At 60.7% G+C, this 53,666-nt stretch carries 55 protein-coding genes and 1 tRNA gene; 26 read left to right on the top strand and 30 right to left on the bottom strand.

Going from position 1 to position 53,666, the window contains the following annotated elements:
* Positions 1-108 precede the first annotated feature (108 nt).
* On the top strand, positions 109-411 hold the full coding sequence (locus tag ACTRWK_RS17000) for a hypothetical protein (RefSeq protein ID WP_462844078.1): 303 nt from the start codon (positions 109-111) through the stop codon (positions 409-411).
* A 56-nt stretch (positions 412-467) separates the two neighbouring features.
* On the opposite strand, the gene ACTRWK_RS16995 is transcribed toward ACTRWK_RS17000, so the two are convergent.
* From ACTRWK_RS16995 to ACTRWK_RS16965, 7 genes are all read right to left on the bottom strand, one after another.
* Positions 468-1,634 carry a DUF6538 domain-containing protein gene (locus ACTRWK_RS16995; RefSeq protein ID WP_462844077.1) on the bottom strand — a complete coding sequence of 389 codons (1,167 nt, stop codon included), beginning with the start codon at positions 1,632-1,634 and terminating at the stop codon, positions 468-470.
* Positions 1,635-1,695: 61 nt separating this feature from the next.
* A tRNA-Phe gene (locus ACTRWK_RS16990) sits at positions 1,696-1,770 on the bottom strand.
* A 102-nt stretch (positions 1,771-1,872) separates the two neighbouring features.
* Positions 1,873-2,064 carry a DNA gyrase inhibitor YacG gene (locus ACTRWK_RS16985; protein ID WP_037943388.1) on the bottom strand — a complete coding sequence of 64 codons (192 nt, stop codon included), beginning with the start codon at positions 2,062-2,064 and terminating at the stop codon, positions 1,873-1,875.
* Positions 2,061-3,083, bottom strand: coding sequence for a ribonuclease E/G (locus ACTRWK_RS16980; protein WP_037943387.1), 1,023 nt, complete (start codon positions 3,081-3,083; stop codon positions 2,061-2,063). The genes ACTRWK_RS16985 and ACTRWK_RS16980 overlap by 4 nt, the downstream gene beginning before the upstream one ends.
* Positions 3,080-3,658: a Maf family protein gene (locus ACTRWK_RS16975; protein WP_132997100.1), complete on the bottom strand. Its 579-nt coding sequence runs from the start codon at positions 3,656-3,658 to the stop codon at positions 3,080-3,082. The genes ACTRWK_RS16980 and ACTRWK_RS16975 overlap by 4 nt, the downstream gene beginning before the upstream one ends.
* A 54-nt stretch (positions 3,659-3,712) precedes the next feature.
* Complete coding sequence (infA, locus tag ACTRWK_RS16970; RefSeq protein WP_005851736.1) at positions 3,713-3,931, bottom strand: translation initiation factor IF-1; 219 nt, start codon at positions 3,929-3,931, stop codon at positions 3,713-3,715.
* Positions 3,932-4,012: 81 nt separating this feature from the next.
* Positions 4,013-4,894, bottom strand: a complete 882-nt coding sequence (locus tag ACTRWK_RS16965) for a carbon-nitrogen hydrolase family protein (RefSeq protein ID WP_289081396.1) — start codon at positions 4,892-4,894, stop codon at positions 4,013-4,015.
* 180 nt (positions 4,895-5,074) lie between these two features.
* Between ACTRWK_RS16965 and ACTRWK_RS16960 the strand changes: the two genes are divergently transcribed.
* Both ACTRWK_RS16960 and ACTRWK_RS16955 read left to right on the top strand, forming a co-directional pair.
* Complete coding sequence (locus tag ACTRWK_RS16960; RefSeq protein ID WP_289081397.1) at positions 5,075-6,040, top strand: LysR family transcriptional regulator; 966 nt, start codon at positions 5,075-5,077, stop codon at positions 6,038-6,040.
* A 58-nt stretch (positions 6,041-6,098) separates the two neighbouring features.
* Entirely contained in the window at positions 6,099-6,812 is a 714-nt protein-coding gene (locus ACTRWK_RS16955) for an NAD-dependent deacylase (protein ID WP_289081398.1), read from the top strand.
* A gap of 39 nt (positions 6,813-6,851) precedes the next feature.
* Here ACTRWK_RS16955 and ACTRWK_RS16950 read toward each other — a convergent pair whose 3' ends face one another.
* The 3 genes from ACTRWK_RS16950 to rpmB form a co-directional block, all read right to left on the bottom strand.
* Positions 6,852-7,361 (bottom strand): copper chaperone PCu(A)C, encoded by a 510-nt coding sequence (locus ACTRWK_RS16950; protein ID WP_037943379.1) that lies wholly within the window; start codon positions 7,359-7,361, stop codon positions 6,852-6,854.
* Positions 7,362-7,407: 46 nt separating this feature from the next.
* Positions 7,408-7,752, bottom strand: coding sequence for a hypothetical protein (locus ACTRWK_RS16945; RefSeq protein ID WP_037943377.1), 345 nt, complete (start codon positions 7,750-7,752; stop codon positions 7,408-7,410).
* Positions 7,753-7,851: 99 nt separating this feature from the next.
* The gene (gene rpmB, locus ACTRWK_RS16940) at positions 7,852-8,151 is read right to left on the bottom strand and encodes a 50S ribosomal protein L28 (RefSeq protein WP_005851725.1); all 300 of its coding nucleotides are present in this window, start codon (positions 8,149-8,151) and stop codon (positions 7,852-7,854) included.
* Positions 8,152-8,339: 188 nt separating this feature from the next.
* Between rpmB and ACTRWK_RS16935 the strand changes: the two genes are divergently transcribed.
* Positions 8,340-9,035 (top strand): CDP-alcohol phosphatidyltransferase family protein, encoded by a 696-nt coding sequence (locus ACTRWK_RS16935; protein WP_289081400.1) that lies wholly within the window; start codon positions 8,340-8,342, stop codon positions 9,033-9,035.
* Between the two features lie 42 nt (positions 9,036-9,077).
* On the opposite strand, the gene ACTRWK_RS16930 is transcribed toward ACTRWK_RS16935, so the two are convergent.
* The 5 genes from ACTRWK_RS16930 to ACTRWK_RS16910 all read right to left on the bottom strand — a co-directional run bounded on the left by ACTRWK_RS16930 (position 9,078) and on the right by ACTRWK_RS16910 (position 15,547).
* A complete protein-coding gene (locus ACTRWK_RS16930) occupies positions 9,078-9,536 on the bottom strand; it encodes a methylated-DNA--[protein]-cysteine S-methyltransferase (protein ID WP_074635804.1) in 459 nt (152 codons plus the stop codon).
* A 33-nt stretch (positions 9,537-9,569) separates the two neighbouring features.
* Positions 9,570-12,485 (bottom strand): isoleucine--tRNA ligase, encoded by a 2,916-nt coding sequence (gene ileS / locus ACTRWK_RS16925; protein ID WP_260004894.1) that lies wholly within the window; start codon positions 12,483-12,485, stop codon positions 9,570-9,572.
* A gap of 196 nt (positions 12,486-12,681) precedes the next feature.
* Positions 12,682-13,683, bottom strand: a complete 1,002-nt coding sequence (locus tag ACTRWK_RS16920) for a YcjF family protein (RefSeq protein ID WP_289081401.1) — start codon at positions 13,681-13,683, stop codon at positions 12,682-12,684.
* Positions 13,683-14,138 carry a GNAT family N-acetyltransferase gene (locus ACTRWK_RS16915; RefSeq protein WP_005851714.1) on the bottom strand — a complete coding sequence of 152 codons (456 nt, stop codon included), beginning with the start codon at positions 14,136-14,138 and terminating at the stop codon, positions 13,683-13,685. The genes ACTRWK_RS16920 and ACTRWK_RS16915 overlap by 1 nt, the downstream gene beginning before the upstream one ends.
* On the bottom strand, positions 14,135-15,547 hold the full coding sequence (locus tag ACTRWK_RS16910) for a YcjX family GTP-binding protein (RefSeq protein ID WP_289081402.1): 1,413 nt from the start codon (positions 15,545-15,547) through the stop codon (positions 14,135-14,137). The genes ACTRWK_RS16915 and ACTRWK_RS16910 overlap by 4 nt, the downstream gene beginning before the upstream one ends.
* 92 nt (positions 15,548-15,639) lie before the next feature.
* On the opposite strand from ACTRWK_RS16910, the gene truA reads away from it, so the two are divergent.
* Entirely contained in the window at positions 15,640-16,428 is a 789-nt protein-coding gene (gene truA / locus ACTRWK_RS16905; RefSeq protein ID WP_005851709.1) for a tRNA pseudouridine(38-40) synthase TruA, read from the top strand.
* A gap of 9 nt (positions 16,429-16,437) precedes the next feature.
* Here truA and gndA read toward each other — a convergent pair whose 3' ends face one another.
* Complete coding sequence (gene gndA / locus ACTRWK_RS16900; RefSeq protein ID WP_289081403.1) at positions 16,438-17,865, bottom strand: NADP-dependent phosphogluconate dehydrogenase; 1,428 nt, start codon at positions 17,863-17,865, stop codon at positions 16,438-16,440.
* 153 nt (positions 17,866-18,018) lie between these two features.
* Between gndA and ACTRWK_RS16895 the strand changes: the two genes are divergently transcribed.
* Positions 18,019-18,477, top strand: coding sequence for an NUDIX hydrolase (locus ACTRWK_RS16895; protein ID WP_005851707.1), 459 nt, complete (start codon positions 18,019-18,021; stop codon positions 18,475-18,477).
* Positions 18,478-18,564: 87 nt separating this feature from the next.
* Positions 18,565-20,046, top strand: coding sequence for an inorganic phosphate transporter (locus tag ACTRWK_RS16890; RefSeq protein ID WP_037943363.1), 1,482 nt, complete (start codon positions 18,565-18,567; stop codon positions 20,044-20,046).
* A 25-nt stretch (positions 20,047-20,071) separates the two neighbouring features.
* On the opposite strand, the gene ACTRWK_RS16885 is transcribed toward ACTRWK_RS16890, so the two are convergent.
* From ACTRWK_RS16885 to ACTRWK_RS16875, 3 genes are all read right to left on the bottom strand, one after another.
* On the bottom strand, positions 20,072-21,070 hold the full coding sequence (locus tag ACTRWK_RS16885) for a 2-dehydropantoate 2-reductase (RefSeq protein ID WP_289081404.1): 999 nt from the start codon (positions 21,068-21,070) through the stop codon (positions 20,072-20,074).
* Positions 21,067-21,972 (bottom strand): ornithine carbamoyltransferase, encoded by a 906-nt coding sequence (gene argF / locus ACTRWK_RS16880; RefSeq protein WP_009826142.1) that lies wholly within the window; start codon positions 21,970-21,972, stop codon positions 21,067-21,069. The genes ACTRWK_RS16885 and argF overlap by 4 nt, the downstream gene beginning before the upstream one ends.
* A gap of 75 nt (positions 21,973-22,047) precedes the next feature.
* On the bottom strand, positions 22,048-23,223 hold the full coding sequence (locus ACTRWK_RS16875; RefSeq protein ID WP_005851703.1) for an aspartate aminotransferase family protein: 1,176 nt from the start codon (positions 23,221-23,223) through the stop codon (positions 22,048-22,050).
* 432 nt (positions 23,224-23,655) lie between these two features.
* On the opposite strand from ACTRWK_RS16875, the gene ACTRWK_RS16870 reads away from it, so the two are divergent.
* Positions 23,656-24,252 carry a GcrA family cell cycle regulator gene (locus ACTRWK_RS16870; protein WP_037943357.1) on the top strand — a complete coding sequence of 199 codons (597 nt, stop codon included), beginning with the start codon at positions 23,656-23,658 and terminating at the stop codon, positions 24,250-24,252.
* A 69-nt stretch (positions 24,253-24,321) separates the two neighbouring features.
* Here ACTRWK_RS16870 and ACTRWK_RS16865 read toward each other — a convergent pair whose 3' ends face one another.
* The 10 genes from ACTRWK_RS16865 to coxB all read right to left on the bottom strand — a co-directional run bounded on the left by ACTRWK_RS16865 (position 24,322) and on the right by coxB (position 32,280).
* Entirely contained in the window at positions 24,322-24,759 is a 438-nt protein-coding gene (locus tag ACTRWK_RS16865) for a VOC family protein (RefSeq protein ID WP_289081405.1), read from the bottom strand.
* Positions 24,760-24,768: 9 nt separating this feature from the next.
* A complete protein-coding gene (locus ACTRWK_RS16860; protein WP_005851700.1) occupies positions 24,769-25,353 on the bottom strand; it encodes a GNAT family N-acetyltransferase in 585 nt (194 codons plus the stop codon).
* Positions 25,353-26,615 carry a M16 family metallopeptidase gene (locus tag ACTRWK_RS16855; protein ID WP_037943353.1) on the bottom strand — a complete coding sequence of 421 codons (1,263 nt, stop codon included), beginning with the start codon at positions 26,613-26,615 and terminating at the stop codon, positions 25,353-25,355. The genes ACTRWK_RS16860 and ACTRWK_RS16855 overlap by 1 nt, the downstream gene beginning before the upstream one ends.
* Positions 26,612-28,000: a threonine synthase gene (thrC, locus tag ACTRWK_RS16850; protein ID WP_180828743.1), complete on the bottom strand. Its 1,389-nt coding sequence runs from the start codon at positions 27,998-28,000 to the stop codon at positions 26,612-26,614. The genes ACTRWK_RS16855 and thrC overlap by 4 nt, the downstream gene beginning before the upstream one ends.
* Before the next feature lie 5 nt (positions 28,001-28,005).
* Positions 28,006-28,686, bottom strand: coding sequence for an SURF1 family protein (locus tag ACTRWK_RS16845; protein ID WP_288959624.1), 681 nt, complete (start codon positions 28,684-28,686; stop codon positions 28,006-28,008).
* Between the two features lie 120 nt (positions 28,687-28,806).
* The gene (locus ACTRWK_RS16840; RefSeq protein WP_005851694.1) at positions 28,807-29,610 is read right to left on the bottom strand and encodes a cytochrome c oxidase subunit 3; all 804 of its coding nucleotides are present in this window, start codon (positions 29,608-29,610) and stop codon (positions 28,807-28,809) included.
* Positions 29,611-29,633: 23 nt separating this feature from the next.
* Entirely contained in the window at positions 29,634-30,209 is a 576-nt protein-coding gene (locus ACTRWK_RS16835) for a cytochrome c oxidase assembly protein (RefSeq protein ID WP_289081406.1), read from the bottom strand.
* Positions 30,209-30,385: a hypothetical protein gene (locus ACTRWK_RS16830; protein WP_005851690.1), complete on the bottom strand. Its 177-nt coding sequence runs from the start codon at positions 30,383-30,385 to the stop codon at positions 30,209-30,211. Before ACTRWK_RS16830 ends, ACTRWK_RS16835 begins: the two co-directional genes overlap by 1 nt.
* Positions 30,385-31,320: a heme o synthase gene (gene cyoE / locus ACTRWK_RS16825; RefSeq protein WP_064216761.1), complete on the bottom strand. Its 936-nt coding sequence runs from the start codon at positions 31,318-31,320 to the stop codon at positions 30,385-30,387. Before cyoE ends, ACTRWK_RS16830 begins: the two co-directional genes overlap by 1 nt.
* A gap of 63 nt (positions 31,321-31,383) precedes the next feature.
* Positions 31,384-32,280 carry a cytochrome c oxidase subunit II gene (coxB, locus tag ACTRWK_RS16820; RefSeq protein WP_005851687.1) on the bottom strand — a complete coding sequence of 299 codons (897 nt, stop codon included), beginning with the start codon at positions 32,278-32,280 and terminating at the stop codon, positions 31,384-31,386.
* A gap of 179 nt (positions 32,281-32,459) precedes the next feature.
* Here coxB and tldD point away from each other — a divergent pair, with 179 nt between their 5' ends.
* The 6 genes from tldD (at position 32,460) to ACTRWK_RS16790 (ending at position 40,292) form a co-directional block, all read left to right on the top strand.
* Positions 32,460-33,884 (top strand): metalloprotease TldD, encoded by a 1,425-nt coding sequence (gene tldD, locus ACTRWK_RS16815; RefSeq protein ID WP_180828741.1) that lies wholly within the window; start codon positions 32,460-32,462, stop codon positions 33,882-33,884.
* 156 nt (positions 33,885-34,040) lie between these two features.
* Positions 34,041-35,180 (top strand): DNA-processing protein DprA, encoded by a 1,140-nt coding sequence (gene dprA, locus ACTRWK_RS16810; protein ID WP_037943343.1) that lies wholly within the window; start codon positions 34,041-34,043, stop codon positions 35,178-35,180.
* A gap of 245 nt (positions 35,181-35,425) precedes the next feature.
* Positions 35,426-38,092: a type I DNA topoisomerase gene (gene topA, locus ACTRWK_RS16805; RefSeq protein ID WP_289081407.1), complete on the top strand. Its 2,667-nt coding sequence runs from the start codon at positions 35,426-35,428 to the stop codon at positions 38,090-38,092.
* A 102-nt stretch (positions 38,093-38,194) separates the two neighbouring features.
* Positions 38,195-38,767 carry a L,D-transpeptidase gene (locus ACTRWK_RS16800; protein WP_005851682.1) on the top strand — a complete coding sequence of 191 codons (573 nt, stop codon included), beginning with the start codon at positions 38,195-38,197 and terminating at the stop codon, positions 38,765-38,767.
* 203 nt (positions 38,768-38,970) lie between these two features.
* Entirely contained in the window at positions 38,971-39,666 is a 696-nt protein-coding gene (locus tag ACTRWK_RS16795) for a CoA transferase subunit A (protein WP_005851680.1), read from the top strand.
* Complete coding sequence (locus ACTRWK_RS16790) at positions 39,666-40,292, top strand: 3-oxoacid CoA-transferase subunit B (protein ID WP_009826130.1); 627 nt, start codon at positions 39,666-39,668, stop codon at positions 40,290-40,292. Before ACTRWK_RS16795 ends, ACTRWK_RS16790 begins: the two co-directional genes overlap by 1 nt.
* A gap of 76 nt (positions 40,293-40,368) precedes the next feature.
* Here ACTRWK_RS16790 and ACTRWK_RS16785 read toward each other — a convergent pair whose 3' ends face one another.
* Positions 40,369-41,160, bottom strand: coding sequence for a lytic transglycosylase domain-containing protein (locus ACTRWK_RS16785; protein WP_462844076.1), 792 nt, complete (start codon positions 41,158-41,160; stop codon positions 40,369-40,371).
* A 375-nt stretch (positions 41,161-41,535) separates the two neighbouring features.
* Here ACTRWK_RS16785 and ACTRWK_RS16780 point away from each other — a divergent pair, with 375 nt between their 5' ends.
* The 12 genes from ACTRWK_RS16780 to ACTRWK_RS16725 all read left to right on the top strand — a co-directional run bounded on the left by ACTRWK_RS16780 (position 41,536) and on the right by ACTRWK_RS16725 (position 53,631).
* Positions 41,536-41,727, top strand: coding sequence for a Flp family type IVb pilin (locus ACTRWK_RS16780; protein WP_037943339.1), 192 nt, complete (start codon positions 41,536-41,538; stop codon positions 41,725-41,727).
* Positions 41,728-42,124: 397 nt separating this feature from the next.
* The gene (gene cpaB / locus ACTRWK_RS16775) at positions 42,125-42,988 is read left to right on the top strand and encodes a Flp pilus assembly protein CpaB (protein ID WP_184583136.1); all 864 of its coding nucleotides are present in this window, start codon (positions 42,125-42,127) and stop codon (positions 42,986-42,988) included.
* Positions 42,989-43,199: 211 nt separating this feature from the next.
* Positions 43,200-44,639 carry a type II and III secretion system protein family protein gene (locus ACTRWK_RS16770; protein WP_037943338.1) on the top strand — a complete coding sequence of 480 codons (1,440 nt, stop codon included), beginning with the start codon at positions 43,200-43,202 and terminating at the stop codon, positions 44,637-44,639.
* Positions 44,626-45,330, top strand: coding sequence for an OmpA family protein (locus ACTRWK_RS16765; RefSeq protein ID WP_037943337.1), 705 nt, complete (start codon positions 44,626-44,628; stop codon positions 45,328-45,330). Before ACTRWK_RS16770 ends, ACTRWK_RS16765 begins: the two co-directional genes overlap by 14 nt.
* A gap of 272 nt (positions 45,331-45,602) precedes the next feature.
* On the top strand, positions 45,603-46,841 hold the full coding sequence (locus ACTRWK_RS16760) for an AAA family ATPase (RefSeq protein ID WP_005851672.1): 1,239 nt from the start codon (positions 45,603-45,605) through the stop codon (positions 46,839-46,841).
* A 39-nt stretch (positions 46,842-46,880) separates the two neighbouring features.
* Complete coding sequence (locus tag ACTRWK_RS16755; RefSeq protein WP_037943335.1) at positions 46,881-48,326, top strand: CpaF family protein; 1,446 nt, start codon at positions 46,881-46,883, stop codon at positions 48,324-48,326.
* Positions 48,327-48,338: 12 nt separating this feature from the next.
* Positions 48,339-49,301 carry a type II secretion system F family protein gene (locus ACTRWK_RS16750; RefSeq protein WP_005851670.1) on the top strand — a complete coding sequence of 321 codons (963 nt, stop codon included), beginning with the start codon at positions 48,339-48,341 and terminating at the stop codon, positions 49,299-49,301.
* Between the two features lie 12 nt (positions 49,302-49,313).
* Positions 49,314-50,270 (top strand): type II secretion system F family protein, encoded by a 957-nt coding sequence (locus ACTRWK_RS16745; protein WP_373276849.1) that lies wholly within the window; start codon positions 49,314-49,316, stop codon positions 50,268-50,270.
* A gap of 56 nt (positions 50,271-50,326) precedes the next feature.
* Positions 50,327-50,881: a tetratricopeptide repeat protein gene (locus ACTRWK_RS16740; RefSeq protein ID WP_005851668.1), complete on the top strand. Its 555-nt coding sequence runs from the start codon at positions 50,327-50,329 to the stop codon at positions 50,879-50,881.
* 28 nt (positions 50,882-50,909) lie between these two features.
* Complete coding sequence (locus tag ACTRWK_RS16735) at positions 50,910-51,764, top strand: tetratricopeptide repeat protein (protein WP_037943332.1); 855 nt, start codon at positions 50,910-50,912, stop codon at positions 51,762-51,764.
* A 3-nt stretch (positions 51,765-51,767) separates the two neighbouring features.
* Positions 51,768-52,262 carry a prepilin peptidase gene (locus tag ACTRWK_RS16730; RefSeq protein ID WP_037943330.1) on the top strand — a complete coding sequence of 165 codons (495 nt, stop codon included), beginning with the start codon at positions 51,768-51,770 and terminating at the stop codon, positions 52,260-52,262.
* 61 nt (positions 52,263-52,323) lie between these two features.
* Positions 52,324-53,631: a hypothetical protein gene (locus ACTRWK_RS16725; protein WP_005851665.1), complete on the top strand. Its 1,308-nt coding sequence runs from the start codon at positions 52,324-52,326 to the stop codon at positions 53,629-53,631.
* The last annotated feature ends 35 nt before the right edge of the window (positions 53,632-53,666 follow it).

Below are 53,666 nucleotides of genomic sequence, written 5' to 3'. Positions count from 1 at the left end.
ACTTTTATTATAACCTGCTGATATCCCTCTGTTTCTTTGAGAAACTGCGCGGGCGTAGGACATGGTGCGTCCGTACCAACCTTGCTCGCCTTATGAAGGAGCAACCTGTTGACCGATACCGTTAAGAACGTCAGCATCACGCTGGATTACGAGGTGCAAAACCTCGACACTCTGTTCGAAGCCGCCAAGAATGCCTTGGAGGAACTCAGAGCCAAGACGATTGCTGAGCACGGCGAGAGCGAAGACAGGCGATACGCCCAACCATTGGACCAACTGATCCAGACCGAGCTTTACGATACAGCTACACGGGTGTTGCAGCCCAGCCTGTGCGTTGAGGTTATCTTGGACAAATTAATATACGACGTGCCTGGCACTCAGCTAGCAGGGACCACATCCGGTCCAATCGCATAAGCGCCAACAAACAGGCACACGAGGGGCGGCTAAGTCATAACGACCCACACTGCCCCTCACACCAATTTCCGCATCCATTTCGCGAGAACCTCAAGGGGGTAACCCCTTCCGTAGGCATGCCCAACGCCATCAGTTTGCCACCCCCCGAGCTGATCTACGATGTCTGAAGGACACTCAACGGCGCGGAGACGGTCTCTTAGTGAGTGGCGGAAACTATGCATGGTACACCCAGTCGGGACCATCGGCTTCAACCACTTATTTAATGCGGCGCTGGCTGAGTTAGCATTCGTTAGCTGGCCTCTGTTGTACCTTGGGAAGGCGTGAACTTGGCCCGCTGCGTGAAAGTGGATACGCTGAGCCGCCCATAGCGCCTTACCGACAAGGGGAATTTCCCGGGAGCTACCAGCCGTTTTGAGGCGTCTCCAGGGGTGCTCTCGGATGATGACTTTCTTACAGTCACCTTCCACTACCAGATCGGTCAAAGCTAGCCCTGTCGCTTCAGCTAAGCGCATACCTGTGTCGGAAACCAACGCCACAAGCCAACGTAGATCGTCATCCAGTGAAACGCACTCCGCCTGCACAGTGTCGATTACTTCTCCCACTAGCGGCTCACGCTCTTGCACCCCAGCCTGACGGTCGAAGTATACCCCGCTGAAAGGGTTGTTGAACGACACCCCTGCCTCGCTTGCTGCGAAGTTAGTGACGGAACGGACGGTGCCGAAGATGCGGGTGATACTGCTCCCCGACAGCCCGCGCTTGATCAGCGCATCCCGGAAGGCATTGGCGTCCTTCTTCGTATAGCCTCGAAGGTCTTTATCTCCCGCGACGTCGATCACGTACCCACAGGAACGCTCCGCAGCCCTGTGAAAGGTCACAGGACGCCCATGACCCTTTTGTTTAAGATAGATAGACACGGCCTCAGAGAGAAGCACAGCGTCGCCTATCGCCACCTCTGGCGCTGCCTGGGCGGAACTCGAGGTCATCCGCAAGCGGTGCTTGCCGGGCAGCTCCGCATCCTTGCAACGGAGGTAGTACCAGTATTCGTCGAGTTGATCAGCCGCCCGCCTAGCCCGAGCTGTAGCGACCTGCGCAGACCTCGTTCTCAAAGAATATGAAATTTTTCGTGTGTCGTAATGCCTCAAGAGGTCCGTTGGGACACGTCTCTCGAAATAGAAGATGCCGTTCTTTGTGAACGAGAAAGGCACCAAATTGTCATACACCATGTCCTACGCCCGCGCAGTTTCTCAAAGAAACAGAGGGATATCAGCAGGTTATGATAAAAGTTGGTGCCCAGGGGCGGAATCGAACCACCGACACGAGGATTTTCAATCCACTGCTCTACCCCTGAGCTACCCGGGCACCGGAGACCACCGTAGTGGTCGGGTGTGCGGTTTCTAGGAGTTTGCGGCGGGGGTGTCCAGAGGGTTTTGCTATGTTTGGCAAAGGTTTTTTCGGAAAATTCTAATGCGGCTTGTCGGGCGCGTTCAAAGCGGCCTCGGTGGCTTCGATTGCGGCCTCGATATCCTCGGGGTCGCGGCTGGGGGTCGCGTAGCTGCCGTTCAGCCACTTGGCCAGATCCACGTCAGCGCAGCGCCCCGAACAGAAGGGGCGATACTTTGGAGAGGTTTCACGGTCGCAGATCGGGCAGGTCACTTCAGCACCTCGGCCAAAGGCATACGGGCGCGTTTGCGTTGCAGTTCGTAGTGGCCCAGCGGGGTCCAGCCGACCAGTGTCGTTTCCACGTCGTCGGCGCGGAAGGCCTGGCGCAACGCGGTCTCGAACGGGCGGCGATCTTTTTTGGGCATGGGCGCAAGGTCAAGCGTGATCTGCCCGCCCAACCCGCGCAGGCGCAGGGCACGGGGCAAGGCGCGGGCACAGGCCATATTCGCTTTGATCCCCGCAGCAAGGGACACGTCCGCACCGGTGTTCACATCAACGGCCACCAACGCACGGGTAGGTTCCACAAACATAAAGGCACCGCCGTCAAGCGCGACGCGCGGCTGCGAGAGGCTGTCGACAGTGTCCAACACGCCATGGGTTTCAAAACCACCGGGGTCGGTCACGACGTTGGCGGGCTCGACCCAGTCGCGCCAAGCCAGAATATGCGGACCATCACCTTCGGACAGAACCTCCATGTCGGTGGATGGGTCGTCCAATACCTTGTCCGCCAGCGCCAGCATCGCGTCGATATCATCGGCGATGTCATCGGCATCCGCGCCAGCGCAAGAGGACCGGAGAATCAGGCCATGTGCGGCCCCGTCGGACGCTTCGTGCGCGATTTCGAGCAGCCGGTCGCGTTCTTCCTCGTCGCGGATACTGCGCGAGATATTGGTGCCGGGTGCGCCCGGCGTCACGATGGCATAGCGGCTTTTGAACAGCAGCTTCTGGGTGACGGGAACGGCCTTGCCGGGTTCAGCATAGCCGGACACCTGCACAAGAATGGGTTGCCCCGGTGCGAGCCCCTTGATCTGGCGCAGAAACGCAGAGCCGTCGGGCGTTTTCAAAAACATCCCCCCCTGCCCCTTGACCGGACGATCCGCGATGGCGCGGTAGATCGTGCCGGGGCGCGGGCCGTCGCTGTCGATCAGAAGGTCATCCAGCTTGCCGTCCACGATAAGCGCGGCGGCTTCGATGTCGCCAAAATGGTCCAGAACGATCGTACGGCCCTTCATGAGGTCTCTCCTGCGAAAACATATCCTGCAGCACGCAGCAGGTTTGCGGTTTCGGCCAGTGGCAGGCCGACAATGCCGGTGAATGATCCGCTGATCCACGGGATAAGGGCGCCGGCCGGCCCCTGAATACCATAGCCGCCGGCTTTGCCCTGCCAGTCACCGGTTGCCAGATAGGCCGTGATCTCGGCGTCTGACAGTCGTTTCATGCGGACGGTGCTGACCACATCGCGCTGCCACAGCTTGTCGCCGCGCTTGACCGCGACGGCCGTGATAACCTTGTGGCGACGCCCCGACATGAGGCGCAGGAAACGGATCGTCTCTGCTTCATCCGCAGGCTTGCCCAGGATTCGCCGCCCCACTGCGACGGTGGTATCGGCACACAGCACGATATCATCGGACCCCGCCTGCACCGCGGCGGCTTTTTCACGGGCCATACGCGCACAATAGGGGCGCGGCAGTTCGGCGGTATGGGGGGTTTCGTCGATATCGGGCGCGCGAATATCGTCAGGCACAACGCCGATTTGCGCCAGCAATTCCTTGCGGCGCGGACTTCCTGATCCGAGGATAAAACTCATATGCGATCCTAGATCGCTGCCCGAAAACCACTAGGTGATTCTCGGAAAAGCGTATTATTTAAAGCGGTAATTGATCCGGCCTTTGCTCAGATCATAGGGGGTCATTTCCACCTGTACCTTATCGCCAGCCAGAACACGGATGCGGTTCTTGCGCATCTTTCCTGCCGTATGTGCGATGATCTCATGGCCGTTTTCAAGCTCGACCCGGAACGTCGCGTTCGGCAGAAGTTCTTTCACGATACCGGGGAATTCGAGCGTGTCTTCCTTGGCCATGGTCTCTCCTTGAACACTTTGCCCTGCAATTTCAGGACGCAGGCTTAAATGGGCGCAATTTTCCCTTTTTTCAAGGGGTATTCACATCAAAGGCACGTTTATGGCCGTTGCGTCACGCCCGAACTGATCCTCCCAGTGGTTTCGGTTCAAAACCACCCCGTCTGCACGCACGCGGCTGATCTGGGCGATGTCGACCTCAGCGAAGGTCCAGCCGGGCACGTTGATCTCTGCGGCGGCAAGGACTCCGGTGGATGGAAAGCCCACATCCGGCGGGCAAAAGATGCCGCCCGCCCCGTAAGATGTGCCAAGCGCCTCTGACCAATCCGCAGGGCCGATGCAGGATGACATGGCCGTAACGCATTGATTTTCCAGCGCCCGCGCCATGGATCCGATACGGACACGCCAGTAGCCCGCCAGCGCCTCGGTCACGCTCGGCACGGCGATGATGTCACAATCGGCAAGTGCACGGCCCAGCAGGGGAAACTCGCTATCATAGCAGATGAGGATGCTGATCTTGCCCAATGTGGTCTCGAAGATGCGCAGACGCTCCCCGCCGACCACGCCCCAGACCTCGCGTTCGAATCGGGTCATGATCTGCTTGTCCTGCACCCCGACTTGACCTGAAGGGGTGATCAGACGTGCGCGGTTCACCGGACGGGCAGCGGCAGGCGTCACCGCGGGCCCCGATGCCGCAACGATATGCACGCCATATTCCGCCGCCAGTTTTAGATGCGCCGCATCCGCATCCGCCAACCGGTCAGAGACTGCAAAGAGCGACGCCTCAAGATTGCCCGCCACGTCAAGGCCGGCGAGCGTCGCCAACTCCATCGCGCCATATTCTGGAAAAACCAACAGCTCTGCCCCGCTCGCGGCCGCCGTTGCGACCCAGCCTGCAAGCTTGTCTTCATATTGCGCCCAGCTGGTCAGGACATCCAGCGGGTATGCGGCGGTTGCGATTTTCATGAGGCCTCCGGTGCGTGATTTCCCTTATGGTGCGCCGCGCGCGGCCAAGCTTCAAGTACCGCCACCCCACCCCAGGGCTCATTTCACTTTTGTGAAACTATGGGCGCATGATCCGCGACAAGCTTGCCAATTTATCGGGCATGCTTCACAAAATTGGAAAGAACCAAGGGGTCTAGCACCATGATCAAAAAGGGTATCACCCTGCGCGGTATAGAGGTGTTCGAGGCTTTGGCCAGCCGTGGATCGGTCGCACAGGCTGCCGCGCTGACAGGGTTAAGCCAACCCGCCGTGAGCCAGCAGATCAGCAACCTAGAGGCCGCCATGGGCACCGCCCTGATCGACCATAGCACACGCCCCATGCGTCTGACCGCGGCGGGCGAAAGCTTTCTGCGGCACAGTGGCGCGGCGCTGACCCATATCCGGCTCGCGCAATCCGAGCTGACGGTCATGGATCTTGCCAATCTCAGCGACCTGAGCCTTGGCGTGATCGACGACTTTGACAACGATGTCACCCCGCGTCTGGCGACCCTACTGGCCGACAGTATGGCGGGCTGTCGCTTTCGCATGGTGACCGACGGCAGCAAGGGGCTGATCCAGTCGGTGCAGGACAAATCGCTTCATATCGCCATTGCGGCCACCAGTGGGGATGCCAAAAGCGGGCTGATCGAGATTCCGCTGGCCCGCGATCCCTTTGTTATCGTCACCCCGGCAAGCTTTGACGGCGACAGCGCCGCGCTGATGACGGGGCGTTCCGCCCTGCCCTTCGTTAAGTACGCGGCGGACCAGTTGATCGCCGACCAGATCACCAACCACCTGACGCGCAGCAATATCACCCTGCCTTCGCAATTCGAGATCGGCAGCCATCTCGCCCTGATGGCGATGGTGGCACGGGGCATCGGCTGGGCCATCACGACGCCCTTCGGCTATTGCCGCGCAGAGCGGTTTCACCGGCAGCTAGCGGTACACCCGCTCCCCACGCCCGGATTAACGCGACAGATCTCGCTGTTTGCGGGGTCAGACTGGACGGGGCCGGTGCCGCAGAATATTGCCGACACGATGCGGCAACTGCTTCGGTCCCACATGATCGCCCCGACGGTGGCGCAGTTGCCGTGGCTTTCTTCCAGCTTCGAGGCGTTAGAGGGCTGACCGCTTGCGCAAAAGCTGCGCGGCTGGTTCACTTGGCGCGTAAAACAAAGGGGCTGACATGAGCAAAATCGTCATTCTGACCGGCGCGGGCATTTCTGCGGAAAGCGGCATTGATACCTTCCGCGCCGAAGACGGGCTTTGGGCGCAGCACCGGGTCGAGGACGTCGCCACTCCCGAAGGCTTTGCCCGCGACCCGCAACTGGTCGTCGATTTCTATAACGGTCGCCGCAAACAGGCGGCAGAGGTATCACCGAACGCGGCGCATCAAGCGCTGGCCAGACTGCAGGCGAATTTTGCCGGACAGGTAGTGATTGTGACGCAGAATGTCGATGATCTGCACGAACAGGGCGGCGCGCGGGTGATCCATATGCACGGCGCGCTGAATTCAGCGCTCTGCGCTGCCTGCGACCACCGTTGGCCCGCACCTATGGTCATGGCCGTCGGTGATGCCTGCCCCGCCTGCAATGCCCCAGCCGCGCGGCCCGACATCGTTTGGTTCGGCGAAATGCCCTATGACATGGACGAGATTTTTGACCATCTGGCCGAGGCCGATATCTTTGCAGCCATCGGTACCTCTGGCAACGTCTACCCCGCCGCCGGTTTCGTGGCAGAGGCGCGGCGCAACGGGGCCCATACGGTAGAACTGAACCTCGAACGTTCGGCCGTGGGGAACCAGTTCGCCGAACACCGCACCGGTCCGGCGACACGTGTGGTCACAGATTGGGTGGAGCAACTCTTGCGCACCCCACCCCAGCAGCGGCCCGCGTTTTAACACAGATCGGGCCGCTAGCATTCATGGGGGCGAAAGGGCTCAGTCTTTTGGCATCTCGTGACCGGTGTGATCCATATCACCGTGGTCATGCTTCATCTTGCCGTGGTTCGGCTTGCGGTCCTGATCGACCATTACCTCGATCTCGACCGCACCGGCCTTTTCGAACTCAAGTGTGACGGGCACCATCGCGCCCTGCTCCAGCGGGCCTTTCAGGCCCATGAACATCAGGTGATCGCCGCCGCGTTTGAAGGCGTGCATGTCATCCGCCGCAATGGCCACGCCGCCTTCGATCTCGCCCATCCGCATGACGCCATTGTCGTCAGAGGTGTGGGAATGCAATTCGACCTTGTCGGCCACGTCGGAGGACGCCCCGATCAAACGGTCATCCACGCCAGAGTGGTTCATCACCACCATAAACGCCGCACCGGAGGTGGATTTCGCAGTCGAGCTGCGGATGTAGGCGTCATCCACCATGATGCCTTCGGCAGCGAGAGGGGCGGAAAAGAGAAACAATGCGCAGACAGCGCGGGTCAGCAAAGCAGGTGTCATTGATATATCCTGTCGTCATATTCAAAATGTCTGTGAAGGGTGTGGCTCAGACAGCGACAGGCGGGGCCCTTGGGTCGTGGCGCGTTTTACGTCGCGGCACATCGGCTGTCAGGACATGCACCGCCGGCGCGACAAAGGTCACGATCCGCATCGGTGCGGCCGCCAGAACCACCGCGCCTGCCATTGCAACGTTAAGCGCCGAATCGGGGCAGATATGCGGGGCCGAGGTCGGCTTGCCCTGCGCATCCACATAAATCGCCACAGGGCCCGCACCGGTGCACAGCACCATCTGCCCCGTCGCCGCAGAGGCCCCACGCGCGACCGCCATGCTTTGACCCGTGAGGGCCAGCATCAACGCCAGAACCAAAGCTGAAAGGGAACGCAGGGTCATGGACCGCACCCTAGACGAAGCGCTTGAAAAAGCACCAGTCCAAAACGACGCAGCCCCGGCCAAGGGCCAGGGCTACAACATCGTAACGATTGGAAAGTCTTACGACAGCGCTTCGGCTGTGGCGCTGGACTTTGCAATTGCTTTCTTAACTTTCAACGCGTTGACGGACAGTTCAGTGTCCTTTGCCTTCGCCATGAACTTGTCCAAGCCACCGCGGTGGTCAACAGTGCGCAAAGCAGCTGCCGAGATGCGGAACTTGAAACCGCGGCCCAGTGCTTCGGACTGCAGGGTGACATCGTTCAGGTTTGGCAAGAACCGACGACGTGTACGGTTCTTGGCGTGGCTTACGTTGTTGCCCGTCATCGGGCCTTTTCCGGTCAATTCGCAAACGCGCGACATGGGTCTATCCTTTTGCTGCGGGGCATTTCCGGCGATCCGGTGCAATACCCATATGGGCCGCGCTACGGCAAACCCTGAAATTGGTTTGCTGGCTTTAGGCGGAATCGCGAGCGGGGTCAACCCAAGCCTGCGCGGCAACACACGCTTTTCCTTTTGCATCCGTCGAAAAGATTTGTCATCTGTCGCATATGAATATTCATTCCCGCGCCCTTCTTGTCCATCTGTTCACTGCGACGGGTGCGATTTTCGCCATGCTGGCCATGCTTGCTGCCGCCGACGAACGCTGGGATATGATGTTTTTCTGGCTGGTTGTCGCCTTCTTTGTCGACGGGATCGACGGGCCGCTGGCGCGTAAATACGACGTAAAGACCAATGCGCCCGAATTCGACGGCGTGCTGCTTGATCTGATCATCGATTATCTCACCTATGTGTTTATTCCGGCCTTCGCGCTATTCCATTCCGGCCTCATGGACGGGTGGAGCGGTTGGGTCATGATCATCATCGTCACCTTCGCCAGCGCCATGTATTTCTGCGACACACGCATGAAGACCAAGGACAACTCGTTCTGGGGCTTCCCCGGATGCTGGAACATGCTGGTGCTGGTGCTCTTTGCCCTGTCGCCGCCATGGTGGGTGTCGCTGGTGCTTGTCACGGTCTTGGCCATTACCATGTTCGCCCCGCTGAAATTCGTGCACCCCGTCCGGACAGAGCGTTGGCGCATGGTCACCCTGCCCATGGCATTGGGCTGGACGTTCTTTGCCGGCTGGGCCGCGTGGGTCGATTTTCACCCGCAAAGCTGGGCCCATTGGGGCCTGATCATCACCAGCGTCTATCTGATGTTTGCCGGTGTCGCGCAGCAGTATCTTTACGACCGCGAGGCCTGATAGAGGCGCGCAGGGCCAAAGCAGCGGCACGAAACCTCTAAACTAGATCAGCAACCCTGCCGCCCCTTCGTGGCGTAGCAGGGCGACCTTGGTCTCTACCCCGCCAGCACCCGAGTATCCGGTCAACCCCTTGGCCCCCATCACACGGTGGCACGGCACGATGACAGGTACAGGGTTCTGCCCGCAGGCCTGCCCCACCACTTGCGCCGGGATCGCCAGTTTGGTCGCGATGTCACCGTAGGTCACAGTATCGCCAAAGGGGATCGCCGACATCTCGGCGCAGACCGCTTGCAACGTGGCACTTCCGCCAATGCGCAGTGGCAAAGTGAACTGTGTCAGCCGCCCCGCATCATAGGCACGCAGCTGCGCCTCGGCCTCATCCAGCAGCGCGCTTTTGTCTTGGTGTAGGGTATCCTGCCCCCAATGCAGGTGGGTAATCGCGCCCGCATCCTCGGTCACGACCAAGGTGCCAAAGCGCGTGGGAATGCTGCGCCGCTTCACCCGAGTTTCCGGATCAAGCGGCGCGGCGTCATCTTAGGACACAGCCTCGTCACACCGGGCACAAACGCCCGCGTGATCATGGGTGCCGACATCCGGCAGTACTTTCCAGCAGCGTGCGCATTTCTCGCCCGAAGCTTTCTCGAACACCACGGCAACGCCGTCGGTCTCTGGCATACGGAACGCCTCTGCCGGGGCGTCATCGCCGGTGATGGCGATCTGCGAGGTGATGCAAACGTCTTCGAACGCAACGCTTTCAAGCGCCGCCCGCTGAGCGTCATCGGCAACAAACACCATAGGTGCGGCCTCAAGAGAGGCCCCGATGACCTTCTCGACCCGCTGCACTTCCAAAGCCGAGGTCACAACCCGCCGCGCGGCACGCACCTTGGCCCATTTCGCCGCCAGATCAGCATCCAGCCACGCCTTGGGCGTTTCAGGGATATCCGTCAGGTGAACCGAGCTTTCGTCGCCGGGGAACCGTTCAAGCCAGACTTCCTCCATGGTGAACACCAGCACAGGGGCCAGCCATGTCGTCAGACGGTGGAACAGGATATCCAGCACCGTGCGCGCAGCACGGCGGCGCAGCGTGTCGCCGTCGCAATACAGCGCATCCTTACGCACGTCGAAATAGAACGCGGACAGATCAACTGTGGCAAAGGTGAACACCGCCTGGAACACGCCTTGGAAGTCGTAGCGCGCATAGCCTTCGCGCACGATCTGATCCAACTCTGCCACACGGTGCAGCACCCAGCGTTCAAGCTCTGGCATCTCCGCGGGTTCGGTCCGGTCGGCATCGGTAAAGTCCGACAGCGCGCCCAGCATATAGCGCATGGTGTTGCGCAGACGGCGGTAGCTGTCGGCGGTGCCTTTCAGGATTTCCGGCCCGATCCGCTGATCCGCAGTATAATCGGTCTGCGCCACCCACAGACGCAGGATATCCGCGCCGTATTGCTGCACGACCTTTTCGGGAACGATGGTGTTGCCGATGGATTTGGACATCTTCATGCCCTTCTCATCCAGCGTGAACCCATGCGTCACGACGTTACGGTAAGGCGCGCGGCCCGTGGTGCCCACGGATTGCAGCAGCGACGAATGGAACCAACCGCGGTGCTGGTCCGTGCCTTCCATATAGACATCCGCGATACCGTCTTCCGAGCCATCCTCGCGGTCGCGCAGAACGAAGGCGTGGGTCGAGCCAGAATCGAACCACACGTCCAGAATGTCGAATACTTGGGTATAGTCGTCGGGGTTCACGATGCCGCCAAGGAACCGCTCTTTCGCGCCATCTTCGTACCAGACATCCGCACCGTCAGCCTCGAACGCCTCGACGATGCGCTGGTTGACCTCTGGGTTACGCAGCAAGAAGTCTTCATCTGTTGGCAGCGCGCCATTCTTGGTAAAGCAGGTCAGCGGCACACCCCAGGCCCGTTGACGTGACAGCACCCAGTCGGGGCGTGCCTCCATCATCGAGTGCAGACGGTTGCGGCCCTTTTTGGGCACCCAGTTGACGTTGTCGATCTCGGTCAGGGCGCGTTCACGGATGGTCTTGCCGAATGTGTCCTGCCCGTCGCCAACGGGCCGGTCGATCGCGGCGAACCACTGCGGCGTGTTGCGGTAGATGACCGGTGCCTTGGAGCGCCAGGAATGCGGATAGCTGTGCTTGATCTTGCCGCGCGCCAGCAGCCCGCCGACCTCGACCAGCTTGTTGATCACGGCCGTGTTGGCGTCACCTTCCTTGCCGTTGGGTTTGAGGATCTTCTTGCCGCCAAAGAACGGCAGATCGGCGCGGAAAGACCCGTCTTCGACCACGTTATAGGTGATCACCTGATCCAGCATCCCCAGACCGCGGTAGAGTTCATATTCCTCAAGACCATGCGACGGCGCACAATGGACAAAACCCGTGCCTTCGGTGTCGGTCACGAAATCAGCGGCGCGGAAGTCGCGCAGATCGTCCCATTCGCCATTGCTGCCTTCGGCCCCCGCCAGCGGGTGCTGCAGCTTGATCTTTGCCAGCTCGTCCTGCGTCACATCCCGCAAACGGCGCACCATCGTGTCATCCAGACGCGCACGCCCGAACACATCCATCGCCATGCTGTCCGACAGCAGATAGCGATCACCGATGGTGACCCAGGATTCCTCGGGGCGGCCGGTGACTTCGTACAGACCGTAAGAGATATCTTCGCCGTAGACGACGGCCTTGTTGGACGGCATGGTCCAGGGCGTCGTGGTCCAGATCACGACGTGAGCGCCGTCGAGGGTGGCGTCATCCGTGCCAACAACCTTGAACTTCACCCAGATCGTAAAGCTTTCCTTGTCGTGGTATTCCACCTCGGCCTCGGCCAGCGCGGTCTTTTCAACCGGCGACCACATCACGGGTTTGGAGCCTTGATAGAGCGTGCCGTTCATCAGGAACTTCATGAATTCTTCGGCGATCACACGTTCCGCGTGGAAATCCATCGTCAGATAAGGATCAGCCCAGTTGCCGGTGATGCCCAGACGTTTGAATTCCTCGCGCTGCACATCGACCCAGCCCGCGGCGAACTTGCGGCATTCGGCGCGGAAATCGTTGATCGGCACATCGTCCTTGTCGCGGCCCTTCTGGCGGTACTGCTCTTCGATCTTCCATTCGATGGGCAGACCGTGGCAATCCCACCCGGGGATATAGCGCGCGTCAAAGCCCATCATCTGGTGCGACCGCACGATCATATCCTTGATCGTCTTGTTCAGCGCGTGGCCGATATGCAGGTTGCCATTCGCATAGGGCGGGCCGTCGTGCAGCGTAAAGGGCTTGCGCCCCTGCTTTTCGCGCAGGCGGTCATAGACGCCGATCTTTTCCCACCGCTCCAGCCATTCGGGTTCGCGTTTGGGCAGGCCCGCGCGCATCGGGAAATCGGTTTTTGGCAGGTTCAGCGTGGATTTATAGTCAAGCGTTTCGGGGGTGTCGGCGCACATGGCGGGCGTCCTTTGGCAACGGTATTTCGGAATGGTGAATGTTCAGATGCGGTGCGAAAAACTCAAGCACCTCTGCCCGGCGTCTCGTCAATCAGAGCGCCGGGAAAATAATTCGAATAATGATCGCGGAGTTCCGGGTCATATGCAGCCTTATAGGCCGCAGCAGATCGACCGACAAGCCCCCTCGCCGCGGCATCTAGCTGCCCTTGGAAAACAGCCCGGACAGCGCGCGTTTGATGATGCTGCGCACCTTGGGGCGGCGTGTTTCCGAGAACGGCATGGGGCGACAAACCTCCATCGCGGCGACGCCAACGCGGGCAGTCAACGCACCGTTCACCAGCCCTTCGCCAAAGCGGCGCGACAGTTTCGCCAGCATCGTTCCGCCAAGGATCGGCTCCAGCATGTCGTCGCCCACTGCCACGGCCCCTGTCGCCACCAGATGCGACAGCACCACCCGCGTCAGACGCCACGACCCAAAGAAGCCCGAGCGCCCGCCGTAGATCTCGGCCACGCGGCGGATCATGCGCAGGTTGCTGGTCATCGCCGCGACCACATCGGCCAGCGCCAAGGGCACCAGCGCCGTCACCGTCGCGACCTGACGGGCCGCCGCCTCGACCTCGCGGCTGGCGGCGATGTCGAGAGGGCCCAACAGCTCTGCCTCGGTCAGGGCCAGCAAGGTCTGCGCATCCAACTGATCACCGCGCAGCTCTGCCAGACGGTCGCGACCCCAACGGGTATCCTCGCGGCCCTGATACAGGCCGACCAGCCGGTCCGTCACAGCCCGCGCCGCAGTCAGATCATTCTGCGCCAGCGCCTCGCCCACATCGTGATGCAAGCCGTCAAGCCGCGCCAAACGGCTAAACGCCGCCAATTCGCGCAGACAGAGCAACACCAGTACCAGCAGCACCGCACCAATAAGCACGGTCATCGCCATTCCCAACAGCGGATAGCTCGCCAGCAGCACCATGATAAAGTTCCACGCGGCAATGGACACCAGCGCGCCAATGAGCGTGGTCAGCAGCCACCAGAACAGGCGCACCAGCTTTGACGGCTTGCGCGCGGCCAGCCGTGCCGCGATCTGCATCGCCTGCCCTTGCGGCGCGGGCGCACCTACGTCGGGCACCGGCGGCGCATCCGATACCGAAGGCCGCGCGGTTGTGTCTTCTTCAAGATCAAATAGCACCGGACCCTTGGCCATCACGCCGCCCCTTTCATCCACTCAAACCGCACATCGGGCAGCCCGAAATCATTGCCTGCCCCGTCGCTGCGCGCCACCTCGATAAAGCCCGCGGCACGGTAGAACCGAGACGCACGCAGGTTCGCCTCGAAACTCCACAGCGCGAGCCGATCGCTTTGCGCCTTGGCCCCGTTCAGCAAACGCTGCGCGATGCCTTTGCCTTGGGCTTTGGGGTGCAGATACAGCCCGTGAATCTCGGCCGCACGCCGTGCCAGAAAGCCCACAACATGCCCCTCGGTCCGCGCCACCTGCACCCAGCCCACGTCGATCATGTCACCCAGGGTGCCGATCTCTTCTGCGCGGCTGTGGGCCTGAGGCAGCCAATCGTGATCTGCATTGGCACAGGCCATCACCTCTGACAGGCGACCGGCATCCAGCACCCGCGCGGGTGCGATGGTCACATCGTCACCGGTCACAGACGATCCCCGATCAGGAATTCCGCCGCGCGGTCCAGACGGATATGCGGCGGCCCGTCACCGGGGCGCAGGTTCAGCCGAGCAGGCGCAAAACGCATGATCTGATAATCCTGATCCAGCCATTTTTCCGCCCCCGCCCGCGCCGGGCTTAGAAGATGGGCCGGGTCTTTGGGTAGTTCACCGGGATAGAACGCGGCCTCTTTGCCGGTATCCAGCAGGCTGCCGCGCACGACCTCTAGGGTTTCGCCGTTGTGCGTCATTGTGGCTTCGGTGGTAGCACGCAAAGACGCCAATGACATAGCCGATGTCTGAGCCCCCGCAAAGCGCGCGCGGTCGCGGGCATCCCGTGTCAGCGCCTCCATAATCGCGGTGAGGCTGGCGTGCTGACTGTGGTGCAAATGGTCGGCCTTGGTCGCGGCAAAGAGGATTTTCTCGACCCGTTTGCCACGCAAAAGCTGCGTCAGAAATCCGTTGCGTCCGGGTTTGAAGCTGCCAAGGATATCGCTCATGGCAGCGCGCAGATCCTCGACCGCGCGGGGGCCCTGATTGATCGCGCCAAGCGCATCCACCAGCACGACCTGCCGGTCGATCCGCGCAAAGTGATCGCGAAAGAACGGTTTGACCACCTGCCGCTTATACGCCTCGAACCGCCGCGCCATCTCGCGTAGCAGTGACCCGCGCGGCCCCTCGCCGCCCGGCAGGGGCGCAAAGGTCAGCACCGGCGATCCGGCCAGATCACCGGGCAGCAGGAACCGCCCCGGTGTGCAGTCGGAATAGCCATTCGCACGTGCCGTTTGCAGATACTCGGCAAAGCTGGCGGCCAGCGCTTGGGCCACGGGTTCGTCCAACGCCGCCTCGGGGTCGGTCGCCTCCACCTGCGCGCGGTAGCCCGCGGCCTCTTCGCGGTTGGCGATCCGCGCCAGCACCTGCGCCGACCACGTGGCATAATCCACATCCATCAACGCCAGATCAAGCAGCCATTCGCCGGGGTAATCCACGATATCCAGATGCACCGTGCGCGGCCCCTGAAACCCCGCAAGCAAGCCGTTTGGCCGCACCCGCAAGGACAGGCGCAGTTCCGATATGGCGCGGGTGCTGTCGGGCCAATGCGGCGTGGGCCCCGTCAGCGCAGCAAGGTGGTTTTCATATTCGAACCGCGGCACAGTATCGTCGGGCTGCGGCTGCAAGAACGCCGCCTCGATCCGCGCTTCGGAAGCAGCAAGCAGCCCCGGCATCCGCCCGCGGTCCAGCAGGTTCGCCACAAGCGAGGTGATAAAGACGGTCTTGCCGGAGCGCGCCAAACCGGTCACGCCCAGACGGATCACAGGCTCGAAAAACGTCTCGGACACCCCGTCCTGCACATTTTCCACCTGCCGCCAAATGCCATCGGCAATTCTTGAGAGTACCAAAGCCCGTGCCCGCCTTCACCTGTCGTTACGCTCTAACATAGGCACGCGGGTCAGGGATTGCCAGATGGGCACCCTCAGGGTAAACGCCCGCCATGCAACGCTATGCCCTGAAAATCGAATACCACGGCGCACCTTTTGTCGGCTGGCAACGCCAGATCGACCTTGCGTCGGTCCAAGGCGCGATAGAGGACGCTTTGGCCAAGATCGAACCGCGCGCCCATAACATCGCCGCCGCAGGGCGCACCGACGCCGGTGTCCACGCGCTGGCGCAGGTCGCCCATTGCGATATGGAACGTGACTGGACCCCGTTCCGCCTGTCCGAGGCAATCAACTATCATCTGAAACCACTGCCCATTGCGATCGTCGATTGCGTCGCGGTGGATGATGATTTTCACGCCCGCTTTTCCGCGCTCGAACGCCGGTATCTGTTTCGTGTGCTGGTACGTCGCCCTCCGGCGACACATCAGGCGGGGCTGGTCTGGCAGGTCAAGAAGCCGCTGGACATCGACCGCATGCGCGAGGCCGCGACCCATCTGATCGGCGAGCATGATTTCACCACCTTCCGCTCGACCATCTGTCAGGCGCAAACGCCGGTCAAAACGCTGGACCGCGTGGATATGACAGAGCATCCCGTCGGCGGCGGTGTCGAGGTGCAGTTCGACGTGCGCGCGCGGTCGTTTCTGCACAATCAGGTGCGCAGCATCGTGGGCACGCTTGAACGCGTCGGGGCCGGATCATTCGCGCCCGACGATGTGAAACAGATGCTCGCCGCGCGGGACCGTCAAGCCTGCGGCCCCGTCGCCCCGCCGCAGGGTCTGTATCTGTCGCATGTCACCTACGAGACAGATCCTTTCGCGCAATCGTCCCTGCGCCGTGGCTAAACCAACGCCCTAGTCGCGCCGGATCGCGTTCCACGTCCCGTGGTGCGCCCCCGCGATATCGCCGCGTTCAAACCCATGCGCGCCGAAAAAGTCGCGCTGCGCCTGGATCAAATTCGCGGACCCGCGTGCGGTTCGGATGCTGTCATACCACGCCAGTGACGCGCTCAGCGCGGGCATGGGCACACCCAGGCTCACCCCGGCGGCGACGGTCTTGCGCAGGCCAGCAAGGTGATCGCCCAGCATATCGCGGATGGCCGGGGCGAGGATCAAGGCCCCCTCGGGCAATCCTGCGTGGAACGCATCGGCCAGATCGTCCAGCAAGGCTGACCGGATGATACAGCCCGCGCGCCAGATCTCTGCAATGCGGGCCATATCCAGCTGCCAGCCAAATTCGTCAGAGGCGGCAGACAACACGCGGAACCCCTGCGCGTGACCCAGAATCCGCGCGGCCAGCAGGGCCGATTTCATCTCTTCCTCGGTTGGCAGCGTGCCGCCGGTCACCGCATCCGGCAAGAGCGGCGCCGCCGCGACCCGCAAGGCTTTCTCGCTGGACCAGCCACGGGCGCCGACGGCCGCCTCGATCGAGCTGGCCGACTGGCCAAGCTTCAGCGCCTCGATCAGGGTCCAGCGGCCCGTGCCTTTCTGACCCGCCTTATCAAGGATCAAATCCACCATTGGCGCCCCGCTCTCGGCATCCACGGTTTGCAGCGCGGCGGCAGACACCTCGATCAGGTAAGAGCTGAGCGGCCCTTTCTGCCAGCTTTCAAACAGCGCCCCGATCTGCGGTGCCGTTTGCCCACCGGCGTCGCGCAACAGCCCGTAGACTTCAGCGATCATCTGCATGTCGGCATATTCGATCCCGTTGTGCACGGTCTTGACGAAATGCCCCGCCCCGTCCGGCCCCAGATGATCGACGCAAGGTGCACCCTGAAACTTGGCCGCAATCGCGCTGAGCATGGGGCGCAGCTGGGTCCAGCTGTGATCGGTACCACCCACCATCATCGACGGGCCGTGGCGCGCACCCTCTTCACCGCCCGACACGCCCATGCCGACGAAATGCCGCCCCGTACCGTCAAAGGCGGCGGCGCGGCGTCGGGTGTCGTGGAAATCGGCGTTGCCGCCATCAATGATGGTGTCGCCCTCATCCAGCAGCGGCATCACGGCGTCGATCATCGCATCCATCGGTGCGCCCGACGGGATCATGAACAAGATGCTGCGCGGCTGCGCGATACTGTCGACAAAATCCTCAAGCGTCGCGTGGCCCGAGAGGTGACCCGCCAGCGGTCCGGCCTCCTCCAGAAAGGGCGCGATCCAATCGGCTTCGCGGTTGCTGACCGCCACACGGAACCCCTGCTCGGCCAGATTAAGCGCCAGTGCACTGCCCATCGTCCCCAGACCATAAACGCCAATATCTGCGGTCTTTAAATCTGCGGCCATCGCGCTAAATCTCCTATAAGGTCCATCAAACAGTGGGATGCACACCGCCGCTGCACAAGGGTTTGCGGGGGTGAAATTGATTCTCGTCTCTTTTTCAGCTACGATGACCGGATAAAAGCAAGAACAACGAAGTTACAGGTTAACGTTTTAATTATGATACATGAACTCAAACGCGCGTGGGAGGGGATGATCCTCCCCATCTGGCGCCGCCCCAAACGTATTCAGGTCGCCGCATTGTGCTACCGTGAAACCCCCGAAGGTAAAGAAGTCCTGATGATCACCAGCCGTGACACCGGCCGGTGGATCGTGCCAAAAGGCTGGCCGATTGACGGGCTGGACGGTGCCGGTGCCGCCCTGCGCGAAGCATGGGAAGAGGCAGGCGTGTCCAAGGCCGATATCGAAAGCGAGCCGATCGGGTATTATGACTATGACAAGGGCCTGTCCGAAGGGATGACCACGCCGGTCATCGCACAGGTCTACCTGACCCGCGTCCGTCACATCGAGGATGAATACCCCGAGGTTGACATGCGCACCCGCCGCTGGATGCCCCCGAAGGAAGCCGCCGAACTGGTGGCAGAGCCTGATTTGCGCGAAATCCTTCTGAACCTCTAGTCGCCACGCCCCGATAGCCTCCCGTGCGGCCTTGCGAAACCGTTTTCACTGTGCCACGAGCGCATGGTTTTAGAAAATGAGGCAGCAATGACCGACGGACCCAAAGGCCAACAGTGGAAAACACTGGATTCTGACCTGAACCGCATCTCGCGGGTGGAACAGGCCGCGACCTATGTGGCGCGGCCTATGGTCGGATTTGGCATTGCCCTTGCCTTCATCGTATTGGCCGCGCTGGTCGCTGGTCTGTTCTTTGGCGCGCAGCCTTCCAACTATGTGGTGATCGCTGCCGCAGCCTTCGGGGCCTATATGGCGGTGAACATCGGGGCCAATGACGTTGCCAACAATATGGGCCCCGCCGTCGGGGCCAAGGCGCTGAGCATGGGCGGTGCGATCATCATCGCTGCCATTTGCGAAAGTGCCGGTGCTCTTCTGGCTGGTGGCGACGTGGTATCGACCATCTCGAAAGGGATCATCGACCCCGCGTCGGTCGCAGATTCCCAAGTGTTCATCTGGGCGATGATGGCCGCGCTGATCTCGTCGGCACTATGGGTCAATCTGGCCACATGGGTGGGCGCGCCGGTATCGACCACACACTCGGTCGTGGGCGGCGTCATGGGGGCCGGCATCGCGGCTGCGGGGATGGCGGCAGTGAATTGGCCTTCGATGAGCATGATCGCCCTCAGCTGGATCATCTCGCCCGTCTTGGGCGGCGCTGTCGCAGCGATGTTCCTTGCGCTGATCAAGTCGCAAATCCTCTACCAAGACGACAAGATCGCAGCTTCGCGTCGCTGGGTGCCGATCCTGATTGGCGTCATGTCCGGTGTCTTTGCCACCTATCTGGCGCTCAAGGGACTTAAAAAGATCGTCGAGATCAACATGGGCTCGGCCCTGCTGATCGGTTTGGCCTGTGGCGTTCTGGCCTATGCCATTTCCTACCCCGTCATCCGCCGCGCGTCGGTCGGGATGGAGAACCGTAACAAATCCGTCAAAGTGTTGTTCGGCCTGCCGCTGGTCTTTTCCGCAGCGCTGCTCAGCTTTGCCCATGGGGCCAACGATGTCGCCAACGCGGTTGGGCCCCTTGCCGCGATCGTCCACGCCTCGGAGTTCGGCGGGTTCGAGGCCAAAGTCTCTATCCCTATGTGGGTGATGGTGATCGGGGCCTTCGGCATTTCCTTCGGGCTGTTCCTTTTCGGGCCGAAACTGATCCGCATGGTGGGCAGCCAGATCACCAAGCTGAACCCGATGCGCGCCTATTGCGTCGCCCTCTCTGCGGCGATCACCGTGATCATCGCCTCGTGGCTGGGCCTGCCCGTGAGCTCTACCCATATCGCTGTAGGGGGCGTTTTTGGCGTTGGCTTCTACCGCGAATGGCATATGGAGCGCCGCCTGCGTCGCCCCGGTGCCAAAGCCGGTCAGGTCAAACGCATCGCTGTAGAGGAACGCCGCCGCCGAAAACTCGTGCGCCGGTCGCACTTCATGACCATCGTCGCGGCCTGGGTCATCACCGTCCCTGCGGCAGCAACCATGTCAGCGATGATCTTTCTGGGGCTGAACGCGCTGGTCAACTAAGCGCTGAGGCGCATGGCCTTGCCGCCTAGCGCAGGTCCGAGGGGTCCATATCGGGCAACCCCGGACCGCGCGCCTGCGCCTCTTTCACCAGATCAGAGACCCGCTGACAAAGCGGCGTGGCGACGCCTTCCTGCGCCCCCATCGCGATGATCCGCCCCTGAAGCGCGTCGATCTCGGTCGGTTTACCCGCTTCCAGGTCATAGGACATCGACGTCCGCGCCATCGGGTCAATCGTCAGCATCTTGGCCGCGACACGCGTGAACAGCGGCGTCGGCAGGCGCAGCACCCAAGGGATCAGCTGTGCGGGCAATGGCGTAGAGGATGCAGGGTGGATGCCATGAGCCTTCAGCACGGCAAGCGCCTCGGCCATCTGGGCGGCCATCACGCGCCGCCAGCGCCGGTCAAGCAGTTGTTGCTGCAAGGTCAGCCCTGACAGGGCGTTCAGCGCATTGTTCAGGTTCAGCAACAGCTTGCCCCATTGAACGCCGATGATCGCCCCCGTCCCCGTTACCTGCAATCCCGGCACCGACAGATAGCCCGCCAGTGGCATCCGGCCCGTTTCGACGAAAATATCCCCGCTGGTCGCGCGGTGATACCGCCCGTCGCCATGGGGGACGACATTGAAAGGCACCATGCCCCCGCGTACATCATGCAGCGGCAAGGCCTCGCGCAGGATCTCGGCCGCGTCGAGGCCGTTTTGCAGGCTGACAATGGTCGACAGCGCCGGCGTGTGCTGCGCCACCAGCCGCGCGATGTCGGAGGTGTCGTCGGTCTTGACCGTGACCAGCACGATCCCCGCCTCGGCAAGACAGGCAGGGTCCTGAGACAGGGTCAGGCTTGCGGCAGGCACCTGCTGGTCGAGCCCGTCAAAACCCGTCAGCCGCAAACCATGCTTGCGGATCTGTTCTGCCACGCGGGGGCGGACCAACAGCGTGACATCGCGACCGTGGGCGGCAAGCATGCCACCCACAAAGCAGCCGATCGCCCCCGCACCCGCGACAACGATGGGCCGCCGGTCGCTCATTTCCCCAAGCACCAGCGCATGACCGACTTTTGCGCGTGCAGCCGGTTTTCAGCCTCGTCAAAAATGACCGAGCTTGGGCCGTCCATAACAGAGCTTGTCACCTCGTCGTCGCGGTGCGCGGGCAAACAGTGCATAAACAGCGCGTCGGGTTTTGCCTTGGCCATCAGCGCGTCATTCACCTGATAGCCGCGCAGCTGGTTGTGCCGACGTTCGCGCGCCGATTGCGGATCATGCATCGACACCCATGTGTCTGTCACGACCAGATCCGCGCCCTCTACCGCTTTGTTTGGGTCACGCTCGGTTGTGTACAGGCCATTCAGCGCGGCCTCGGGGTCCAGTGTCTGCGGGCCGGTAAACACAAGTTCGAAATCAAACGCCTTGGCCGCATGGGCGAAGCTGGCGAAGACGTTGTTACCGTCACCGGACCAGACCACCTTTTTGCCCTTGATCGGGCCGCTGTGCTCTTCAAAGGTCATGATATCGGCCATGATCTGGCAGGGGTGGGTGCGGTTGGTCAGCCCGTTGATCACCGGGACAGAGGCATATTCCGCCATTTCCAGCAGGGTTGCCTCTTCGAAGGTGCGGATCATGATCAGATCGACATAGCGGCTGAGCACCCGTGCCGTGTCGGCGATGGTCTCTCCGTGGCCGAGCTGCATATCTGCGCCAGACAGCACCATCGTCTGCCCGCCCATCTGGCGTACGCCCACGTCAAAGCTGACCCGCGTCCGTGTCGAGGGCTTTTCAAAGATCAGCGCGACCATGTGATCCTTGAGCGGCTGTTCATCATCCGGCGCACCACGGGGGCGGCCCAGACGGGACGATTTCATCGTGGCGGCATTGTCGATGATGCTGCGCAGGTCAGCCGGATCGGTTTGGTGAATGTCGAGAAAATGTTTCATGGGGTATTCTTTTAATTTTAGGGAGTTGGGGGGCCAGCCCCCCGGCCCCCCGGAGTTTATAGGGCAAAATGAAGGTCAGCTCGCAGCAAGGCTGCTGGCGGCTTGATCAAGGCGGGAGACGGCCTCGGCGATGTCTTCATCGGTGATATTGAGAGGGGGCAGCAGGCGGATTACGTTATCCGCCGCCGGTACTGTGATAACCTCGTGACGGTAACCCGCAGAGACGACATCGCTGTTGGTGGCTTTGCATTTCAGCCCCAGCATCAGCCCGCTGCCGCGCACGCTTTCGAACACGTCGGGGTGGCTGGCGACCAATCCCTCAAGCTTTTGGCGCATCAGGCCGGCCTTGCGGTTCACATCGTCAAGAAAGGCGTCTGTGCCGATGATATTGACCACAGCATTGCCCACGGCACAGCCCAGCGGGTTGCCGCCATAGGTCGACCCGTGGGTGCCCGCCGTCATGCCAGAGGCCGCGTTTTCTGTAGCCAGCACGGCGCCCAGGGGGAAACCGCCGCCGATGCCTTTGGCGACCATCATGATGTCGGGGGTGACGCCGGCCCATTCATGGGCGAACATCTTGCCGGTGCGGCCCACGCCGCATTGCACCTCGTCAAAGATCAGCAGCAGCCCGTGTGTTTCGCACAGCGCGCGCATCTGTTTGAGGTCAGCATCCGGCACGGGACGGATGCCGCCTTCGCCCTGCACCGGTTCGATCATGATGGCGGCTGTGGTATCGGTGATCGCCGCGCCAAGCGCCTCCATATCGCCAAATTCGATATGTTTGAAACCGGGGAGCAGCGGGCCGAAGCCTTTGGTCATTTTCTCGGACCCTGCCGCCGCGATCCCGGCAGATGACCGCCCGTGGAACGAACCCGAGAAGGTGATGATCTCGGTCCGGTCGGGCTGGCCCTTGTCGTAGAAATACTTGCGCGCCATCTTGACCGCCAGTTCGCATGCCTCGGTGCCGGAGTTGGTGAAGAACACCGTATCGGCAAAGCTGAGCGCGACCAGCCGGTCGGCCAGTTCCTGTTGCTGGGGGATCTCGTAGAGGTTCGAGGTATGCCAAAGCTGCCCTGCCTGTTCGGTCAGCGCCGCCACCAGCGCGGGGTGCGCATGGCCAAGCGCGTTCACCGCAATGCCTGCGCCCAGATCCAGAAATCGGCGGCCGTCTTGTTCAATCAACCAGGACCCTTCGCCTTTGACAAAGCTCAGGGGGGCGCGTGAATAGGTCGGCAGAACAGATGGGATCATCAGGATCATCCTTATGGGTTGGCCGCATCAAAGGCACAAAAGGCCATGTGTGACGGAGAGGGTCAATAAGATTTGAAGGGGTGCGACGCAATTTATGTCGCAAAAGATCAATGCCGTGCCCCCCGTGTCAGGGGCCGGTGTCGCCAATTAGCCTTGGCGTCGTCGCAAAGAGGATGTCGAACGGTTGATCATGCCGTTTGCATAAGCAGCTTTTCGCGGCTTGCAAAGCAAAAATTGGCGCGCGACCGCCGCAATCTGTCGCACGAACGGTGCCGGGACTGCTTTGCTGTGGTTTTAAGGGAGCGTTTGCCACCGCTGCCGCCCCAATCGCCCGTTCGCGCCTTGCACCCAAGCTGTCAGTGATTAGTATAGGGGCTTGAGATTTTTCCACGGCGGTCCTGAGAAGGGCCGCTTGTTAGCTAAGGACGCCAAATGTCTTGGACCGATGACCGCGTAGAGATCCTGAAGAAAATGTGGGGCGAGGGCCAATCCGCAAGCCAGATTGCAAAGGAGTTGGGCGGTGTGACCCGCAATGCCGTGATCGGCAAGGTGCATCGTCTGGGGCTGTCCAACCGGACCGCAACCGCAGCGCCCGCCGCCCCTGCTGCTGCTGCCAAACCGGAAGCCAAGGCCAAGCCTGCCGCGAAACCCGCCGCAGCCGCCAAACCCAAGGCTGAACCCGCCCCCGAATCCGCAGAGCCGGAACCGGCGGAGGCCGCGCCAGCGCCCCGCCCCAACCTGCCCGCGCGCGCCAAGATCATTCCCGCCGGTCAGCCGCTGCCGCCGCAGCCCTCCGCGAACGAGATCAGCCCGGAAGCGCTTGCCAAGGTGAGCGAGGTCGAGAAAAAGTCGAAGAAGATCGGCCTGATGGACCTGACAGAGCGGACCTGCAAATGGCCCGTCGGTGACCCTGCAACGGATGATTTCTGGTTCTGCGGTCTGCCCGTACAGCAGGGCAAGCCCTATTGCGAGGCGCACGTCGGCGTCGCCTTCCAACCGATGAGCGCGCGGCGCGACCGCCGCCGCTAAGCTGCCAGTCAGCCACTGCGGACAACAGAGTAACAAAAGGCCAGACAGCGATGTCTGGCCTTTTTCGCATCAACGCGTCGGCGCAGGGGGTGGATCATCCCTGCCCGGCTCTGCCGGATTATCACAGAACACCGCGATCTTGTTGCCTTGGGGGTCACGCAGGTAGCTGACGTAGAAGCGCGGGCCATAGGTGGCGCGAAACCCCGGCTGGCCCTCATCGCTGCCGCCCGCGGCCAGCGCTGCGGCGTGTAACACGCGCACCTGCGCCTGGCTGGTTGCTTCGAACGCGATCATGGCCCCGTTGCCAGCAGAAGCCGGCGCGCCATCGAAGGTCGGCTTGACGTAGAAATCCGGCAAGGCCGCGGGCTGCCCCGAAGCCTGTGGCAACACAAAGCTCAAGCCCTCGGGACCTTCGGTCAACGCATAGCCCAAGGCTGGCAGGAAAGCCGTATAGAAGCGTTTGGCACGTGCAAGGTCGTCTGCCCCGACGGTGACATAAGCGATCATAAGAAACCCCTACCCCGCTGCGGTCTTGCCCCGACGGTCCCCGCGCAACTGCGCATAAAGCACATGGGTCCGCCAGCGCCCGTCGATTTGTAGATAGCTTTGCGCGACGCCTTCGTACTTGAAACCGGTCTTTTCCAGCAACCCGCGCGAGGCGATGTTCTCGGGCAGGCAGGCGGCCTCGACGCGGCTGATGTCCAGACGGGTGAAGGCGTGGTGCACCGTCGCCTCTATCGCTTCGCGCATATAGCCGCGGCGGGCGAATTGTTCACCGGTCCAATACCCCAAGGTGCCCGCCTGTGCCGGGCCGCGGCGGATATTATCCAGCGTGATCGCCCCGATCAGCATATTATCCTTGCGGCGGATCAGGAACAGCGGCAGCGCCGTCCCCGCAGAGACCGACCGGTTGGCCCAGTAGACCCGATTGGTAAACGCTTTGCGCGACAGGTGGTCCGGTGCCCAGGACGGCTCCCACGGGGTGAGGTAGGTGATGCTGTCCGACCGCAGGGTGGCCCAGGGGCGGAAGTCAGCATGCACCGGTGGCCGCAACGTCAGCCTTTCGGTTTCAATGGCAAGCTTTCGTTTCAGCAGTTGCATCAGGCAGCGCGACGCTCCTGAAGTTCTTCCAATGTGGGGGCGCCATCTACGGGACCATAAAGCGCCAATGCCGCAGGGGCGCTGGCGGCGATATTCTGGGCAAAGTCGCGCACGTCACCTGTGGTGACCGCGTCAATCTGAGCGATGGTCTCCTCCAGCGGGGGGACGCGGTCCCAGATCTGGATCAGACGCGCCAGACGTTCCGCGCGGTTCGACGGGCTTTCCAGCCCCATCAGCAGGCCAGCTTTCATCTGCGCCCGTGCCCGCGCGACCTCTGCCGGGGACATGTCGGCGGCGGCGCGCTTCATCTCGTCAATGGTGATGCCCGCCAGTTCGGGCAGCTGTTCGCCGCTGGTGCCAGCATAGATCGTCATCATGCCCGTATCGGCATAGGCCCCCGCCTGCGCGAAGATCGTATAGCACAGGCCGCGGTTCTCGCGGACCTCCTGGAACAGGCGGCTCGACATGCCGCCCCCGAGGGCAGAGGCATAGATCTGCGCGACATAGATATCATCGGCGCGGTAGCCGGGCGCTTCGAACCCGAGCGCGAAATGCGCTTGCTCAAGCGGTTTCAACTGGCGCACTTCACCGCCGCTGAATTTGGCAGCATCCACGTCGAAGAGAGGCTTGGGGGGCATGTCGCCGAACAGCTGTTCAGCAAGGCGCACGATTTCGTCATGGTCCACCGCCCCTGCGGCGGCGAGGATCATCTGGTCGGGGCCGTAATGCTGGCTGATAAAGCCCGACAGGTCTTCTCGGCTGAAATTCGACACGCGTTCGGACGGGCCCAGAATGGTGCGCCCGATGGGTTGGTTGGGGTATGCCTTTTCCTGCAACCAGTCAAAGATCACATCATCCGGCGTATCCAGCGCCTGACCGATCTCTTGCAGGATCACGCCGCGCTCCACCTCGATCTCGCCATTATCAAGGACGGGATTGCGCAAGATATCCGCGATCACATCCAGCCCCAGCGACACGTCATTTTCCAGCACGCGCACGTAGTATGCCGTCACCTCGCGCGAGGTATAGGCGTTGATATAGCCGCCCACATCCTCGATCGCTTCGGCGATTTGCAACGACGTGCGCTTGGCCGTGCCCTTGAACGCCATATGCTCAAGGAAATGCGCGATACCGTTTTGCGTGGCCGTCTCATGCCGCGCGCCCGCCGAAACCCAGACCCCGATAGATGCCGATGCAAGCCCCGGCATATGCTCGGTTACGATACGAAAGCCGTTGGACAGGCGGTGTTGTTGCAAGCTCACTGAGCGATGCCCCCTTTAATGATATCCTTGAGCGCCTCAAGGTCGTTCGGCACGCGGGTCACGCGTTCTTCGCGGTCGAAAAGATCGGCCATGTGGTCAGGCAGCGGCGGGCGCTGGCCTGTGGCGGCTTCGACCGCGTCGGGGAACTTGGCCGGATGCGCGGTGGCCAGCGTGATCATCGGCGTCGCCGGATCACGCAAGGCCGCCCCCACGCGCACCCCGATGGCAGAATGCGGGCACAGAAGCTCGTTTGTGTCGGCGTAGAAGGCCTTGATCGTCTCGCTGGTTTCCTCTTCGGACACGCGGCCGGATTTATAGGTGTTTTGCAGGTCGCGCAGGGCATTGTCGCCGACGTCAAACCCACCCTTCGCCAGATCGCCCATCAGCGCATTGATCGCGTCGCTGTCTTGGCCGTAGGCGAAATACAAGGCGCGTTCAAAGTTGGAGCTGACCTGAATATCCATCGACGGGCTGATAGAGGCATGAACCTCGCCCTTGTGGTAGCCGCCTGTGGTCAGGCAGCGGTGCAGGATGTCATTCTGGTTCGTCGCAACCACCAGATCGGCAATCGGCAGGCCCATTTCGCGCGCGATATAGCCCGCGAAGATGTCGCCGAAGTTGCCCGTGGGCACGGTAAAGCTGACCTTGCGGTCCAGCGCGCCCATAGCGAGCCCTGCGGTGAAGTAATAGACCACCTGCGCCAGCACGCGGCCCCAGTTGATGCTATTGACCCCTGCCAGTTGCACCCCGTCACGGAAAGCGTGGTCGTTGAACATGTCTTTCAGGCGCGCCTGACAGTCGTCGAAATCACCGTCCAGCGCCAGCGCGTGCACGTTGTTTTCCGATGGTGTGGTCATCTGTCGGCGCTGCACTTCGGACACGCGGCCGTGGGGAAAGAGGATGAAGACATCGACGTTATCCAGCCCGCGGAAGGCTTCGATCGCGGCTGATCCGGTATCGCCCGAGGTCGCACCGACAATGGTCACCCGTTCACCCTTGCGCGACAGAACGGCCTGGAACATGTGGCCGATCAACTGCATGGCAAAGTCTTTGAACGCCAGCGTGGGACCGTGGAACAGTTCAAGCAGGAAGTGCCCCTGTTCAAGCTGCACCAGCGGCGCGCGCACCTTGTGGTTGAAGCCCGCATAGGCCTTGGCGATCAGCGCCTTGAATTCATCGTCGCTGAATGTGTCGCCGACAAAGGGTTTCATCACACGAAAGGCGACATCCTCGTAGGACATCGTGGCCATCTCGCGCAGCTCATCGGTGCCTAGCGTCGGGATCGTTTCGGGCACATACAGGCCGCCGTCACGGGCGAGGCCGGTCAGCAGCGCCTCTTCGAACGACAAAACGGGGGCGGAACCACGGGTGGAGACATAACGCATAAGGGTCAGCTTTCGGTTTTGGGCGCGCGGCGGCGGCGCAAGAAGAACAGGCTCATCCCAAGCCAGATCGCGGCAAGAGAGAACCAAGTGATGGCATATTGCAAGTGGTCGTTGGGAATACGGGCGGTATCGACGGGCAACGGGCTGATCCCCGCTGGCTGAGGCGTGCTGCTGCGCGCAACCAGAAGAACGGGGTCGGTGCCAAGCGTTTGCGCCATATCCGGCACATCGCGGGCGAACCAGATGTTGCCCTTCAGGTCGGCCTCGGGGGTGAAGCTATCGGTTTCGCGCGGCCATTGCAGATTGCCCGTCACCGTCGCGGGGCCCAACGCGCGGGGGGCGTCCTTGTCCGTCGTCAGGACAAAGCCGCGGTCGACCATGATGCGGCGGCCATCCTCTAGCGTGAAAGGCGCGATGACGCGGTAGCCTGCGCCGACGTCTTTCTGGGACACAAGCACATGCACCTCGCCTGCGTCGAAGGAGCCGGTCACCGCGACGGGCAGATAGGCGTCATCCTCGGCGTTGACGGTAGGGGGCAGGTCGACGGGGGCGGCGGCGATGCGGGTGTTGATGTCGGCGATGATCGCCTCTTTCCACGCCAGCCGCTGGATCTGCCAAACGCCCAGCCAGATCAGGATAGCAGCCCCGCCAAGGCCGACAATCAGCAGGAATAGCGTACGACGCATAAAGCTCTCTTGAGGTTGGCACCCGTGGACGGGTGGCGGCAATGCAAAGGCGCGCAAGGTCCCCCTCGCGCGCCTGTTGCTTTTAGTGATTGCGGCCCGGTTTGCAAGCCGACTGCGGGCTTAGATGCCCCACATGTAGACGGCGAAGAAGAGGAACAGCCAGACCACATCAACAAAGTGCCAGTACCAGGCAGCGGCTTCGAAGCCTACGTGCTGCTCTTGGGTAAAGTGGCCTTTCATCGCGCGGAACAGGCAGACCGCAAGGAAGATCGTGCCGATCACAACGTGGAAACCGTGGAAGCCTGTCGCCATGAAGAAGCTGGAGAAGAACAGGTCGCCGCCGAAGGTCCAGTCGTCATGGGCCAGCAGTTCATAATATTCATAGGCCTGGAACGCGGTGAACAGCATGCCCAGAACGATCGCGATGGACAGGCCGGCGATCAGGTCTTTGCGGTTGTTTTCATGTACCAGCGCGTGATGTGCCCATGTGACAGCGCAGCCCGACAGCAGCAGGATCAGCGTGTTGATCAGTGGCAGGTGGAAGGCGTCAACAGGGATGATATCCGGCTGCACATATGTGGAGCCCGGGAATTCATCCATCGGGTACAGGGCTTCTTTGAAGAAGGTCCAGAACCACGCCACAAAGAACATCACTTCGGACATGATGAACAGGATGAAGCCATAGCGCAGACCGATGCGCACGACGTTGGTGTGATCGCCGACGTGGCTTTCAGCAACAACCTCGGACCACCATCCGAACATGCAGTACAGAACGGCAACCAGACCACCCAAGAAGACGAAGGGGGTTACATCGTGCATCCAGAAGACACCACCAACCAGCATGACACAGCCGGCGATGGAGCTGAGCAATGGCCATGTGGACGGCGGCAGAATGTGATAGTCATGGTTCTTTTCATGGGCCATTGGTTCAGTCCCTCACCTTTTTCTTAATTCAGGTTTGTCTCGCTGTCCTGATCGGGGGCTTCATAGTCCTCGGGCAGGTCAATTTCATAGAACGTATAAGACAGTGTGATCGTATGTACATACTTGCCATCACGGTCTTCGACGATTTCGGGGTCAACAAAGAAGCTGACGGGCATTTGAACACGCTCACCGGGGGCGAGCACCTGTTCAGTAAAGCAGAAACATTCGATCTTTTCAAAGAAGGCCCCGGCGGCATAGGGCGTCACGTTGTAGGACGCCTGCCCCGCGACGGGGTGATCGGTTGGGTTATAGGCCTCGTAGAACGCCAGCCCTGTCTCGCCGATGCGCAGTTCCATCTCGTTTTCGACGGGTTTGAATTCCCACGGCATGTCTTCGTTCAAGCTGCCGTCGAAACGCACCTTGATCGTCTGATCCAGCACCTCGCCCTCGGCTCCGGCGACCTGTCCCGGCGTCCCGCCAAAGCCGGTGACGCGGCAGAACCAGTCGTAGAACGGTACCGATGCCCAGGCCAGCCCGCCCATCAGGATGACGACAGAGACGGTTTGCACCACAGTTTTCGCGGGTCCGGACAGGGCCATCAGTTGCTCTCCTGTGTTTGAAGCTCACCACCGGGCAGATCGTTGAAATCGATGTTGGTGATTTTGACAAAGGTCAGCGCCATGACCAGCACGACGAAGGCGGCCAGCAGCAGACCGACGCCAAGGTTGCGCCCGCGGCGGCGTGTGTGAATCTCGTGTTCAGCGCGAATGCCCATTACCAGCCTCCCAAGCCGTAGCCCCGCAGGGTGGCCTCAAGCAAAATGGCACCGAAGTGCAAGAAGAGATACCATAGCGACAGGCGGAAGAACTTACGTTCAACGCGGAAATCATCGGCTTCGCTGTCGTCTTCATCACGCTGCCAGATGCGGAAGGCCCCGATCAGGAACAACAGGTTCAGCACGCCCGCGGTCGCCAGATAGATTGGCCCGCCGATCGAGGTGAAGCCGGTGCCGACCGCCAGAATGACCAGCAAAACAGTATAGGCCAGAATATGACGACGGGTAGAGCGGCGGCCGTGGGTCACGGTCAGCATCGGCACCTTCGCGTCGTCATAGTCATTGCGCATGAACAGCGCCAAGGCCCAGAAGTGCGGCGGGGTCCACATGAAGATCAGCGCGAACATCAGCCATGCCTCGACCGAAAAGCTGCCGGTGGCGATGATCCAGCCGATCACGGGCGGAAACGCACCCGCAGCACCGCCGATGACGATGTTCTGCGGCGTCGCACGCTTAAGCCACATGGAATAGAAAACGGCGTAGAAGAGGATCGTGAACAGCAGCATACCCGCGGCCAGCAGGTTGGCCGCCAGCCCCAGCATGACGACAGACATGCCCGAGAGCGCCACACCGATCGCCAGCGCTTCGCCGGGCTGGACGCGCCCCGACGGGATCGGGCGGCCTTGGGTCCGGCGCATGATCGCGTCGATGTCTGCGTCCCACCACATGTTCAGCGCGCCCGAGGCACCTGCCCCGATGGCGACAAACAGGATCGAGGCAAAGCCGATCACGGGGTGCACAGGCACCGGCGCGGCGAGCATGCCAACAAGTGCGGTAAATACCACCAACTGCATGACGCGCGGCTTCATCAGGGCGAAATAATCGCCGAACTGCGCCTCATACTCGCCCGCAGGTGTCGTGCTGGTATCTGTCATGCGATCTCTCATACAAAAGGAACCCGGGGCGCGCCTCGCGCACCCCGCATCAGCAATTGTGCCTTACTTGGACGCAACGGTCAGAGTCTGCGGGATGCCCGCATACTCTTCTTTCGCGTTGCCAAGCCACTCGGCATAGGCCTCTTCCGAGACGACTTTCACAGTGATCGGCATATAGGCGTGGGCGTTGCCGCACAGCTCGGAACACTGACCGAAGTACACGCCTTCTTTCTCGGCGGTGAACCATGTTTCCGCCAGGCGGCCGGGCACGGCGTCCTGTTTCACACCGAAGGCAGGCATCGCCCAGGAGTGGATCACGTCGGAACCGGTGACCTGAACAACGATGGTCTGACCGACAGGGATCACAACGGCGGTATCGGTCGCCAGCAGGAACTGCTGTTCGGTATAGCCGGCCGCTTCAAGCTGCGCGATCACTTCAGGTGTTTTGCGGTTTTCGCCGCCAACAGCCGGTGCACCGATCATATAGCTGTCAAAGCCAAAGCCCTCGTCGACATATTCATAGGACCAGTACCACTGGTTGCCGGTCGCTTTGATGGTCAGGTCGGCCTGCGGGATTTCCTGCTGACGGAACAGGATCGGCAGCGAATAGGCCCCGATCAGCACCAGAATCACGATCGGTGCGACGGTCCAGAGGATTTCAACCGGCGTGTGGTGTGTGAAGGATGCGGCAACGGGGTTGCGCTTGCGGTTATAGCGGATCGCCACCCAAAGGATCAGACCGGTCACGAAGATGGTGATCAAGGTGATGATGATCAGGATCAGGTGGTCCAGATCGTGGATGTCTTGCGCGACGCGGGTCACGGCTGGCTGAAAGCCCATCTTGCCGTCTACCGGCTCACCTATGATTTCCAGCCCGTCGATGCGAAGGTTTTCCTGCGCCATTGCTGGCACGGCGGAAAAAGCGGCCATGAGACCCGAAAAAGAGAGAAGATGTTTCATATGTCGTCCTGATCTTGTGACCATTGATAAGCGAATCCCAGCAGCACCCCGCAATTGGAGGCAGCTGTCCCGTTGTAATCTGTACGCTTACAATCATATTCTAACTTCAAGATAAAGACTTCTGCTTGCGTCAAACGGACGCGAAGCGATTTTTATGACACGATTCAGGGAACATTTTTATGAGCCAGCCGCCTTTCAACCCCTTTGAGGCGCAGCTTGACCGTGACGCCGCGCTGTCCATCCTGCGCGACGCTGTGGCAGGTGCCGACGACGGGGAACTGTTTTTCGAACGCCGGCGGTCTGAAGGGTTGGTGTTTGACGACGGGCGGCTGAAAACGGCCAGCTACGATGCCTCCGAAGGCTTTGGCTTGCGGGCGGTGCGGGGCGATGTCTCCGGCTATGCTCACTCGACCGAGATCACCGAAGCCGCCCTGCGCCGCGCAAGCGAGACGGCGCGGCTGGCCGTGGGTGCGGGGGGCGGCACATGGGCGGATGCGCCAGCCGCGACCAATCAAAAGCTCTATACCGACGAAGATCCGATCGCGGGCGCGGCCTTTCCCGTCAAGGTCGACACCCTGCGCGAGATCGACGATTTCGCCCGCAGCCTTGATGCGCGTGTCGTGCAGGTTTCTGCCTCTATCTCTGCCTCTATACAGGAGGTCGAGATTCTGCGCCCCGAGGGCACCTCTGTCCGCGATGTGCGCCCGATGACGCGGGTGAACGTGTCGGTCATTGTCGAACAGGATGGCCGCCGCGAAAGCGGGACCGCCGGTGGCGGCGGGCGTGTCGGGCTGGACGGACTGTTGGACCCCGCCGACTGGCAGGCCAAAACGCGCGAAGCCCTGCGCATCGCCTGCGTCAACCTGCGTGCCGTGCCCGCGCCTGCGGGCGTCATGGATGTTGTGCTTGGCCCCGGCTGGCCCGGCATCTTGCTGCACGAGGCCATCGGTCACGGATTGGAAGGAGATTTCAACCGCAAGGGCTCAAGCGCCTTTGCCGGACTCATGGGCCAACGCATCGCCGCCAAAGGCGTGACGGTGCTGGATGATGGCACCCTCCCCGATCGGCGCGGGTCTATCTCTGTTGATGACGAAGGCACGCCCTCCGCCAAGAATGTGCTGATCGAGGACGGTGTGCTGGTAGGCTATATGCAGGACCGGCAGAACGCCCGGCTGATGGGCGTGGCCCCGACCGGCAATGGCCGCCGCGAATCCTATGCCCACACCCCGATGCCGCGCATGACCAACACCTATATGCTGGGCGGTGACGTGGCCCCCGGTGATATCGTCGCGGACCTCAAGGACGGCATCTATGCGGTCGGTTTTGGCGGCGGGCAGGTGGATATCACCAACGGCAAGTTCGTTTTCTCCTGCACCGAAGCCTACCGTGTGCGCAATGGCGTGGTCGGGGACCCCGTCAAAGGGGCAACGCTGATCGGAGACGGGGCCACGGCGCTGCAACAGATCCGCGCCATCGGCAATGATCCCACGCTGGATCCGGGCATGGGCAACTGCGGCAAGGCGGGCCAATGGGTGCCCGTGGGCGTTGGACAGCCCACATTGATGATCGGCGGCCTGACCGTCGGCGGTGCCGCTGCCGCCTAAGTGAAAACGGATTACCGGAATGCACTTAGGTGCTCCGGTGATCCGATACCGGATCGCACACCGAAGAAGATTAGTAGTTCGGATTAAACCTTCGCCGTTCACGTTTCGTTAAGCAGCTTTGCCTAAAGCTGGTGAGGCAACGGACGGAGACGCGGGATGACTGACAGGAACAACACTCCCTCCTCTTCCACGCCCCCCTTGGTCCCACCCACCCTGGAAGACGACAGCTTTGCGCGGCTTCGTCTGTTGCGCTCGCGCCGTGTCGGCGTTGTCACCTATTACCGCATGCTGCGCGAATACGGCACCGCATGCGCCGCGCTTGAGGCGTTGCCCGACGTCGCCCGCGCCGCAGGTGTGAAAGACTATCGCATCTGCCCCGAGAATGTCGTCCACGCAGAGCTGCGCGCGGCAAAGGCCGCGAACGCGCGCTTGATTGCCCATGATTGCGCAGCCTATCCCCCTCATCTGGCAGAGCCCGACGACGCCCCCCCGTTTCTATGGGCGATCGGAGATATCGAGCTGCTGCACCGCCCCTTGGTGTCGATTGTGGGCGCGCGAAACGCCTCATCGCTCGGGACGCGCATGGCCCGCGCCTTGGCATCCGGTTTGGGTGAGGCGGGGTTTACGGTCGTCTCGGGATTGGCGCGGGGGATTGATGCCGCGGCGCATCTGGCGACGCTCGAATCCGGCACAATCGCGGTTCAAGCGGGGGGCGTCGATGTGATCTATCCGGTAGAGAATACGACGCTTGCCCAAGATATCGCGGCCCAAGGGCTGCGCATTTCGGAACAACCGATGGGGCTGCAACCGATGGCGCGGCATTTCCCCAGCCGCAACAGGATCATCGCAGGGCTAAGCCGCGCAACGGTCGTGGTCGAAGCGGCGGCTAAATCCGGCAGCCTGATCACCGCCCGTGACGCGCTGGATCAGGGGCGAGAGGTGCTTGCCGTGCCCGGCCACCCCTTCGATGCCCGTGCCGCGGGCTGCAACATGCTGATCCGTGACGGGGCGGCGCTGGTGCGCAATGCCGCAGATGTGATTGATCAACTGGGGCCGGCAAAAGCTCCCGCCGCCAGCCCGCCCATTTCCCAAGCAGCCGCCCCCGCGCCCCAGCGCGACATTGCAGCGCTGCACACCGATATATTGTCACGCCTTGGCCCCAGCCCCGTTGCCGAAGACCAGCTGCTGCGCGATCTGGCGGTCGCACCGGGGATCGCCACACCTGTTCTGGTCGAGCTTGAGTTGAACGGGCATATCCTGCGCCATGCAGGCGGGCTGGTATCCCGCGCGGACTGAGCGTGACGCGGCCGCAGATCGGGGGCCAGCCCCCGCTTTGGAGAACCTCCAAAGCGCCCCCGGGATTTAGACCATCTGGAAGCCGGAACCGCGGCCGGATTGCACCGTGAAACACCCCCGAAAAGGCGCTTTATAACCCGTGTATCAAAGGGCGCGCGCTGTTCTGCGGATTGACAAACTTCGCTTCACGCCACATGTCACAGCATAAGCCACGCGAATTAATTTGATCCAAGGTGCCGAATTTTATGCCAGTTGTCGTCGTCGAATCACCTGCCAAAGCTAAAACGATCAACTCGTATCTCGGCAGTGATTACACCGTGCTTGCGTCCTACGGCCACGTCCGCGATCTGCCGCCCAAAGACGGATCGGTCGACCCGGAAAACGGGTTCGACATGACTTGGGAAGTCGCCGCAGCAAGCAAGAAACACGTCAAAGCCATCGCTGATGCGCTGAAAGACGACAACGCATTGATCCTCGCGACTGACCCTGATCGCGAAGGCGAAGCGATCAGCTGGCACCTGCAAGAGGCGCTGACCAAACGCAAGTCGATCAAGAAGGACACACCGGTCAGCCGCGTGGTGTTCAACCAGATCACCAAAAAGGCCGTGACCGAGGCGATGGCGAACCCGCGTCAGGTCGATATGCCACTGGTCGAGGCCTATCTGGCACGGCGCGCGCTGGATTATCTGGTGGGCTTCAACCTGTCGCCCGTCCTATGGCGCAAATTGCCCGGCGCGAAATCGGCGGGGCGGGTACAGTCGGTCACCTTGCGGCTGATCGTCGAGCGCGAGATGGAGATCGAGGCCTTCCGCAACCGCGAATACTGGAGCGTCAAGGCGCTGGTCGCCACGCCGCGCGGGCAAGAGTTCGAGGCCCGTCTGGTGACGCTTGCCGGTAAGAAGCTGGACCGTTTTGATCTTGGCAATGAAACCCAGGCCGAGATGGCGGTACAGGCGATTACCAGTCGCGATCTGACGGTTACCAGCGTCGAGGCGAAACCCGCGAGCCGCAACCCCTCGGCCCCGTTCATGACCTCGACGTTGCAGCAGGAAGCCAGCCGCAAGTTCGGCATGGGCGCACGCCAGACCATGAGCACGGCGCAGCGGCTCTATGAAGCCGGTCACATCACCTATATGCGGACCGACGGCATCGACATGGCCCCCGAAGCGATCACGATGGCACGGGACGCTATCTCGGACCGGTTCGGGGCGGAGTATGTCCCGTCTGAGCCGCGCATTTACAAGAACAAGGCCAAGAACGCGCAAGAGGCGCACGAATGTGTGCGCCCCACCGACATGACCAAAGATGCCGACGCGCTGAAACTGACCGAACCGGATCAACGCAAGCTGTACGACTTGATCTGGAAGCGCACGCTGGCCTGCCAGATGGAAAGTGCCCGTCTGGAACGCACCACGGTAGAGATCGGCAGCAAGGATGAACAGGTCGGGCTGCGCGCCACCGGTCAGGTGGTGAAATTCGACGGCTTCCTGCGCGTCTACGAAGAAGGCCGCGATGATGTCGTGGACGAGGATGACAAGCGCCTGCCGCAGATCACCCAAGGTGACAAGATGGACAAACGCGCCGTCACGCCAGAGCAGCACTTTACCCAGCCGCCCCCCCGCTACACCGAAGCGACATTGGTCAAGCGCATGGAAGAGCTGGGAATCGGGCGCCCGTCGACCTACGCCAGCGTTGTCACGACCATTCAGGACCGCGAATACGTTCGCAAGGAAGGCAACCGTCTGTTCCCCGAGGACAAGGGCCGTTTGGTGACGGCCTTCCTCGAGAATTACTTCCGCAAATATGTGGGCTATGACTTCACCGCCGATCTGGAAAACCAGCTTGATAAGGTGAGCGCGGCGGATGCCGACTATAAGGATGTGCTGGGCCGGTTCTGGCAGGATTTCTCGGCTGCGATTGCCGAAACAGCCGATTTGCGCATCACCGAGGTGTTGGAGAAGATCAACGAGGTACTCGAGCCGCATCTCTTCCCGCCCAATGAGGATGGCAGCGACCCGCGCCTGTGCCCCAACTGCGAGATCGGGCGTTTGTCCATGCGCACGGCACGGTCCGGCGGCGCATTCATCGGCTGTTCGAACTACCCTGAATGCCGCTATACCCGCCCCTTCGGCCCGCCCGACCCCGAGGCAGAAGCCTCGGCTATTCCGCCCGATGGCAAACTGCTGGGCGAGGATATGGGTGACGAGATTCGCGTGTTCAAAGGGCGCTTCGGCCCTTATGTGCAGCGCGGCCCCGTCACCGAAGAGAACAAAAAACCGCCGCGTCAATCGGTGCCCAAGGACTGGCCCGCCGAAGAGCTGGAGCTGGAACGCGCTGTCATGCTGCTGTCGCTGCCGCGTGAGATCGGCCCGCACCCAGAAGATGGGGTGATGGTCTGGGCAAATATCGGGCGCTACGGTCCCTATATCAAACACGCCGACAGCACGTCGAACCGTGGCGGGACCAATGCGAACCTCGAAAGTCTGGACGAGGTGTTCACCGTTGGCATGAACCGCGCCGTGCAATTGCTGGCCGAGAAAGTCGCCAGCCGTGGCGGGCGTGGCAAAGCGGCAAAACCGATCCGCGAGATGGGCGAACACCCTGATCTGGGCGGCGAGGTCAACATCATGGAAGGCAAATACGGGCCTTATGTGAAGTGGGAAAAAGTCAACGCCACCATCCCCAAAGAGGTCGAGCCTGCCGATCTGACCATGGAACGTGCGGTTGAGTTGATCGAGGAAAAGCTGGCGAAATCCCCTGCCAAGCGCAAAGCCGCAACCAAGAAGCCCGCAGCAAAGAAAACCGCTGCGAAAAAGGCTCCGGCCAAGAAAACGGCTGCCAAGAAGGCCCCCGCAAAGAAACCAGCGGCCAAAAAGGCACCCGCAAAATCGGCCGCCGCACCGGAAGAGTGAGAGCGCAACTCACATATTCATGAAATGACATATATGTGAGTTGCCCCGCCCTGCCCTTGCTGCTTTTACCTGTGACAATCGCCACGGTAGAAGGACATAAAGATGGCAGAGCAGACATTCTCAAGACGCGGGTTGATCCTGACAGCGGGCGCGGCGCTTTTCACGCCGGCCCTATTGCGCGCACAGACGCCGGTGCCAGAGATTGCGGCACCGGTACGTCATAACACCAATGGATTTTCCAGCCAGAACTGGCAGGACCACTTTGATACATTGGGCAAAGCCGCGATCGTGGCTGATACCTCTTCCCGCGCGCTGCACTATTGGGGCGGCGATGGCGAGACCTACAAGATTTACCCGACCTCCGTGCCCCGCAGCGACGAACTGACCAAACGCGGCTACACCCGCATTGTGCGCAAACGTGTCGGGCCCGACTGGACACCGACACCCAGCATGATCGAACGCGACCCCGATCTGAAGTATATGCCGCCCGGTCCGGACAACCCGCTTGGCACCCATGCGATGTACCTCAGCTGGCCCGCCTATCTGATCCACGGCACCCATGACACGCGCAAGATCGGGCGGCAAAGCTCGGACGGGTGCATCGGGCTTTACAACCACATGATCGAGGCGCTGTACCAGATTGCCCCCATCGGCACGCAGGTACGCATCGTCTGACCTCGCTGCGGGCTGCACTGGCCCCGCAACGACAGCTGCCCACCCGACGCAGGGTGGGCGCACATTCCCCCGAATTTTCCGGCAAGCTTCTCTGGTACCGCTGACATTAGCGTCGGCGGTTTGACACGTTCGTTACGCCGCGTCATAGAAGTCGTATAACGATAATACGACAGGGCCGTGAGCCTCTCTTGAAAGGAGCCGGAATGAAGAAAATCTATGGAAGCGCTGCCGAGGCGCTGGAAGGCGTGCTGCACGATGGCATGCTGATCGCAGCGGGGGGCTTTGGCCTTTGCGGTATTCCCGAACTGCTGCTGAACGCGATCCGGGACGCGGGCACCAAGGATTTGACCTTTGCCTCGAACAATGCGGGCGTAGATGATTTCGGCATCGGTATCTTGTTGCAGACCAAGCAGGTCAAGAAAATGATCAGCTCTTACGTCGGCGAGAACAAGGAATTCATGCGCCAGTATCTCGGCGGCGAGCTTGAGCTGGAATTCAACCCGCAAGGCACCTTGGCCGAACGTATGCGTGCGGGTGGTGCGGGCATCCCCGGTTTCTATACCAAAACTGGCGTTGGCACCGTGATCGCCGAAGGCAAAGAGCACAAGGATTTCGACGGCGAGACCTATATCCTTGAGCGGGGCATCGTTGCGGATCTGGCGATTGTCAAAGCGTGGAAAGCGGATGACACTGGGAACCTCGTGTTCCGCAAGACTGCGCGCAACTTCAACCCGCCAGCGGCCATGTGTGGCAAGATCTGCATCGCCGAGGTCGAAGAGATCGTTCCCCGTGGCAGCCTTGGCGGCGACGCGATCCATCTGCCCGGCATCTATGTGCACCGCATCATTCAGGGTGATCACGAGAAACGCATCGAACAGCGCACAGTGAGGACGGCATAATGGCTTGGGATCGCAATCAAATGGCGGCACGCGCCGCGCAGGAACTGCAAGACGGTTGGTATGTGAACCTTGGCATCGGGATTCCGACGCTGGTGTCCAACTACATCCCCGATGGGATGGATGTGACCTTGCAGTCGGAAAACGGCATGTTGGGCATGGGGGCTTTCCCCATCGAGGGCGAAGAAGACGCCGACCTGATCAACGCAGGCAAGCAGACCATCACCGAGCTGGATCGCACCTCGTATTTCGACAGCTCGACCTCCTTCGGGATGATCCGCGGCGGCAAGATCGCCATGGCCATTCTGGGCGCGATGGAAGTGGCTGAAAACGGCGACCTCGCCAACTGGATGATCCCCGGCAAGCTGGTCAAAGGCATGGGCGGCGCGATGGATCTGGTCGCGGGTGTGGGCCGCGTTGTGGTGGTCATGGACCACGCCAGCAAGCATGGCGACAGCAAGGTACTGAAAGAATGCACCCTGCCGCTGACCGGCAAGAACGTCGTTGACCGCATCATCACCAATCTAGGTGTGCTGGATGTCGTTGAAGGCGGGCTGAAGATCGTTGAATGCGCCGATGGCGTCACCGAAGACGAACTGCGCGCCGCGACCGAAGCGACAATCGTCTAATCTGCTGACGCGATGAACGACGAGGGGCGCAGCCAGCGATGGCCGCGCCCCTTTTTACATCCACCCCGAACTGGCGTCAGTTCATCGCCGCAAAGACACACCCGTCCGAAATCAGCTCGGGCGGGGTCTGGCACAGGCCCTTGGCGACCTGAAAAGCGGCCAGCACCTTGGGCACATAGTCACGGGTTTCGGCAAAAGGCGGCACGCCCGCGTGCTTGTGCACGGACCCTTCGCCCGCGTTATAACCGGCCAGCACCAAGATCGGATCGCGGTCAAATTCGCCCATCAGCCAATCAAGATATTTTACGCCGCCCGCGATATTCTGCGTCGGGACCATACTATCGGTCACCCCAAAGCGGGACGCTGTATCAGGCATCAGCTGCATCAACCCTTGCGCCCCCGCCCCGCTGATGGCATCGGGCCGCCCTGCGGATTCAACCGTGATCACCGCGAGCACAAGCGCAGGTGACACCTGTGTCCCGATCGTAGAGCGGAGGATGTCGATCCCGTTGGCCTTGGCGATCTCTTGCATCTGTTGCATGCGTGGCGCGGGGATTTTGCTGCTGGCGGTTGCCAGCGTGATCATCGCGGCCTCCAGCCGGCCCGGGCCAGATTTCTCGACCGCCGGAGAGACACGATCCCAGAACCAATCATACTGCCCCGGTGACGCCGGCACGATGGCACCGGAGTCGGTTGCGACCACATCGGGGACGTCGTCTGCCTTGGGTTCGATAAAGACATTGATCCGGTTGGTACTGCCCGGCTTGGGCGGCTTCACACGTTTTGCCTCGAACTTGGGAAACGGCTTGGGCGCGTCTGCCCAGACAGCCGAGGCCGCCAGCATCCCCACCATCAAAGATACGGTCATTCGTCGAAACATCGCTGCCTGCACTGATTATTTAATGCTCTTTTTCAGCAATCTCGCACGGAAACCCTCGCCAAACCAACCAAACATGGCAGGGAACATGGCGATTTCGCCATAATTGATGCAATCCTGCCCCGCTTCCCATCAAGGATAACAAAAAATGAAGACGGAAAATCTTTTCGTATCAGCGGGCTACAATAATTCTGCCAAAAACCGACCCTGAAAAACGAAATGTCACAATTGCCGCCAAATTCGTGCCCCATTCACAAGGCTATATAGGCTCATACCAAGTCAGCCAGATGCGGAATTGAGAGAGAAGCATCGAAACGGACGACAGGGTTGAGATTGAAAACTTTATGATCCTTGGAGGGACATACCATGATGAACTTTATCAAGAACTTCAAAAACGACGAATCCGGCGCTGTGACTGTTGACTGGGTTGTTCTGACCGCCGCCGTTGTTGGCCTGGCCGTCGCAGCTTACTCCTCGATCGAAACAGGCGCTTCCAACCTGACATCGAAAACCAACTCCTACATGGGGACACAAAACCCTGGCAGCATCGGCGGCTAAGCGTTCGTCACACCACGAAATTTCGCTGGCCGCATTCTGCTCGACAGAATGCGGCCAGTTTTTTTAGACCTTCATCACGCAAGGCAAAACAATGCTCTCGAAGCTTATCAAATTCTGGCGAAGCCCAAGCGGTGCGGTCACAGTTGACTGGGTTGTTTTATGCGCAGCGGTGGTATCTCTGGCGGTTCTCATTGTCGTCAGCATGACTACCGGAACTGTGGATCTAGCAGACAGGGTGATGACCCAGACGCCGGGCGACATCTAACCCAATCCACCACTATAATGACCCAGCTTGGCCGCGGATTATCCATAGTCTGAACACAATCACCGCCTATCCATTGGTATAAGTTTCGCGCCGCGTCTTGGGACCGGCACACACTCAAGAGAGGTAAGTAACATGCGGATGGTTTTTGGACTGGTCCTGCTCGCCGGTATCGCTTTGGCAGGTGGTGCTGTGTATCTAGCAAAGGGCCGCATCGGACAATATCAAGCAGCACACCAACAGGCCCAAGAGGCTCTTGCGCAGATCGTGCCGACGGTTGGTGTATACGTGGCCAACGGGCCGCTGAAATACGGGCAGCGCCTGACCCGCGAAGATGTGCGGCAGGTAAAATGGCCCGAGGATGCGATCCCCGAAGGCACATTTATCGAAGAAGCAGCGCTTTTCCCCGAAAACAGCGATGACCTGCGTGTCGTACTGCGTGCGATGGAAAAAGACGAAGCCATCATGGCGGTGAAGGTGACCGAACCCGGTGCCGATACCGGCCTCACCTCGCAGCTGGAACGGGGCAGCCGTGCTTTCGCGATCCGCGTCGATGTATCAAGCGGCGTCTCGGGCTTCCTGCGCCCCGGTGACCGTGTCGATGTCTACTGGACCGGCCGCATCAACCGCGGCGGCAACGACCGCGCCGATACCGGAGACGTGACCAAGCTGATCGAGGCAGGCGTCAAGATCATCGCGATCGATCAAAGCGCCGGCGGCGAACGCAGCGAAGCGGCCATTGCGAATACTGTGACTGTTGCCGTTCAGCCCTATCAAGTTGCCGCATTGGCACAGGCCCAATCGACGGGTGACCTATCCCTCTCGCTCGTCGGGGCAGAGGATGACACCGTCGCCGGCGAGATCGAAGTCGACCAGCGCCGACTGCTCGGCCTGACAGAAGAAACGGTCAAAGTCGAAACAACTACAGAAAAAGTCTGCACCATCCGGACCCGTCGTGGTGCCGAAGTGGTCGAAATCCCGATCCCCTGCACCAACTGATCTGCTTATCAGGCAGGGCAAATACGGACCTCAGCAACGCCGCGCATCACTTTGCGCGGCGTTTTGCCATTTCGGATATGTTGCTGTTAATCCACATATACCCGCCACCCCCTGTCATTGATTCTTGCAAAAAAACGCAAAGGACCGCACAGTGTCGCAAACGGCGGGCGCAAAGACCCTATTTTGAGGCGTGATCACAAAGGCAGGTCACATGAAAATCGATAAGTTTATTAAAGCAGCCCTATTGGGACTGACCATTGGCGCGATGCCATTTGCATTGACGGCTCCGATCGACGCGCAGGCCAACACGCTCCGCGTGGTCAAGAAGGGCACCAACCGTGTGTTGGAAGTCCCGATGAACCGCGCGGTTGTGGTTGAAAGCGATATCCCCTTTGCCGAGCTTAGCATCGCCAATCCGGGGATCGCAGATATCTCATCCCTCTCCGATCGCACCATCTATGTGCTGGGCAAATCCCCTGGCCTGACCACGCTGACCCTGCTGGATGCGGCCGGTCAGTTGATCACCAACGTGGATGTGCGCGTCGCGGCGGATGTCTCTGAATTCAAGGAACGCCTGCGGCAGATCCTGCCTGGCGAAAAGATCGAAGTGCGCACAGCCAACGACGGTATCGTCCTGTCGGGCATCGTGTCGTCGACCCAACGCCTGCAGCGCGCCCTTGATCTGGCCGAACGCTACGCGCCAGAACGCGTCTCCAACCTGATGAGCGTCGGCGGCATCCAGCAGGTGATGATGAAAGTCCGCTTTGCCGAGATGAGCCGATCTGTCTCCAAATCCTTAAGCGCGTCGCTCGCGTTGAACGGGCTGGTGGGCAATGATCTTGCGATCAACGGCGGGACCAATACGACAAATACATCAGGCGCGATTGCAAACTCTCTTGGCGGCACGACACCTGCGTCCAACAGCAACGCAGGCGCGGTACTGTTCGGCTTCAACGCAGGGTCCACCCAAGTCGGCCTGCTGCTTGAAGCGCTTGAGCAGAAGGGCGCCGTACGCTTCCTTGCCGAACCGAACCTCGTCGCGCTGTCCGGGCAAGAGGCGACGTTCCTCGCCGGTGGCGAATACCCCGTGCCTGTCGCCCAGACCGGCGACCAGATTTCGGTGCAGTACAAACCCTTCGGCGTAGAGATGAGCTTTATCCCCCGTGTCGTGGATAAAGACCTGATTAACCTCGAACTCAAAGCTGCTGTGTCGGCGATTGATGCCAGCAACAGCGTGTCCTTGGGCAATGGTTTCGACATCTCGGCCTTTACCCGCCGCGAAACCTCGACCACGGTTGAAATGCGCGACGGCGAAAGTTTTGCGATCGCGGGTCTGCTGACCGACGATTTCACCGATAACTCCAGCCAGCTACCCTGGATCGGCGATGTGCCTGTATTGGGCGCGTTGTTCCGTAGCGCGAACTATCAGCGCAGCCAGTCCGAACTGGTGATCATTATCACGGCCCATCTTGTGACCCCCACCCGCGGCGAGGCTTTGGCCCTGCCAACCGACCGGATCAAACCGCCCACGGAAAGCGAATTGTTCCTGTCAGGTCGCACGTCCAAAGGCAGCACAGCACCCACCAAAGGGGCGGCAGGCGAGGTTGCCAAACAGGACTTTAGCGGGTCATATGGCTATGTATTGGATTGATCAGATGACTTCAGCGATCCCTTCGACAGGCAAAATCACCGGGTTATGCGCCGCTTTGGCGATGACCGTAGCAGGCTGTGTCAGCAGCCCTGATCCGGTCTATACCCAGTTCCACCGCGAAGCAGGATCCCTGACCGATCTGGGCACCTTCGGAAACGCCACGCTGAACAACCGTTTGGTGATGACAGGCGAACGCCAGTACACCTTCGATCTGGCCAACCGCTTTGCCGGCGAAGTCGAATCCACGGTGACCTTTGCCTTTAACTCGGCCCAGCTGGACGGGGCCGCGCAGGCCGTGCTGCGGCGCCAAGCGGGATGGATCCGCCAGTTCCCCGAGGTCCGCTTCCGCGTGTATGGCCATACCGATGCCGTCGGTTCGAACAGCTACAACAAGGCGTTGGGCCTGCGCCGAGCACAATCCGTTGTTGCGTTTCTGTCAACGCAAGGCATCAGCCGCAGCCGTCTTGAGGCCGTTGTTTCCTTTGGCGAAACACAGCCGTTGATCGTGACACAGGGCCGCGAACGGGCGAACCGTCGCACAGTGACCGAAGTCAGCGGCTTTGTCGGGCGTCATCCCACCGTTCTGGACGGCAAATACGCGCAGATCATCTATCGCGATTACGTTGCCAGCGCCGTGCCGCCGACTCAGCTATCGGGCGGCGCGACATCGACCGGAACCACGACGGAATAGCCGGATAAAAGATACCTCGTGAAAGGCCTGATCGTCGCTGACGGTCGGGCCTTTTGCGTTTCAATCCGGCAAATCCCTGCGGATCGTTTCAAAAGACCAAACAATAGAAACTATTTAGCCCCAATCTTGCCCAACTTGGCAGGGATATTCACTGCAATAGGACAGTTGCGCCCGGCCACCGTGGTCTGACGCAGGGGACCGCAAGGCAAAGAATAGGGCGACGCCCGATTAGCCCTTGCCGCGCCCCAAAGAGAAGAAGGGGAAGTTTAGGTATGAGCAGCAGTATGCCACAGATTGACGCACCACAGATCATCGCCTGCACTGTCAGCCGTGATGTACAGAACTTTGACCTGCTGATCGAGGATATGGAATCAGCTTTGGGCGAAGCCTGGGGTGATCTCGGCTTTTCTGAAAGCCTCGCTTTTTTCAGCCAGCCCGAAGCGGCGACGCTCGAGCTGATTGCACTGGCGCTTGATTCCGAGGACGAAGAGAACCTGCCGATGATGTCCGAAATCATCTCGCAGGCGAAATCGCGTCATATCAAGGTGATCCTGATCGCCGAAGACATGTCCCCGGCCTCGCTCCATTCTCTATTGCGTCAAGGTGCGGATGAATTCGTACCCTACCCGCTGCCCGAAGGCGAATTGGCGGCGACCATCGAACGTCTGCGCGCAGGGCCCGAGCCCAAAGCCGAACACATCGAGGCAGGCCCCAAGCTGAAACCCGGTGCCGATAAAGACGGCGCTGTGATCGTGGTACATGGTTTGGCCGGTGGCACCGGTGCGACCAGCATGGCCGTTAATCTGGCGTGGGAACTGGCGACGTCCGACAAAAAGAACCCGCCAAAGGTCTGCCTGCTGGATTTCGATCTGCAGTTCGGGGCCGTGGCGACCTATCTGGACCTGCCGCGCCGCGAAGTCGTCTATGACATGCTGATCGAGACAGACGAGATGGACGAGGAAAGCTTTGGTCAGGCCCTGCTGACCTATGAAGACACGCTTCAGGTCCTGACCGCCCCCGCCGATATGCTGCCGCTTGATCTGATCACCTCGGAAGATGTGACGCGGATTCTGGATATGGCGCGCAACCAGTTCGACTACGTTGTTGTCGATATGCCGTCGACGCTGGTGCAATGGACCGAAACCGTGCTGAGCAATGCGCATGTCTATTTTGCCATGCTCGAACTGGATATGCGCTGCGCCCAAAACGCCCTGCGTTTCAAACGAGCGCTGCAATCCGAAGAGCTGCCGGTCGAAAAGCTGCGCTATGTCATGAACCGCGCGCCGAAATTTACCGACCTTAACGCCAAAGCGCGGGTCAAACGGATGGCAGAAAGCCTTGGTATTTCCATCGACGTGCAGCTGCCTGATGGCGGCAAGCAAGTGACGCAGGCCAACGACCACGGTCTGCCGCTCGCCAATACCGCCGCCAAGAACCCACTACGTCGCGAGATCGCAAAGCTCGCGTCTTCTATCCACGACCTCAAGGCTGACGAAGCCAAAGCCGCCTGATCCGGCCCAAGCGCCAGATAATTTAGAAAGAGTATTCAGATGTTCTCGAAGTATAAAAAGCCAGGTGACGTTGCCGTAGCCACACCCGCCCCAAAGGCGAAGGCTCCCGCGCCCCAGCAACAGCCAGAGGAAGCGGTCGCGCCCAAACCCGCCAGCATGCGCCGCGTGGCTCAAGCTGCAACCGTCGCCCCGCAGGATCGCGACGTGAAGCGCAAGCAACGCATGAGCGACATCAAGCTCGAACTGCACCGTGCCCTGCTTGAGAACCTGAACCTCGCCGCCCTTGAACATGCCTCGGAGCAGGATCTGCGCAGCGAGATCAACGAAATCTCGACCGAGATTCTGGCCGAGAAATCCATCGTATTGAACCGCGAAGACCGCGTTCAACTGAACTCCGAACTGTATGACGAGGTGACCGGCCTCGGCCCGCTGGAAACGCTGCTGAAAGACGACAGCGTCAACGATATTCTGGTTAACGGCCCGCAACAGATCTTCGTGGAACGCGCGGGTAAACTGCAGCTGACCGACGTGACCTTCAAAGACGAAAAGCACCTGCTGCGGATCATCGACAAGATCGTTTCCGCCGTTGGCCGTCGCGTCGATGAAAGCAACCCTTATGTCGATGCGCGCTTGAAAGACGGCTCGCGTTTCAACGCTATGGTCCCGCCGATTGCCGTGGACGGCAGCCTTGTCTCCATTCGTAAGTTTAAGAAAGACAAACTGGGCATTGATGATCTGGTAAGCTTTGGGGCCTTCTCGGAAGAGATGGCAGCCTATCTGCAAGCCGCCGTCGCCACCCGTCTGAATATCATCGTCTCGGGCGGTACAGGTTCTGGTAAAACCACCACGCTGAACGCGCTGTCATCGTTTATTGCCAACGATGAACGTATCCTGACCATCGAAGACACCGCCGAACTGCAACTGCAACAGACCCATGTGGGCCGCATGGAAAGCCGCCCACCCAACGTTGAAGGCAAGGGCGAGGTATCCCCCCGCGACTGTCTGAAAAACGCCCTGCGGATGCGTCCTGACCGGATCATCGTCGGCGAGACGCGCGGCGAGGAAGTGATCGACATGCTGCAGGCGATGAACACCGGCCACGACGGGTCGATGACCACGATCCACGCCAACTCTGCCCGCGATGGTGTCAGCCGTCTGGAAAACATGATCGCCATGGCCGGTATCGAAATGCCGCTGAAAGCGGTCCGCAGCCAGATCTCGTCGGCTGTGAACCTGATCGTACAAGCATCGCGCTTGCAGGACGGGTCGCGCCGCATGACCTCGATTACCGAAATCACCGGCATGGAGGGCGACGTGATCTCTATGCAGGAAATCTTCCGCTTTCAGCGCGTCGGCCTGACGCCCGAAAACAAGATCATCGGCCACTTCACCGGCACCGGCGTGCGCAGCCACTTCTCTGAACGTTTCAAGATGTGGGGCTATGACCTTCCATCGTCGATCTATGAACCCGTTGTGGTCAAGTAAGGATTATCAATCATGAGTGCAGAACCCATTATCTATGGCCTGATCTTCGTCGGTGTCCTTGTGCTGGTCGAAGGGCTGTATCTGGTCGCTTTCGGTAAATCCATCAGCCTCAACAGCAAAGTCAACCGCCGGCTTGAAATGCTGGAAAAAGGGGCCCGCCGCGAAGAGGTTCTGGACAAGCTGCGCAAGGAAATGCAGCAGCACATGGATAATAAATCCATTCCGGTCTATTCCCTGCTCGCCGAGAAAGCACAAAAGGCCGCGATCGCCTTTGCGCCGAAACAGCTGATCATGATCATGGCCGGCCTTTCGGTCGTCGCCTTTCTGGGGCTGACCATCGGCACCAATACCGAAGTGCCCGTGCGCATCCTGATCTCTGTCGGGATCGGTGTCGGGGCGGTATTTTTCTGGATCTCGTCCAAAGCGAAAAAGCGCATGGACATGATCGAAGAGCAGCTGCCTGACGCGGTGGAACTGATGGTGCGGTCGCTGCGCGTGGGCCACCCTTTCACCAGCGCGATCTCTATCGTGTCGAAGGAAATCCAGGACCCGCTGGCGTCGGAATTCGGCGTGATCGCCGATGAAACCGCCTATGGCCGCGATATTGGCGAGGCGCTCAAGGATATGGCCGAACGGCTTGATATGCAGGATTTGCGCTTCCTCGCGGTGGCTGTGACCATCCAGCAGCAATCGGGGGGTAACCTTGCTGAAATCCTTGCGGGGTTGGCCAAGGTCATCCGCGCCCGCTTCCGCCTGTTCCGTCGCGTGCGCGCCATCACCGCCGAAGCAAAATGGTCCGGCAAGTTCCTGTCCGCCTTCCCGATCCTCGCGCTGATCGTGATCAAACTCGGTGACCCGCATTACTATGACGAAGTCATGACCCACCCGCTGTTCATCCCCGGCTGTATCGCGGTTGTCCTGTTCCTATCGCTTAACCTCATCGTCATGCGCAAGCTGACCGATATCAAAGTCTAAGGGGGCCTCACTGTGAATTTCCTCAACTCACTCGACACCGCACTTGGTCCCATGGGCTGGATCGCCATTCTGGGCGCATTGGGCCTGACCATGGTGGGCGCAACGCTTGTCATGATCCTGCGCCAGCCCGAAGACCCTTTGGCCAAGCTCAAACGTAGCCAGACCGAGGCTGCCGATGCAGGCAAACAACAGCGCCTGCGCCAGTCGGACCGCAACGAGAAGCTGCAAAAATTCGCCAAATTCCTCGAACCCGAAGACGTGGAAGAGCTCAGCGCCAAGGCGCTGCTGCTGCGTCAGGCGGGCTATAGCTCGCGCGATGCGGTACGGTTCTTTCACTTTGCACAGATGGCGCTTGGTATTGCCGGGCTGGTGATCGGCACCGTCTACATCAACTTCCTTGGCGGCGGCGAAGGCATGACTACCAACAAGATGATGCTGTATACCGTGGGCCCCGGCGGTATCGGATATTTCCTGCCGCGCTATTGGGTGACCCGCCGCGTCGCCGAGCGGAAAGAGGAAATCACACGCGGTTTTCCCGATGCGCTGGACATGATGCTCGTCTGCGTCGAAGCCGGCCAGTCGCTTGATCAATGTATCGTCCGCGTGGCCCGCGAATTGCGCGCCTCCTACCCTGCGCTGGCGGAAGAGTTCGAAATCGTCGCCTATGAGATGAAGGCCGGTAAAGACAAGGTCAGCGTGCTGAACGCCATGGGCGAACGCTGCGGCGTGCAAGATGTGTCGTCCTTTGTGACGGTGCTGGTACAATCCGCCGCCTTCGGCACATCCATCGCCGACGCGCTGCGGGTCTATGCCGCCGAGATGCGCGACAAACGCGTGATGCGCGCCGAAGAGGCCGCAAACAAGTTGCCAACCAAGATGACACTTGCCACAATGATGCTGACCGTTCCTCCGCTGCTGATCATTCTGGTCGCGCCATCGGTGATGAACATTACCAAACTAGGTCAGTAAGGCTCTGCATGATCCACATTCCCAAGCGCGCGTTACCCTTCAGGCTCGCGCTTTGTATGACCCTGATCGCCGGATTGGCCGCTTGCTCTGCAGGCGGTCTTTCCGCGTTTGGGGGCAAGCGCGCCAGCCCTGACAACCCCTTTGCCCCCGGTGTCAACACCCGCAAGGACGCCGAAGACGGGGTAGAGGTCGCCCACCGTCTCATGCGCGCGGGCGAATACGAACTGGCCATCCGCGCCTTCAACCGCGCGGCGCTCGCCTCCCAGTTGGACGCCGAAATCCTGTCGGGACTGGGCAGCGCCAACCTTGGGCTGGGGCGATTGGGTCAGGCGGAAAAGCTGCTGCGCGACGCTGTAGAAAAGGACGAAACCCACCCCGAGGTCTGGAATAATCTCGGCGTTGTGTTGATGGAACGCGGCAAACTCGCCGAAGCCCAGCTGACCTTTCGCAAGGCCTATGCGCTCGATAATGGCGAAAGTGACGCAATCCGTGACAATTTGCGCTTAGCACTCGCAAAATCGGAAAACTCTGTTACGATCCCGGATCAAGAAGACAGTTATAAATTGGTGCGGCGCGGCTCGGGCGACTATCTGGTTCGGCCAGCATCATAACGAGGCAGAGCAGTAAAAGGACGCAAAAATGCGCCACCCTATCCTATTGGCCGCCTGCATTGCAGGCGTCGTCGCAGTAGCAGGCTGCGGCAAGAAATCCGGCGAGGATACCGTCACCCGCGCCTTCCAGGACGTGAACGTCGTGGATGAAAGCAACCTCAACGATGTGATGCTGACAGTGGCCGACCCGAACGAGGCGGTCAGCTATTTCACCCGCACCGCGCAGGAAAATCCCGACCGCATCGACATCCAGCGCAGCTTGGGCAAATCCCTGATCCGCGCCAAACGCAACCAAGAGGCCGCATCGGTCTGGGGCAAAGTTGCCGCTTCCAAGGATGCCACCGCCGACGACAAGGTTGATTACGCCGATGCGCTGATCCGCGCGGGCGATTGGGCCAAGGCGGAAAAGACGCTGGATTCCGTCCCGCCCACCCATGAAACCTACAACCGCTACCGGCTTGAGGCGATCGTCGCTGACAGCAAGCAGGAATGGGACAAGGCCGACAGTTTTTACGAGATCGCCATTGGCCTGACCACCAAGCCCGGTTCGGTCATGAACAACTGGGGTTACTCCAAACTGACGCGCGGGGACTATCAGGCTGCCGAACGCCTTTTCGGCGAGGCCGTGAAGCAGGATTCAACGCTGTTTACCGCCAAGAACAACCTGATCCTCGCCCGTGGCGCGCAACGAGAATACAGCCTCCCCCCGATCGAGATGGACCAGACCGAGCGCGCGCAACTGCTGCACACCCTCGCCCTCTCCGCGATCAAGAAGGGCGACGTTGAAACCGGCAAAGGGTTGCTGCGTGACGCCATCAGCACCCACCCGCAGCACTTCGAGGCCGCCGTCCGGTCGCTGCGCGCGCTGGAAAACGCAGGCTAACGCGTGGAGATCACCAGCTCCGCAGCGCTGTGGTTTCTGCCCTTCGCGCTGCCCCTTTGTGCCTATACGATCTACACCGATCTGGCCTTTATGCGGATCACCAATGTCACGGTGATCGCATTGGCCGCCGTGTTTGTGCTGATCGGCCCGATTGCCCTGCCCTTTGACAGCTACCTCTGGCACCTGCTGGCGATGGTGGTGGCGCTTGTTGTGGGCATCTTCATGAACGCAGGCGGGCTGATGGGCGCGGGGGATGCGAAATTCATCGCCGCCGCCACGCCCTTTATCGCGCTCGGGGATGTGCGCTTTGTCATGGCGCTGTTCATGGCGACGCTGGTTGCCGCCTATATCATTCACCGCGCCGCCAAATATTCCCCTCTGCGCAAGCTTGCCCCGCAATGGGTCAGCTGGCACGAAGCCAAGAAATTCCCCATGGGCCTCGCCCTTGGAACTGTGCTTGCCGCATATTTAATGCTCGGTGCCTACTTCGGGGCCTGATTTCGCCATATTCAACCGCTACGCCTTGGGGCACGCCCGTGTCCCCATGAAAGAAGCCTTCATGAATATGCAAACCAGCGCCGTCATGGCCCCCCCTCCGCCGCGCACCATCCAAGAGATGAAGCTGCCCGTGGTGATGATGCGCGACATCATGATCAAGACGATGTTCCGCAAGAATGTCACCATGGTCAGCGAGCTCGCAGCAGCGATCTGCCTGCCGCTTCAGGTCACGCAGGAACTGGTGGATCTGTCGCGCGAACAACGCCTTCTCGAAGCGACGGGCACGCTTAACGCGAATAACGGCAATGAAATGGGCTACCAGCTGACCGATCTGGGCAAGGCCCGCGCGTTGGATGCCTTGGCGCAATCGGAATACTTCGGCCCGATGCCCGTGCCGCTTGATGTCTACCGCGAACAGATCAAGCGCCAGTCCGTGCGCAACATGCAGATCACCCGCGCAAAGCTCGAAGCCGCCATGGGCCATCTGGTGCTCCCGTCCGAACTGATCGGTAACCTTGGCCCAGCCGTGACGGCCGGTCGCTCCATCCTGATGTACGGCCCCCCCGGCAATGGTAAATCAAGCATCTCCAACGGGATTCGCGACGCGCTTGGTGACCGGATCTATGTCCCCCGTGCGATTGAATACGCCGGTCAGGTGATCACGGTCTATGACCCCATCGTGCACACCGCCATTTCCGAGGAAAAACAAGACCCGAAATCCCTGCGCCGCGTGACGCGCTTTGACACCCGCTATGTCAAATGCGAACGCCCCACAGTGATCACCGGGGGCGAACTGACGCTCGATATGCTTGATCTGGTCTACAACCCCACCGCACGGACCTATCAAGCCCCGCTGCAGCTGAAATCCACCGGCGGCATCTTCATCGTCGACGACCTTGGGCGCCAGGCAGAATCGCCACAGGCGCTGGTCAACCGCTGGATCGTGCCGCTGGAAGAAAACAAGGACATCCTCGCCCTGCAATCCGGCGAGAAGTTCGAAGTTCCCTTCGACACGCTGGTGGTCTTCTCGACCAACTTCCACCCCAATGAGATCTTCGACCAGGCCGCCCTGCGCCGGATCTTCTTCAAGATCAAGATCGACGGGCCCAATCAGGAAAACTTCCTCAAGATCTTCGCCATGGTCGCAAAGAAACGAAACATCAAACTGGACGAGGCGACGCTGATCCATTTGCTGAAAACGAAATACCCTACGATCAACAATGTTTTCGCCAACTATCAGCCGATCTTCCTGATCGACCAGATGATTTCCATCTGCGATTTCGAAGGTATCCCGCACCAGATGCGCCCTGATCTGATTGACCGTGCTTGGGCCAATATGTTCGTCGAGGATGAAACCATCGTCAGGTAGCACCGCGCTCGAAACGGCTGCGGGCATCCGCTTCA

It is taken from the genome of Sulfitobacter sp. G5_S2_6_S6, from assembly GCF_054968505.1.
This window is presented reverse-complemented; position numbering and strand designations above follow the sequence as displayed.

What these genes read in the sequence shown, in the direction of transcription:
- ACTRWK_RS16995 (WP_462844077.1), bottom strand. Translation starts at nt 1,634, where the DNA reads ATGGTGTATGACAATTTGGTGCCTTTCTCGTTCACAAAGAACGGCATC.
- ACTRWK_RS16980 (WP_037943387.1), bottom strand. Translation starts at nt 3,083, where the DNA reads ATGAAGGGCCGTACGATCGTTCTGGACCATTTTGGCGACATCGAAGCC.
- ACTRWK_RS16975 (WP_132997100.1), bottom strand. Translation starts at nt 3,658, where the DNA reads ATGAGTTTTATCCTCGGATCAGGAAGTCCGCGCCGCAAGGAATTGCTG.
- infA (WP_005851736.1), bottom strand. Translation starts at nt 3,931, where the DNA reads ATGGCCAAGGAAGACACGCTCGAATTCCCCGGTATCGTGAAAGAACTT.
- ACTRWK_RS16965 (WP_289081396.1), bottom strand. Translation starts at nt 4,894, where the DNA reads ATGAAAATCGCAACCGCCGCATACCCGCTGGATGTCCTGACCAGCTGG.
- ACTRWK_RS16960 (WP_289081397.1), top strand. Translation starts at nt 5,075, where the DNA reads ATGATCAAAAAGGGTATCACCCTGCGCGGTATAGAGGTGTTCGAGGCT.
- ACTRWK_RS16955 (WP_289081398.1), top strand. Translation starts at nt 6,099, where the DNA reads ATGAGCAAAATCGTCATTCTGACCGGCGCGGGCATTTCTGCGGAAAGC.
- ACTRWK_RS16950 (WP_037943379.1), bottom strand. Translation starts at nt 7,361, where the DNA reads ATGACACCTGCTTTGCTGACCCGCGCTGTCTGCGCATTGTTTCTCTTT.
- ACTRWK_RS16945 (WP_037943377.1), bottom strand. Translation starts at nt 7,752, where the DNA reads ATGACCCTGCGTTCCCTTTCAGCTTTGGTTCTGGCGTTGATGCTGGCC.
- rpmB (WP_005851725.1), bottom strand. Translation starts at nt 8,151, where the DNA reads ATGTCGCGCGTTTGCGAATTGACCGGAAAAGGCCCGATGACGGGCAAC.
- ACTRWK_RS16935 (WP_289081400.1), top strand. Translation starts at nt 8,340, where the DNA reads ATGAATATTCATTCCCGCGCCCTTCTTGTCCATCTGTTCACTGCGACG.
- ileS (WP_260004894.1), bottom strand. Translation starts at nt 12,485, where the DNA reads ATGTGCGCCGACACCCCCGAAACGCTTGACTATAAATCCACGCTGAAC.
- ACTRWK_RS16920 (WP_289081401.1), bottom strand. Translation starts at nt 13,683, where the DNA reads ATGGCCAAGGGTCCGGTGCTATTTGATCTTGAAGAAGACACAACCGCG.
- truA (WP_005851709.1), top strand. Translation starts at nt 15,640, where the DNA reads ATGCAACGCTATGCCCTGAAAATCGAATACCACGGCGCACCTTTTGTC.
- gndA (WP_289081403.1), bottom strand. Translation starts at nt 17,865, where the DNA reads ATGGCCGCAGATTTAAAGACCGCAGATATTGGCGTTTATGGTCTGGGG.
- ACTRWK_RS16895 (WP_005851707.1), top strand. Translation starts at nt 18,019, where the DNA reads ATGATACATGAACTCAAACGCGCGTGGGAGGGGATGATCCTCCCCATC.
- ACTRWK_RS16890 (WP_037943363.1), top strand. Translation starts at nt 18,565, where the DNA reads ATGACCGACGGACCCAAAGGCCAACAGTGGAAAACACTGGATTCTGAC.
- ACTRWK_RS16885 (WP_289081404.1), bottom strand. Translation starts at nt 21,070, where the DNA reads ATGAGCGACCGGCGGCCCATCGTTGTCGCGGGTGCGGGGGCGATCGGC.
- argF (WP_009826142.1), bottom strand. Translation starts at nt 21,972, where the DNA reads ATGAAACATTTTCTCGACATTCACCAAACCGATCCGGCTGACCTGCGC.
- ACTRWK_RS16875 (WP_005851703.1), bottom strand. Translation starts at nt 23,223, where the DNA reads ATGATCCCATCTGTTCTGCCGACCTATTCACGCGCCCCCCTGAGCTTT.
- ACTRWK_RS16870 (WP_037943357.1), top strand. Translation starts at nt 23,656, where the DNA reads ATGTCTTGGACCGATGACCGCGTAGAGATCCTGAAGAAAATGTGGGGC.
- ACTRWK_RS16865 (WP_289081405.1), bottom strand. Translation starts at nt 24,759, where the DNA reads ATGATCGCTTATGTCACCGTCGGGGCAGACGACCTTGCACGTGCCAAA.
- ACTRWK_RS16860 (WP_005851700.1), bottom strand. Translation starts at nt 25,353, where the DNA reads ATGCAACTGCTGAAACGAAAGCTTGCCATTGAAACCGAAAGGCTGACG.
- thrC (WP_180828743.1), bottom strand. Translation starts at nt 28,000, where the DNA reads ATGCGTTATGTCTCCACCCGTGGTTCCGCCCCCGTTTTGTCGTTCGAA.
- ACTRWK_RS16845 (WP_288959624.1), bottom strand. Translation starts at nt 28,686, where the DNA reads ATGCGTCGTACGCTATTCCTGCTGATTGTCGGCCTTGGCGGGGCTGCT.
- ACTRWK_RS16840 (WP_005851694.1), bottom strand. Translation starts at nt 29,610, where the DNA reads ATGGCCCATGAAAAGAACCATGACTATCACATTCTGCCGCCGTCCACA.
- ACTRWK_RS16835 (WP_289081406.1), bottom strand. Translation starts at nt 30,209, where the DNA reads ATGGCCCTGTCCGGACCCGCGAAAACTGTGGTGCAAACCGTCTCTGTC.
- ACTRWK_RS16830 (WP_005851690.1), bottom strand. Translation starts at nt 30,385, where the DNA reads ATGGGCATTCGCGCTGAACACGAGATTCACACACGCCGCCGCGGGCGC.
- cyoE (WP_064216761.1), bottom strand. Translation starts at nt 31,320, where the DNA reads ATGACAGATACCAGCACGACACCTGCGGGCGAGTATGAGGCGCAGTTC.
- coxB (WP_005851687.1), bottom strand. Translation starts at nt 32,280, where the DNA reads ATGAAACATCTTCTCTCTTTTTCGGGTCTCATGGCCGCTTTTTCCGCC.
- tldD (WP_180828741.1), top strand. Translation starts at nt 32,460, where the DNA reads ATGAGCCAGCCGCCTTTCAACCCCTTTGAGGCGCAGCTTGACCGTGAC.
- dprA (WP_037943343.1), top strand. Translation starts at nt 34,041, where the DNA reads ATGACTGACAGGAACAACACTCCCTCCTCTTCCACGCCCCCCTTGGTC.
- topA (WP_289081407.1), top strand. Translation starts at nt 35,426, where the DNA reads ATGCCAGTTGTCGTCGTCGAATCACCTGCCAAAGCTAAAACGATCAAC.
- ACTRWK_RS16800 (WP_005851682.1), top strand. Translation starts at nt 38,195, where the DNA reads ATGGCAGAGCAGACATTCTCAAGACGCGGGTTGATCCTGACAGCGGGC.
- ACTRWK_RS16795 (WP_005851680.1), top strand. Translation starts at nt 38,971, where the DNA reads ATGAAGAAAATCTATGGAAGCGCTGCCGAGGCGCTGGAAGGCGTGCTG.
- ACTRWK_RS16790 (WP_009826130.1), top strand. Translation starts at nt 39,666, where the DNA reads ATGGCTTGGGATCGCAATCAAATGGCGGCACGCGCCGCGCAGGAACTG.
- ACTRWK_RS16785 (WP_462844076.1), bottom strand. Translation starts at nt 41,160, where the DNA reads ATGACCGTATCTTTGATGGTGGGGATGCTGGCGGCCTCGGCTGTCTGG.
- ACTRWK_RS16780 (WP_037943339.1), top strand. Translation starts at nt 41,536, where the DNA reads ATGATGAACTTTATCAAGAACTTCAAAAACGACGAATCCGGCGCTGTG.
- cpaB (WP_184583136.1), top strand. Translation starts at nt 42,125, where the DNA reads ATGCGGATGGTTTTTGGACTGGTCCTGCTCGCCGGTATCGCTTTGGCA.
- ACTRWK_RS16770 (WP_037943338.1), top strand. Translation starts at nt 43,200, where the DNA reads ATGAAAATCGATAAGTTTATTAAAGCAGCCCTATTGGGACTGACCATT.
- ACTRWK_RS16765 (WP_037943337.1), top strand. Translation starts at nt 44,626, where the DNA reads ATGTATTGGATTGATCAGATGACTTCAGCGATCCCTTCGACAGGCAAA.
- ACTRWK_RS16760 (WP_005851672.1), top strand. Translation starts at nt 45,603, where the DNA reads ATGAGCAGCAGTATGCCACAGATTGACGCACCACAGATCATCGCCTGC.
- ACTRWK_RS16755 (WP_037943335.1), top strand. Translation starts at nt 46,881, where the DNA reads ATGTTCTCGAAGTATAAAAAGCCAGGTGACGTTGCCGTAGCCACACCC.
- ACTRWK_RS16750 (WP_005851670.1), top strand. Translation starts at nt 48,339, where the DNA reads ATGAGTGCAGAACCCATTATCTATGGCCTGATCTTCGTCGGTGTCCTT.
- ACTRWK_RS16740 (WP_005851668.1), top strand. Translation starts at nt 50,327, where the DNA reads ATGACCCTGATCGCCGGATTGGCCGCTTGCTCTGCAGGCGGTCTTTCC.
- ACTRWK_RS16735 (WP_037943332.1), top strand. Translation starts at nt 50,910, where the DNA reads ATGCGCCACCCTATCCTATTGGCCGCCTGCATTGCAGGCGTCGTCGCA.
- ACTRWK_RS16725 (WP_005851665.1), top strand. Translation starts at nt 52,324, where the DNA reads ATGAATATGCAAACCAGCGCCGTCATGGCCCCCCCTCCGCCGCGCACC.